Raw genomic sequence first — 51,208 nt, forward strand, 5'->3', positions numbered from 1 at the left:
GGGGGGGGGGGGGGGGGGGGGGGATGGCGGCAGCGTAGTCCGCCCTCTCCTTGTCAGCCCCTCCCCCGACCCCTCCCGCAAGCGGAAGGGGAGCGAAGGTTTGGAAGGCTGACTACTTCTTCGGGCTCACCCGCATCAGCCAGCCGCCATCGCCTTTGGCGCCGTCCTGCAGCAGCCAAAGCGAGCCGTCCGGGCCTTGCGCCACGTCGCGGATGCGCATCCCCATGTCCCATTGGTCCGCCTTGCGGGCATTGGTGCCGTCGAGCGCGATGCGCAGCAGCGCCTGGCCGGACATCGCGCCCATCAGCAGCGAGCCCTTCCACTGCGGAAAGTCGTTGCCGGTGTAGTAGATCAGCCCCGAGGGCGAGATCGAGGGCACCCAATAGAGCTTGGGCGACTCATAGCCGTCGCCGGACTTGGGCTTGGGAATCGGCTTGTTGTTGTAATTCTCGCCGAACGAGACGTTGGGCCAGCCATAGTTGCGGCCCTTGAGGATCAGGTTGAGCTCGTCGCCGCCCTGCGGGCCCATCTCGTGCTCCCACAGATTGCCGGAGGCATCGAAGACGAGGCCATAGGGATTGCGATGGCCGCTGGTCCAGATCGATGCCGGGGCCGGATTGGGGCCGTCGAAAGCGAAGGGGCGGCCCTTGGCGGTCTTGGCGGCTTCGGTGTCTTCGGGCGGATCGATGACCTGCACGGTGGTCGCGCCGACCTTGCCCGCGTCCGGATTGTCCGAGGCCGGCTTGCCGTCGAGCGTGAGGTGCAGGATCTTGCCCAGCGCCTGGTTCGGATCCTGCGCCGGGGTGAAACGCTGGCGCTCGCCAGAGGAGAGGAAGAGCGACTTGCCGTCCGGCGCGAAGGCGATCACCGCGCCGAACTGGCCACCATCGCCGTCCGCGCCCGAGCGGAACAGCACTTCGACATTGTCGAGTCGCGGCGCCATCGCCTTGCCGCGGGTCAGTTTGGCGCGGGCGAGCGCCAGCGCGCTGCCATTGGCGCGTGGCTCCGAATAGGTGAAATAGATCGTGTTGCTGCTGGCGAAGTCCGGCGCGGGCGCGACGTCGAGCAGGCCGCCTTGGCCGCCGGCGGCGACCTTGGGTACGCCGCTCACCGCCTGCGCCTTCTGGTTGATCTCCCAATATTGCAGCTGCCCGGCCTTCTCGGTGACCAGCGCGGCGCCGTCGGGCAGGAAGGCGAGCGCAAAGGGCGAATCGAAATCGGCAACGCGCGTGGCAGTGAACGGCACGCCGGCGGGCAGCGGGGCGGGGGTGCCGTTCGGCACCGGCAACGGTGTCGGCGTGGCGGCCGTGCCGGTCGGCTGCTGGGCGTTGGAGCCGGGCGACGAGCAGGCAGCGGCGAACAAGACGGGGATCAGCAGCAGTGAGCGGGGCATGGGAATCCTCTCCGGCGATGGTTCGGCCACGAACGCAGCCGGTTTTGCAACGGGTTGCAACGCCTTTCCCGTTCGAAAAGATGCACCGGCATTTTCCGGCCCCTTGCCCAGCGGGGCAGGATTGCGTATATCGCAGCTGCTTTCTCGGACATCGTCAAACATGATCGAGGTCGGCGCCGCCAGGCACCGGCGCCGAAGCTGCTTGATTTCAACCGGAGACGTGTGTGGCGAATCTCGCCGAACTGGCCAAGATGATCGAAACCGAAGCGCAGGCATTGGGCTTTGCCCTGGTGCGCGTGAAGCTGTTCGGCGGCCAGAGCGATCCCACGCTGCAGATCATGGCCGAGCGCCCGGATACGCGCCAGCTGACGATCGACGATTGCGCCGATCTGTCGCGCCGCATCTCGGATCTGCTGGATCGTCTCGAGGCCGAGGGCCGCGATCCGATCGACCATGCCTATCGGCTGGAAGTCAGCTCGCCGGGCATCGACCGGCCGCTCACCCGGCTGCAGGATTTCGAGGACTGGAAGGGCCATGAGGCCCGCATCACGCTCGCCGAGAAGCTGGACGGGCGCAAGCAGTTCAAAGGCGATCTTGCCGGCATCGACAAGGACGCGGGCACCATCACCATCGTGACGCAGGACGAGACGCACCACGTGCTGCCGTTCGCGGCGATCGAGGATGCCAAGCTGACGATGACCGATCGCCTGATCGCCGCCACCGCGCCGCTCTCTGCCGAGGGCGCCGACAAGATTATCGAAGTAGAAGGATAAGCCCGGATGGCCACCGCCATTTCTGCCAACAAGGCCGAGCTGCTCGCGATCGCCGATTCGGTCGCGAAGGAAAAGCTGATCGACAAGGCCATCGTCATCGAGGCGATGGAAGACGCGATCCAGCGCGCCGCGAAGAACCGCTACGGCGTCGAGAACGACATTCGCGCGAAGCTCGATCCGGTTTCGGGTGATCTCCGCCTGTGGCGCGTGGTCGAGGTGGTCGAGCAGGTCGACGACTATTTCAAGCAGGTCGACCTGAAGGGCGCCGAGAAGCTTCAGAAGGGCGCGAAGGTCGGCGACTTCATCGTCGATCCGCTGCCCCCGATCGAGTTCGGCCGCATCCAGGCGCAGGCCTCGAAGCAGATCATCTTCCAGAAGGTCCGCGATGCCGAGCGCGAGCGCCAGTATGACGAGTTCAAGGATCGGGTGAACGAGATCATCACCGGTGTGGTGAAGCGCGTCGAGTTCGGCCATGTCGTCGTCGACCTGGGCCGCGCCGAGGGCGTGATCCGCCGCGACCAGCAGATCCCGCGCGAAGTGGTACGCGTCGGCGATCGCGTCCGCTCGGTGGTGCTCAACGTCCGCCGCGAGAATCGTGGTCCGCAGATCTTCCTGAGCCGGGCGCACCCCGAGTTCATGAAGAAGCTGTTCGCGCAGGAAGTGCCCGAAATCTACGACGGCATCATCGAGATCAAGGCCGCCGCCCGTGATCCGGGCAGCCGCGCCAAGATCGGCGTGATCAGCCATGACGGCTCGATCGATCCGGTCGGCGCTTGCGTCGGCATGAAGGGCAGCCGCGTGCAGGCCGTCGTGCAGGAAATGCAGGGCGAGAAGATCGACATCATTCCCTGGTCGCCGGACACCGCCACCTTCGTCGTCAACGCGCTGCAGCCGGCGAATGTCAGCCGCGTCGTGATCGACGAGGAAGAGGATCGCATCGAAGTCGTCGTCCCCGACGACCAGCTGAGCCTCGCGATCGGCCGTCGCGGCCAGAATGTCCGCCTCGCCTCGCAGCTGACCGGCAAGGCGATCGACATCCTCACCGAGGCGGATGCCAGCGAGAAGCGCCAGAAGGAATTCGTCGAACGTTCGGAGATGTTCCAGAACGAGCTCGACGTCGACGAGACGCTGGCACAGCTGCTGGTCGCCGAAGGCTTCGGCGCGCTGGAAGAAGTCGCCTATGTCGAGATCGAGGAACTCGCGAGCATCGAGGGCTTCGACGAGGATCTCGCGCAGGAACTCCAGAACCGCGCCCAGGAAGCGCTGGAACGCCGCGAGGAAGCCAATCGCGAGGAGCGCCGCGCGCTCGGCGTCGAGGACGACCTGACCACCATGCCGTATCTGACCGAGGCGATGCTGGTCACGCTCGGCAAGGCGGGCATCAAGACGCTCGACGACCTCGCCGATCTGGCGACCGACGAGCTGGTCGAGAAGAAGCGCGCAGAGCCCCGTCGCCGCGGCGACGACACCCCCCGCAAGGAGCCCAAGGGCGGCATCCTGGCGGAGTATGGCCTCAGCGACGAACAGGGCAACGAGATCATCATGGCGGCCCGCGCCCATTGGTTCGCCGATGAAGAACCCGCGGAAGCGGGCGAGGAGGACGCTGTTGCGGACTCCGAACAATGATACGCGCCGACTGACATCGTTCGGCTTCGCAGTTTCCGCCGCTGGCGGTGCTGTAGCTGCGGTTCCAGCCTTCGCTCCCCTTCCGCTTGCGGGAGGGGTCGGGGGAGGGGCTGATGTGGAAGGTGCGCTGAATCGTTTCAGCCCCTCCCCCATCCCCTCCTGCAAGCGGAAGGGGAGCGCATTTTCGCGCCGTTTCCGCTCCTTTCACACGGGGAGGGGACGATGACCGACGCGGTTCGCACCTGCATCCTGTCGCGCGAGGAATCGCCGCGGGAAGGGTTGATCCGACTCGTGCTCTCGCCCGACGGCCACGTGCTGCCCGACATCCGTGCCAAGGCTCCCGGCCGCGGCGCCTGGATCTCCGTCGACAAGGCGGGGCTGTCGGCGTCACGCGACAAGGGCAAGCTGAAGGGCGCGCTCTCGCGCAGCTTCCGCACCGGCGAGATTCGCATTCCCGACGATCTGGAGGACCGGATCGCCGCCCAGCTGCAGCGCGCCGCGCTCGACCGGCTGGGGCTGGAGGCGAAGGCGGGCCATGTGGTGATCGGCGCCGAGCGGATCGAAAAGGCCGCGCGCAGCGGCCGACTCCATCTGCTGCTCCACGCATCCGATGCCCGCGACGACGGCAGCCGAAAGCTGGCCCAGGCGTGGCGGGTTGGCTCGGATCGGGAAGGTTCTGCCCTCAAGGGCTTAACATTGCCAGTCTCGCGCACCATATTGTCCTTGGCGTTAGGCCGCGAAAATGTGGTACACGCCGGACTCATCGACGCCCGGGCGGCGCAACGGACGAGCGAAGCGCTCGATCGCTGGCTGCACTTTATCGGACCCGAACCTGATCCCGTGTCTTGCGATTCCGAATCGCAAGGCGCATCGGCTTTGCCGTCCGCCGTGCCATTGACGACGAACATTATCGAGGAACTTGAGTAGCCGCATGAGCGACACCGAAAACGACAAGCCGAAACTGGGCATGCGCGCACCGCTGGGTCTGAAGCGCACGGTGGAAACCGGCAAGGTGAAGCAGAGCTTCAGCCATGGCCGTTCCAACACCGTGGTCGTGGAGGTCAAGCGTCGCCGTGTTCTCGGCCCGCAGGGTGCGCCGATCGACGAGTCGACGCCGGCCCCTGCCGCTGCGCCCGAGGCTCCGGCTGCTCAGGCTCCCCGCGCCGCTGCCCCGCAGCAGCAGGCGCCGCGCCCGGCTGCCCAGCCGCCGCGCAGGCCGATGGACAATCTCTCGCCGCAGGAGCGCCAGGCCAAGCTGCTGCGCGAGGCCGAAGAACAGCGCATGCAGGCGCTGGAGGAAGCGCGTCGTCGCGACGAGCGCCTTCGCGCCGAGGCACAGGAAGAAGAGCGTCGCCGCGCCGAAGAGCGTGCGCGTGCCCAGACCGAGGCGGCTGCCGCCCCGGTTGAAGCCGCCGCGCCCGAGCCGGCGCCGGCCCCTGCGCCCGCCCCGGAACCGAAGCCCGAAGTGGTGGCGGAGGCTCCGGCCCCTGCACCCGCCCCAACGCCGGAGCCGACTCCTGCACCCGCGCCTGCTCCGGCAGCCCCGCAGGCTGCTGCCCCGCAGCAGCCGGCAGCGCCCAAGCCCGCCCAGCCGCAGGCCGCCGCGCCCAAGCCGGCCGCGCCCGCGCAGCCGCCGCGCCGTCCGGTGCCGCAGGGCCCGATCACGCTGCAGCTCGATGCGTCGCTGCCCGCGCCGCGCCGCTTCACGCCGGTCGTGCGTCCGGAAATTCCCAAGCCGCAGCCCAAGCCCGAGCCGCAGCAGGCAGCCCCTGCCGCGACCCAGCAGACGCAGCAGCCGGCGCAGCAGAACCAGAACCAGCAGCGTCCCGCCGCTGGCGCAGGTGCCGCGCGTCCGGCCCCTTCGGGCCCCGGCGCCGCGCCGCGCCGCCCGGGTGCCGATCCGGCCAAGCCCTCGCGCGACCGCAAGGGCGACGATCGCCGCCAGTCGGGCAAGCTCACCGTCACCCGCGCCCTTGGTGGCGACGATGGTGCGCGTGCGCGCAGCCTCGCGGCGCTGAAGCGCGCCCGTGAGAAGGAGCATCGCCGCTCCTATGGCGGCCCGCGCGAGCCGCAGGTCAAGCAGGTCCGCGACGTTGTGGTGCCCGAGGCGATCACGGTGCAGGAACTCGCCAACCGCATGGCCGAAAAGGGTGCGGACCTGGTGAAGGCCCTGTTCAAGATGGGCATGATGGTCACGGTCAATCAGTCGATCGACCAGGATACCGCCGAACTGCTGGTCACCGATTTCGGCCACAACGTGCAGCGCGTCAGCGAGAGCGACGTCGATCTCCAGATCGATACCGAGCTGGATCCCGAGGACAAGCTGCAGCCGCGTCCGCCGGTCGTCACGATCATGGGTCACGTCGACCACGGCAAGACCTCGCTGCTCGACGCGCTGCGCGGCACCGATGTGGTGCGCGGCGAGGCCGGCGGCATCACCCAGCATATCGGCGCCTATCAGGTGACCCTAAAGGACAAGTCGAAGATCACCTTCCTCGACACGCCGGGCCACGAAGCGTTCTCGGAGATGCGCGCCCGTGGTGCCAACGTCACCGACATCGTCGTGCTGGTGGTGGCCGCGAACGACGGGCTGATGCCGCAGACGATCGAGGCGATCAATCACACCAAGGCGGCCGGCGTGCCGATGATCGTGGCGATCAACAAGGTCGACCTCGACAGCGCCAACCCGCAGCGCGTGCGCGAGCGTCTGCTCGAGCATGAGGTGATCGTCGAAGAGATGGGCGGCGACGTCCAGAACGTCGAAGTCTCGGCGCTGAAGAAGATCGGCCTCGACGAGCTGATCGAGAAGATCCAGCTCCAGGCGGAGCTGCTCGAACTGCGCGCCAACCCCGATCGCGAGGCCGAGGGCACCGTGATCGAGGCGAAGCTCGACAAGGGCCGTGGTCCTGTCGCGACGATCCTGGTCAACCGCGGCACGCTGCGCGTGGGCGACGTGTTCGTCGTCGGCGCGGAGAGCGGCAAGGTCCGCGCGATGATCGACGACAAGGGGTGCCAGATCAAGGAAGCGGGCCCGGCGATGCCGGTCGAGGTGCTCGGTATCTCGGGCGTGCCGTCGGCAGGCGATCCGCTGCAGGTGGTCGAGAGCGAGGCGCGTGCCCGCGAGGTCGCCGAATATCGCCAGGGCGTGCTGCTCCAGAAGCGCACCACCCAGGCGCCGGCGAGCCTGGAGAGCATGTTCTCCGCGCTCAAGGACAAGCAGGCGATCGAATATCCGGTGGTGGTCAAGGCCGACACGCAGGGATCGACCGAGGCGATCGTCGGTGCGCTCAGCAAGCTGGGCAACGACGACATCCGCGTGCGCATCCTGCATTCGGGCGTTGGCGGCATCACCGAGAGCGACGTGACGCTGGCAGCCGCCAGCGGCGCGCCGATCATCGGCTTCAACGTCCGTGCCAATGCCAAGGCGCGCGAAATCGCCGAGCGGAACAAGGTGGCGCTCAAGTATTACGACGTCATCTATGACCTGACCGACGAGATCCGCGCCGGCATGGCGGGCGAGCTGGGTCCGGAAGCCTTCGAAACGGTCGTCGGCCGCGCCGAGATCAAGGAAGTCTTCTCGGCGGGCAAGCACGGCAAGGCAGCCGGTCTGCTGGTCGTCGACGGCTTCATCCGCAAGGCGCTCAAGGCACGTATCACGCGCAACGACGTCATCATCTACACGGGCGAGATCGCCTCGCTGCGTAGGTTCAAGGACGACGTGGCCGAAGTGCGCGCCGGTCTCGAGTGCGGCGTGACGTTCACGCAGAACTTCGTGGACATCAAGGCCGGCGACTACCTCGAAACCTACGAAGTCGAGCTGCGCGAACGTACGCTGTAATGGGGCAGGGGTGCCGGTGGACACCTTTTGTTCCTCGGTGGCCCGGCCTGTGATACGCTTCCTTTCCGGCTGCACCTGCGGCCGGAAAGGAGGTGGTTCATGTGCCAATAGAAACAGTTGCAGGTCTGGTTCTGGGTTTCGCGACGTTTATTGTCGCGTTACTCGGATTGGTGGCGAAGCTTATTGAGCTAAGCCGCAAGTAACCCAGTGCGGGCTCTCGGTGCTGGAACGCCGGGAGCCCAAAATGCTTTGAGCCCGGGCGCTGGAACACCCGGGCTCAGGAGGTGACGTTGTACCAACGGTCACAGTTGCAGTGCTCTTTAGATAGCGAAAACCGGTCAGAATCACAAGATGCGCCAGAACGACACCGATGAAACCCGCTCCGTCCGCGTGCTGCGCGTGGGCGAGCAAGTGCGCCATATCCTGAGCGAGATCCTCCAGCGCGGCGACGTGCATGACGAGGTGCTTGCGAAGCACATGGTCTCGGTGACCGAAGTGCGCATGTCTCCGGATCTGCGCCATGCGACGGTGTTCGTGAAGCCGCTCCTCGGCAAGGACGAAGAGGCGGTGCTCAAGGCGCTGCGCACCAACACCGCTTTCCTCCAGCGTGAAGTCGCGCATCGGGTGAAGATGAAATATGCCGCCAAGCTCAAGTTCCTGGCGGACGAGAGCTTCGACGAGGGGAGCCATATCGACCAGCTGCTCCGCGCGCCCAACGTGGCGCGGGACCTGGCCGCGGACGAAGATTGACTCCACAGCCGGTAAGACGCATCTTACCGACATGAACGCTACGACGACGCTCTCTGCGAAAGGCCAGGTGGTGATCCCGAAGGAGGTTCGGGACGCACTCGGGTTTCTGCCCGGTCAGCAGCTGGAGGTGGTTCGCAGCGGCGCATCGATCGTGCTGCGTCCGATCGTGACCAAATCCGGCCGGTCGTTCGAGGAAATTACCGCTTCGCTTCGCGCGACGCTGCGGTACGATGGACCGCCGATCAGCATCGAAGAAATGAACCACGCCACTAGGGAAGCTGCGGCAGACGCAGCGGGTGCGCGGGACGATCGTGCGCGCCGTTGATACCAACGTTCTTGCCCGGTTTCTGATTGGCGATGATCCGGCGCAAGCCGCAGCGGCCGGCGAGGTGCTGCGTAGCCCCGTGTATATTTCGAACAGCGTGCTGCTCGAACTCGGGTGGTTGCTGCGATCGCGTTATCGCCAGCCCGTCGACGCGGTAACGCGCGCCTTGCGGGACCTGATGGATCTACCCACCGTCCAGGTAGAGGATAGCGCCGCACTGGCTTGGGCACTCGACCGTGTCGCACAAGGCGCCGACCTGGCCGACATGTTCCATTTGCTCGCAGTCGGCCCCGCCACCACATTCGTAACGTTCGATCGGGGCATAGAACGCGCCGCCGGTCCCAACCCGCCCGTCACCATCGAGACCCTCGCCTGATGGCCAAGCTCTATTTCTACTATGCCTCGATGAATGCGGGGAAATCGACCACGCTGCTCCAGGCCGATTTCAATTATCGCGAGCGGGGCATGCGCACCTTGCTGTTCACCGCCGGCGTGCACGACCGCGGCGGACACGGCGTGATCGATTCGCGGCTCGGCATCCATGCCGATGCCATCCCGTTCGAGGCGACCACCGATCTGCGCACCATCGTCCAGGACGCGCATTTCTCGGCCCCGCTCGCCTGCGTGCTGGTCGACGAGGCGCAGTTCCTCTCGGCCGCGCAGGTCCGGCAACTGGCCGCCGTGTGCGACGAGGATGAGGTGCCCGTGCTCTGCTACGGACTGCGCACCGATTTCCGAGGGCTTCTGTTCGAAGGTGCTGCGGCGCTGCTGGCGATCGCGGACTCGCTGGTCGAGATCAAATCGGTCTGCGAGTGCGGGCGCAAGGCGACGATGAACCTGCGTGTCGATGCCGAGGGTCGCGCGGTGCGTGAAGGTGAGCAGCGCGAGATCGGCGGCAACGATCGCTATGTCGCGCTCTGCCGCCGCCATTTCGTCGAGCGGCGCGGCGCGATCGGCTGACATAGCAAAAGGGCGTCGCAGGTTGCCCCGCGACGCCCTTGGAACCGAATGCGCGGCCGGGAGCCAACCCACCGCGCCCTTCGATCAGAAGTGGAACCGGATCTCGCCGCCAATGATGCGCGGCTCGTTGATCATGCCGGTCAGGTTGTTGAAGTCGATCGCGCTCTGCGCCCGGATCTGGTTGAGGATGTTGCGGGCGAACGCCGCCACCTCATAGCCCTGCGGCGCGCGATAGCCGATGCGCAGCCCGCCCTCGAGCAGCGAACGCCCGCGGAACTCCTTGGCCTCGTAGAGGAAGTAGTTGATCTCGCTGCGATACGCCCAGTCGGTATAGGCATAGACCTCGCCGCCATTGGCCAGCGGCACGCCGTAGCGCGCGGTGGCGTTGAACACGAAGCGCGGCGCCTGGGGCAGGCGGTTACCGTCGATCAGGGCAACGCGCTGGCCGCCGATGATCGTGGTCGGGTCGGTGACGGTGCACAGCGCGCCGCACACGCCGACCGCGAGCTTCGGATCGCGGATCTGGGTGAAGTTGTAGCTGCCGCTGGCGGTGAGATCGAGGCCGCGGATCGGGCGATAGCTGAACTCTGCCTCGACGCCGTAGCCGTTGACGTGATCGGCCGACAGCAGGCGGGTCGAGTTGCTCGCGCCGCCCACCGCGGTCAGCTGCAGGTCGTCGGTGCGGAACCAGTAGCCGGTCAGCGCATAGTTCAGCCCCTTGGCCGGGAACGCGCCCTTGACGCCGGCTTCGGCCGACTTGGTGAACTGCTTGCCCGCGGTCGTCGGGACCGAGCCGAAGGTCACGCGGTCCTGGATCGCCGGGCCGAGATAGCCGGTCGCGAAGCGCGCATAGACGTTGACGTCGGGAGTCAGCGCATAGGTGGCGCTGGCATCCCAGGTCACCGCCTCGCCCTTCACCTTGGTCTGCACCGGCAGCTTGAGGCCGCTGGTCAGATCGCTGGAGAAGCCCGTGATCACATCGTTCTTGCGGTCATGCGAATAGCGCACGCCGGCGCGCAGGGTCAGCGCGTCGGTCGCCTTGAACTCGCCCGAGGCGAACACGCCGAAATTCTCGTTGATGTTCACATGGCCGATATTCTGGTTCTGCGCGCCGCCGCCTTGGGGGTAGCCATATTCGCTGTAGTCGAGGTTCTGGTCGAAATAATAGACACCGGCCTGGCCGCGGAACGCACCGAACTGGTCGGTCGCGAAGCGCAGTTCCTGGCTGAACTCCTTGGGCTGGGTGATGCCTCCGGTGTTCGACGGGAACTGGGCGTTGTTCAGGCCGAGCGCAGGCGAACTGAACGTGTAGGTATCGCCGCCATCAACGTCGCCGGTGCTCTGCACCTTGGCGCGCTCATAGGCGGTCACCGAGTAGAGCGTGCCGATCCCGTCGAAATGATAGTCGAGCTGCAGGTTGCCGCCCCACTGCTCCAGCCACTGGCTGGTATAGCCGTCGAGCCTGACGTGCTTCGGATCGAAGCCGACCGAGAAGTTGTTCGAGCCCTGCTGGAACAGGCCGGCGCGGAACACGCGCGGCGTGCCTTCGAGGTCGCGGCCATGGACGTTGACCAGCGCGTTGAAGTCGCCGCTGGTGTAGCTGAGCTGCACGCGGCCGGCGCGATCGGTATAGCCTTCCAGCTTGCGGTTGGCGACGCTGACCTTGCTGGTGCTGTCGTTCACCACCCAGTTGTCGCGGTGCTGCACCAGACCCGAGACGCGCAGCGCGAAGCCATTGCCCAGCGGTGCGTTGAGCGCGAGATCGGCGTTGATCGTGTTGTAGGTCGCCCAGCTGACGCTGCCCTGCGCTTCGTACTTGTCGGTCGGGCGCTGCGATTCGAGCTTCACCACGCCGGCGGGCGTGTTGCGGCCGAACAGCGTGCCCTGCGGGCCGCGCAGCACCTCGACGCGGGCGAGATCGAACACCGGGAACGCCTTGAGCATCGGGTTTTCGAGCGCGACATTGTCGTACACCACCGAGACCGGCTGGGCCGCGTTGGGGTCGAAATCGGTGTTGCCGAGGCCGCGGATGTAGAAGCGCGGGAAGGTGCGGCCGAACGAGCTTTCGATCTGCAGGCTGGGCGTGCGCGCCGAGAGGAAGCGCACGTCGAGACCCGAGGAGTTGAGCACGTCCAGCTTCTCGCCGCCGATGGCGGTGACGGCGACGGGCACGTCCTTGGCGGCTTCGGTGCGGCGCTGCGCGGTGACGACGATTTCGCCGGACTGCTGCGGCGCGGCTTCGTCGGGCTGGGCGCCCTGCACCGGGGCGGAGGCTTCGTTGCTGTGGGCGGCGGCGAGCGCCGAAGGCGTGGTAAGCGCGGCGCTGGCGAGCAGCAGGCCGCGAAGAAGGGCGGAGGTGGTCATGTTGAGTCGAGTCCCGGTGAAAAGATGGCTCGTCCTCTCCAGCGCGTGTCGCGATTGATTCTCGTCAATGTCGCTGATTTTTCGCGCGCCTGTAGCGGAACAGTCATATTGGGCAAGCGTTTCGGGCGGCGCCCGAATGGATTGCTTCGGTGTGTTGCAATTATGTCGTGGTTTGCACCGCCAGCGAACGCCACCTATGGGCGCGGCGATGCACGGCTGGATCCTTCTCGACAAACCTTTGGGCCTTGGCTCGACACAGGGCGTGAGCGCGGTCAAGCGCGCGCTGCGCGAGGGGGGATATGCCAAGGTGAAGGTCGGCCATGGCGGCACGCTCGATCCGCTGGCGACCGGCGTGCTGCCGATCGCGCTGGGCGAAGCGACCAAGCTCGCCGGGCGCATGCTCGACAGCGACAAGGTGTATGATTTCACCATCCGGTTCGGGGTGGAGACGGATACGCTCGATGCCGAGGGGAAGGGCATCGCGGAGTCCGAGGTGCGTCCGACGCGGGCGGCGCTGGAAGCGGTGCTGCCGCGCTTCACCGGGCCGATCGAGCAGGTGCCGCCGGCCTATTCGGCACTGAAGGTGGATGGCGAGCGAGCCTATGATCTGGCACGCGCCGGCGAGACGGTGGTGCTGAAGAGCCGCGCGGTGACGATCTTTACTCTCACGATTGTGAGCGCTCCGGCCTCCAGTCCCCCTCACCCTTCCGCCGCTTCGCGGCTCCCTCCCTCTCCCACAAGGGGAGAGGGAGAAGTGGCGCCCAACTCCCTCTCCCCGTGTGGGAGAGGGAAGGGGCCCGCCGCCGCAGGCGGTGGGAAGGGTGAGGGGGATGGCTGGCTGGAAGAAATCACCCTCCGCGCCGGTGTCTCCAAGGGCACGTACATCCGCAGCCTGGCTCGCGACATCGGCCGCGCCCTTGGAACGGTGGGCCACGTCACCTATCTCCGTCGCATCAAGGCCGGTCCCTTCACCCTGGATCAGGCGATTTCGCTGGACTCTTTGGCGGATGCCGCTAAGGAGCGGCGCCTTGAAGACATTTGCCTGCCGCTGAGGGCGGGGCTGGACGACATCCCGGCTCTACCCCTCACCCCCGATCAGGCAGGGCTGCTCCGCCAGGGGCGGGTCTTGGTCGGGATTGCCAAAGACGATGGCCTCTATTTCGCGCTGCTCGGGGACACGCCCGTCGCGCTGGTAGAGGCGGAAGCCGGAAGCATCCGGGTCGTCCGCGGCTTCAACCTGTAGCCTTAGATGTCGAAGGAACGCCTATGTCGATCACGCAGGAGCGCAAGGAAGCGCTCGTCAAGGAACACGCCCGCAACGAGGGTGACACCGGCAGCCCCGAAGTGCAGGTCGCGATCCTCTCGGAGCGCATCGCCAACCTCACCGAGCACTTCAAGACCCACGCGAAGGACAATCACTCGCGCCGCGGTCTGCTGATGCTGGTCAACAAGCGCCGCAGCCTGCTGGACTATCTGAAGAAGAAGGACCAGGCGCGCTACGCAGATCTCATCGCGAAGCTTGGTCTTCGCAAGTAACAACGGAAAGGCGACCTTCGGGTCGCCTTTTTGTCATTCCGGTGCGATAACGCACCGGCGGTCCCCGGCGAACGACGCCGGGTACGAACGGGGGATCCGGCAATACGGTCGGTCCCACGAGCCACATACGGCTCACGCATAGGCCCCCCGCGTGATTGGCACCGGGGAGTGAAGGAAACGACATGTTCGACAAGAAGACTGTATCGATCGAGTGGGGCGGCAAGACGCTGACTCTCGAAACGGGCAAGGTTGCCCGCCAGGCCGACGGCGCGGTGATCGCGACCCTCGGCGAAACCGTGGTGCTGTGCGCGGTGACCGCCGCCAAGAGCGTGAAGGAAGGCCAGGACTTCTTCCCGCTGACCGTCCACTATCAGGAAAAATTCTCGGCCGCCGGTCGCATCCCGGGTGGCTTCTTCAAGCGCGAGCGCGGCGCCACCGAGAAGGAGACGCTGGTCTCCCGCCTCATCGACCGCCCGATCCGCCCGCTGTTCCCGGAAGGCTTCTACAACGAGATCAACGCCATCGCTCAGGTGCTGAGCTATGACGGCGAGAACGAGCCCGACATCCTCTCGATGATCGCCGCCTCGGCCGCGCTCACCCTGTCGGGCGTGCCCTTCATGGGCCCGATCGGCGCCGCCCGCGTCGGCTACATCAACGGCGAGTACATCCTCAACCCGACCGACGCGCAGGTTGCCGAGGGCGAGCTCGATCTCGTCGTCGCCGCCACCTATGACGCGGTGATGATGGTCGAGTCCGAAGCCAAGGAGCTTTCGGAAGAGGTCATGCTCGGCGCCGTGCTGTTCGCGCACGATGCCTGCCGCGAAATCGTCAAGGCGATCGTCAAGCTGGCCGAGCAGGCCGCCAAGGATCCCTGGGAAATCGCGTCGCAGGACGACAATGCGAAGCTCAAGGACAAGATCAAGAAGCTGATCGGCAAGGACATTGCCGCCGCCTACAAGCTGACCGACAAGTCGGCCCGCTCGAACGCGCTAAACGAGGCGCGTGCCAAGGCGAAGGCGCAGTTCACCGAGGACGGCCTGTCCCCGCAGGAAGTCATGGCCGGCATCAAGCTGACCAAGAAGCTGGAAGCCGAGATCGTCCGCACCGCCATCCTCAAGGACGGCAAGCGCATCGACGGCCGCACCACCACGCAGATCCGCCCGATCGAGGCGGAGACGCACTTCCTCCCGCGTGCGCACGGCTCGGCGCTGTTCACCCGCGGCGAGACCCAGACCATCGCCACCTGCACCCTCGGCACCAAGGATGCCGAGCAGATGATCGATGGCCTGAACGGCCTCAGCTACCAGAGCTTCATGCTCCACTATAACTTCCCGCCCTATTCGGTCGGCGAAGTCGGCCGCTTCGGCGCGCCGGGCCGTCGCGAAGTCGGCCATGGCAAGCTGGCCTGGCGCGCGCTGCACCCGGTGCTGCCGTCGAAGGAAGACTTCCCCTACACGATCCGCCTGACCAGCGACATCACCGAGTCGAACGGCTCGTCGTCGATGGCGTCGGTGTGCGGCGGCAGCCTCGCGATGATGGACGCCGGCGTGCCGATCAAGCGTCCGGTCTCGGGCATCGCCATGGGCCTGATCCTCGAGGGCAAGGACTATGCGATCCTGTCCGACATCCTGGGGGATGAAGATCACCTGGGCGACATGGACTTCAAGGTCGCCGGCACGTCCGAGGGCATCACCACGATGCAGATGGACATCAAGATCGCCGGCATCACCAAGGAGATCTTCGAGGCGGCGCTCAACCAGGCGAAGGCCGGTCGCGCGCACATCCTGGGCGAGATGAACAAGGCGCTGGGCGAAGTCCGCTCGGAGCTGTCGGCGCACGCACCGCGCATCGAGACCTTCACGATCGACAAGTCGAAGATCCGCGAAGTGATCGGCACCGGCGGCAAGGTGATCCGCGAGATCGTCGCCACCACCGGCGCCAAGGTCGACATCGACGACGAGGGCGTGATCAAGGTCAGCTCGTCGGATCCGGCGCAGATCGAAGCCGCGATCAAGTGGATCAAGGGCCTCGTCGAGGAAGCCGAAGTCGGCAAGATCTACACCGGCAAGGTCGTCAACCTCGTCGATTTCGGTGCGTTCGTGAACTTCATGGGCGGCAAGGACGGTCTCGTCCACGTCTCGGAGATCAAGAACGAGCGCGTCGAGAAGGTCTCGGATGTCCTGAGCGAAGGCCAGGAAGTCAAGGTCAAGGTCCTCGAGATCGATCCGCGCGGCAAGGTCCGCCTGTCGATGCGCGTCGTCGACCAGGAAACCGGTGCCGAGCTGGAAGACTCGCGCCCCGCACGTGAACCGCGCGAGCCGCGCGGCGATCGGGGTGACCGCGGCGATCGTGGCGGCGACCGCCGTCGCGAGGGCGGCCGTGGCGGCGAGCGCGGTGGTGAGCGCGGCGAGCGTGGCCCCCGCCGCGACCGTGGCGACAAGCCGCGCGGCGGCCGTGACGGCGGCAAGGACGACGGGGGCGAGGATATCGGTCTGCCCGCGTTCCTGACCGGCGATCGCGACTGATCGCACGCGTTACGCGCAAGAAATGAAAGGGGTCCGGCGCTGCCGGGCCCCTTTTCATTAACCTATTCCGTCGTTCCACTTTGCGTTGAAGCGCGCTATGCATCGCCGTGGGGGATTGGAGCGGAGCAGACGACGTTTACGGGGTGAGGACCGACCGATGATGGCAACGACGACGATCGCCGAACTGCGGCACGATCACGAGATGATCGACATTCTCGCACGGCGCCTGTCCGGCCTCCTCGAAAGCGATGCGACCCCCGTCCAGCTCTCCACCGCGCTCGACCACCTGCTCAACTGCGTCGCCGAGCATCTCGCCCGCGAAGACACCACCATCTACACGCTGGCGCTGTCGGCCCAGCCGGGCATCTCGCGCACCAAGGTCGATGAGGTCCGCGACGATTTCGAGCGGCTCAAGGCCAACTGGCAGGATTATCTGCAGTTCTGGACCCCCGAGCAGATCGCCGCCGACCGCCAGGGCTTCGCCGACGCCAGCCGCGCGATGCTGCCGCGCCTGCGCAACCGGGTGAAGCTGGAGGAAAGCCTGCTGGTCGCCGCCGCGCTGCAGGGCGAGCCGAGCTTCCAGACGAAGCATTGAGGCGCGCGTCGCAGTTCGGGCGCAAGTGCAGCATTGCGCACAATGGACTCATCGAGCTATAGTTTGCTCATGGCGCGCGCTCTTATATCCTCGGAAAACAGCTTGTTTCGGAATGTGGTGGGGGCTGCATTTGCCATCATCTTGATACCGATTGTCATCGTCGTAAGGCTGATCGCAATCCCTTTCGATAAAGCGACCGAACGTTCTCCGGCAGAAGTGTTGAGCTATCTCCGCAACTTCTATGATGGAACGGGTGACGATTACGACTGGGATGACTTTACAAGCGTGTCGATCTCTAACGCTGAGCTAGAAGACATTCGGGCGAGCGCTGCCTCACTCGATCTGCCGATGGGAGATGGCGAGCTAAGCAGCCTCCGGGCGCTGATCGGTAAGGTTGAAGCCATGGTAGCGCAACGACCTACGCTTTGAACACCGTACGCGTGCCACCAGCTTTGCTACCCCGCTAGATTGCCGGACCGAGGTTATTCGTGGGAGTGGGCCTCCCGCTACTCCGCCGCCAACAAGCTTGTCGCGCCGCCCAGATCTACCGACACCAGCCGGCTGACCCCCCGCTCGACCATCGTCACCCCGAACAGCCGGTGCATCCGCGCCATGGTCGCGGCATTATGGGTGACGATCAGGTAGCGGGTCGCGGTTTCGCGGGTCATCGCCTCCAGCAGATCACAGAAGCGGTCCACATTGGCGTCGTCGAGCGGCGCGTCGACTTCGTCGAGCACGCAGATCGGCGAGGGCTTGGTGAGGAACAGCGCGAAGATCAGCGCGACCGCGGTCAGCGCCTGCTCGCCGCCTGATAGCAGGGTGAGCGACTGCAGCTTCTTGCCCGGCGGCTGGGCCATGATCTCCAGCCCCGCCTCCAGCGGATCGTCCGAATCGATGAGGGCCAGATGCGCCTGGCCGCCGTTGAACAGCGTGGTGAACAGCCGGCGGAAATGCTGGTCGACCGCCTCGAATGCGGCGAGCAGCCGCTGCCGCCCCTCGCGGTTGAGCGTGCCGATCGAGCCGCGCAGCCGGTTGACCGCCTGGAGCAGTTCGTCGCGCTCCTTGGCGTTGGTGCCGAACGCGGCCTCCAGCTCGGCAAGTTCGGTCTCGGCGACCAGGTTGACCGGCCCCAGCCGCTCGCGTTCGGTGCTGAGCTTTTCGTGCGCGGCGGACTCGGCCTGGGGATCGCGGACGCTGGCAGGTTCGAAGTGCAGCCGCACCGGCAGCAGCGGCGGCGGGCATTCGAAGCGCTCGCCCGAGACGCGGCCCATTTCCACCCGGCGCAGATCCTGGTTTTCGGCCCGGGCCGCGGCACCCGCCCGGCGCTCACGGGCTTCGGAAAGGACGTCGCTGGCTTTGCGCAGCGCCGCCTCGGCGGTGCGCAGCGCGGTCTCTGCCTCGCGTTCGGCGGCTTGGGCGGCGGCCGAGTCGCGCTTCATTGCCTCGTTGCTGGCCTCGGCGTCGGCGAGCTGGGCGGCGATCTGCGCGGGCCGGGCGGCAATCGCCTCACGCTCCTGCGCCAAGGTGGCGGCGCGCTCGTTCATCTCGGCGGCGCGGCGGCTGGCGTCGACGGCGCGGGCGGACCAGCTCTTCACTTCGGCCTCGGCGGCCGCGCGCCGCTCGCGGGCTTGGGCGAGATCGCGGTCGAGCGTGGCGCGCTCGGCACGGGCGGTCGCCACCGCGGCGCGTGCCTGCTCCGCGGCGCGCGACAGCGTCGCCACCATGGCACGGGTTTCGGCACCATCGGGCAGCGCCGCCTTGGCGGCTTCGGCGCGGGCCAGTTCGCCGCCCGCTTCCTCGGCTTCGGCGGCGATGCGGGCGCGGCGCGTGTCGAGATCGGCGCGCTGCGCCTCCAGCCGTTCGAGCTGGTTGGCGGCGCGATCCTCGGCGCGGGTTGCCTCGCGCGCGGCGAGCTCGGCCTGGTCGAGCCGCTTGCGGTTCTCGGCAGCGCTGCGGCGCGCCTCGGCGATGCTCGCCTCGATCCGGCTCAGCTCGGCCGCCGCCGCTTCCAGGGCTGCCTGTGCCGCGGGCCGTGCCTGTTCCAGCGCGGCGAGCCGGTTGACCCGCTCCAGGCGCTCGGCCGCCGCGGCGCCGCCCGAGCGGGCGCGATAGCCGTCCCAGCGGCGCAGCATGCCCTGCAGCGTCACCAGCCGCTGGCCGACCGCGAGCGGCTGGCCAGCATCGGTCTCGCACACCAGCACCTGCGCCAGCCGTCGGGCAAGTTGGGGCGGGGCGGTGACGTGCGCGACCAGCCGGGTCGCGCCCGTGGGCGGCGCGGGGTCGGATGGCAGCGCGTCGGCGCCGGCCCAATGACGCTCGGCGCTCGCGTCCAGCCCGGCATCGAGATCGTCGCCCAGCGCCGCCGCCAGCGCGCGCTCATAGCCGGCCGTGACGGTCACCCGATCGAGCAGCCGGTCCTTGCCCGAAGGCTTGGTCGCCTTGGCAAGCGCGGCTGCTTCGCTGTCGATCTGGGCGAGCTCGGCATGCGCGGTGGCCCGCGCTCCTTGCGCGCCGTTGCGCGCTTCGATCGCTGCGCGCTCCTCGGCATCCGCGCGGGCGAGCGCCGCACGCGCCGCTTCGGCCTGGCGCTGCGCCTCGGTGCGCGATTCGCTTGCGCGTTGCCGTTCGGCGAGCAGCGGCGTTGCATCGCCCAGTGCCCGTGCCTCGGCCTCGATCCGCGCCTGATCGCGCTGGCTGCGCTCGACCCGGCCGCGCGCGGCAGAGCGTGCGGCATCGGCGACGCGGACCTCGGCGGCCTCGCTCGCCTGCTGCGCCAGCGCCTGCGACAGCGCGACGTCGGCGTCGCGGGCGGCGCGCTCGGCCTCCGCAAGGGCAGAGTCGAGCAACGGCAGCCGCGCGGCGGTCTCGGCGATCCGCGCCTCCAGCGTCGCCTGTTCGGCGGTGAGCCGTTCGATCGCCTGCGCCGCATCGCGGGCGAGCGCGGCCTCGCGGGCGCGATCGCCCTCCAGCCGCCGGCTCGCCTCGGCCAGTTCGGCGATGCGGCGCTCGACGCCATGGCGCGCGCTGCGGAGCGTTTGCAGCCGATGCTGCGCGTCGCTGGCGGCGTCGCGTAGCCGGAGCGCCTCGGCGCGGAGCGTGCCGACCGCCTCGGCGGCTGCCAGTTGCGCCGCTTCTGCTTCGGCCTGGGCAGTGGTCCGCTCTGCGACCAGCGACTCTGCCTCGGTCGCTTCCTTGCGGGCGACATCGGCGGCCATCGCCGCGTCGCGCCAGCGGGCGAAGATCATCCGCGCCTCGGCGACGCGGATGCGGTCGGAGAGCTCGCGGTAGCGCTCCGCCTGCCGCGCCTGGCGCTTGAGCGCGGCGGCGCGCTGCTCCTGCTCGCCGATCAGCTCGTCCAGCCTTGTGAGGTTGGTCTCGGTCGCGCGCAGCTTCTGCTCGGCATCGCGGCGGCGCACGTGCAGCCCGGCGATTCCCGCCGCTTCCTCCAGCATCGCGCGGCGCTCGCCCGGCTTGGCGGCGATGATCGCGCCAATCCGCCCCTGGCTGACCAAGGCCGGCGAATGCGCGCCCGTCGCCGCATCGGCAAAGGCGAGCGCCACGTCCTTGGCGCGCACGTCGCGGCCGTTGATGCGATAGGCGGAACCCGCGCCGCGCTCGATGCGGCGGATGATTTCCAGCTCGTCCTGCTGCTCGGGCAGGTCGGCGACCACCGCCACTTCGGCGAAGTCGCGCTGCGGGCGGGTGGCGGTGCCGGCGAAGATCACGTCTTCCATGCCGGCCCCACGCATCGACTTGGCGCTGGTTTCGCCCATCACCCAGCGCAACGCTTCGAGCAGGTTGGACTTGCCGCAGCCATTGGGGCCGACGATTCCCGTCAGCCCCGGTTCGATCCGCAGATCGGCCGGGTCGACGAAGCTCTTGAAGCCCGTCAGCCGCAGCCGTTTTATCTGCATCGGTGGTCGATCAGCGTGCGCCGGCCTTCTGGAGCAGCGGCTCCAGATCGGCCCAGGTGTTCACATCGGTCTTCTGGCCGTTGATGAAGAAGGTCGGCGTCGAGTTCACGCCATAGACGTTGGCGCCGTCGGCGTTGACCTTGGCGATCGTCTCGATCTGCTTCTGGTCGGCGAGGCAGGCCTTGGCCTGCGCCTCGGGCAGGCCGCGCTGCTTCATGAAGTCGACCATGCCCAGCGCCTGGGCGAAGCCCGCCGCGGCCTGGGGCGGCGGCATCTGCTGGATCTGGTCGAGCACCTGCGGGTTGGTCTGCTGGAGCGCCATGATCTTCTTCTCGAACTCCTCCTGGCCGGCATAGATCTGGTCCAGGGTCGGGAAGAAGGCGTCGGAGGGCACGCACTGGTTGAGCAGCGCGAGCGCGAGGTCTGGCGCGCCGTGGATCAGGAAGTCGCGATATTCATAGCTGACCTTGCCGGTCTTGACGTATTTCTCGCGCAGCGGCTCGACGCCGGTGGTGCCGAACTGGGCGCAGAACGGGCACATGCGCGAGCCATATTCGACCAGCTTGATCGGCGCGTTCGGGTTGCCCTGGCGGAAGCCGTTGTCCTTGGTCTTCTCGACCACGTCGGTCCACTGCTTGCCGGCGGGAGCGGCCACGCCCGCAACCGGGGTGGCCGACTGGACCGGCGCGCTGCTGTTGCTGCCGGTGCCGCCGGTCTTGTTGCCGCCGTTGCAGGCGGCGAGCGCCAGGATGGGAAGAAGCGCGAGGGCGAAACGCATGGAAGTCTCCGGGTTCAGAAAGGGTCAGGCGCCGGCGGCGCGCAGTTCGGGCTCGAGATAGGGCCAGGTGAAGGCGCGCACCCGCCGGCCGTTGACGAAGAAGCTCGGCGTGCCGTCCACCTTGTAGAGGTTGGCGCCGTCGGCCTGCGTCTTGGCGATGCGCGCGATCGCCTGGGGATCGGCGAGGCACTGGCGCGCCTTCGCCTCGGGCAGGCCCTGTGTCTTGAGGTAGGCGAGCATGCCCATGCCCTCGGCGAAGCGCGTCGCCATCTGCGGCGGCGGCAGCTTCTGCCAGGCCTCCAGCGTGGCGGGCGTCTTGCTCAGCGCGATCAGCCGCTCCTCGAACTTGGGCTGGTTGGCGTAGATCGCATCGAGCACCGGGAAGAAGCGCTGGGTGCCGACGCACTGGTTGAGCAGCGCCAGCGCGAGATCGGGTGCGCCGTGCACCAGATAGTCGCGATATTCGTAGCTGACCTTGCCGGTCGCGACATACTGGTCGCGCAGCGGCTTCACCCCGTTCTCGGCGAACTGGTAGCAGGTCGGGCAGGTGCGCGAGCCATATTCGATCAGCTTGACCGGCGCATTGGGATTGCCCTGCCGATAGCCGCCCTCGGGCGTGGCGACGACGGTGGTCAGCCAATTGGGCTGCGGGGCGGGGGCGGCACCGAGCGCGAACAGCGGCACGAGCGCCAGCATCAGGGTGAGGAGTCGCTGCATCATCTCAATCGATCCGGCCGAATACCGGCGTTTCGTCCTGCGCCGCGACGCCCGCGGCAAGCGATTCGAGCACCGCGCGCAGCTCCGGATCGGCGATTCCCCGCAGGCTCTGGCCCATCGCCTCGGGGATCGGCTTGAGGCTGGGCGGCGGCGCGGGCTTGGCGGCGGCGGGGCGGAGGTCGCCGTGGCGGATCGCCAGCTTGGCGACGGCGGGATAGCCGAAGAAGCGGTTCACCCGCTCGATGATCTCGGGCGCGATATGCTGCATCATCGGCGCGAAGGCCCCCGAGACGGTGAGCGCCAGCACGCCCTCCTCGCGCTTGCCGCGCGGGAAGCGAATCGATTCGGGCGCGGAGACGCGGGCATAGCGCTCGCCGACGATCTCGGCCCAGCGGCTGACCACCGAATGCTGGACGAAGCCGAACTTGCGGAAGGCGGCGCCGCCCACGTCCGGCAGCAGCTCGGACACCGCACGGACGCGGTTCGAGCGCTGCGGCTCGGGGCGCGGCTGGCGGGTGGTGGCACGGGGGGGCTTCGTCATTGCGGCTCTCCCATGCCATAGGCGGGGCGTGCCCGACAACGCTCCTGAATCAATCGCCCCCGCGCTCCTCGCCTGGTACGACGCAAACGCCCGCCGCCTGCCCTGGCGCGCGCCGCCCGGCGCCGACGCGGCGGACCCGTACCGGGTATGGCTTTCCGAGGTGATGCTGCAACAGACGCAGGTCGCCACGGTGATCCCCTATTTCGAGAAATTCACGTCGCGCTGGCCCAGTTTCGAGGCGATGGCGGCGGCGGAAGACGCCGACGTGATGGCTGCCTGGGCGGGGCTCGGCTATTATGCCCGCGCCCGCAACATGCTCGCCTGCGCCCGCGAGGTCGCGCGCCTGGGCGCGCTGCCCGACACCGAGGCGGGGCTGCGCGCGCTTCCCGGCATTGGCGACTATACCGCCGCCGCCATCGCCGCGATCGCCTTCGGGCGGCGGGCGGTGGTGGTCGATGCCAATGTCGAGCGGGTGGTGACGCGGCTGTTCGCGCTCGCGGACCCCTTGCCGGGGGCGCGGCCCTCGATCCGGCGGCTGACCGACACGATCACCCCCGATGCCCGCGCCGGCGACTTCGCCCAGGCAATGATGGACCTCGGCAGCGGCATCTGCACAGTGCGCGCGCCGAAATGCCTGCTCTGCCCGATCGCCTTTGGCTGCACGGCGCGGGCGCAAGGCGATCCCGAGACCTATCCGGTGAAAGCCAAGAAGGCGCCCAAGCCGCAGCGCCACGGCACGATGTTCTGGCTGGAGCGCGACGACGCGGTGCTGCTGGTCCGCCGCCCGGACAAGGGGCTGCTCGGCGGCATGCGCGCGCTGCCCACCGGCCCTTGGGCGGAGTCGCCGCCCGGCATCGTCGGGGCGCCCGCCACGACGGACTGGCGGATGTTGAACGAAACCGTCCGCCACGGCTTCACCCATTTCGACCTCGACGTGGCGCTTGCGACTGCAACAATCCCCCGCCATGCAAGCGCACCCCCCGGCGAATGGTGGCCGATCGCCGACATCGAGTCGGCCGGACTGCCCACCGTTTTCGCCAAGGCGGCCAAAGCGATACGGAGACTGCGATGACGGCCAAGCGAGTGTTCGGACTGATCGGGGCAATGGCGCTGCTGCAGGCGCCCATGGTGCAGGCCCAAACTGCGCCCAGCCAGGTCCAGACCTTCGCCCGCGAGACGGTCGCTTCGGGCAAGGTGCCCGGCATCGTCGTCACCTACGCCAAGGGCCAGGCGCCGATGACGGTGGTGACCGAAGGCCGCATGGCGTATGAAGCCACCGCGCCCAAGGTGAATGTCGACACGCTTTGGCGGGTCTATTCCATGACCAAGCCGATCACCGGCATGGCCGCGATGATCCTGATCGAGGAAGGCAAGCTCAAGCTCGACCAGCCGATCAGCGACTTCATCCCGGCGTTCAAGGACATGAAGGTGCTGATCGATCCCAACAAGGACCTGACCAGCCGCCCGGCGACCAGGCCGATCACGGTGCGCAACCTGCTCACCCACACCGCGGGACTCGGCTACAACATCATCACCAAGGGGCCGCTGCTCAACGAATATAACCGCCTGGGCATCAACCCGGCGCAGGTGAGCGACTCGTTCGAGGCAACCGCGCGGCCGGTACGCCCGGCCACGCTGGAAGAGTTCGCTAACCGCACCGCGACGCTGCCGCTCATCGCCGAGCCGGGCGCCAAGTTCAGCTATTCGATCGGGCTCGACGTGCTCGGCCGGGTGATCGAGGTCGCGAGCGGCATGCCGTTCGACACGTTCGTCAACACGCGTATCCTCCAGCCACTCAAGATGACGTCGAGCTACTGGACGGTACCGGCCGGCGAGGCGGGGCGGCTCGCCACCGAATATGCGACCACGGGCACCAACCGCTTCCCGATCGATCCCGGCGCGACCTCGGTGTACCTCAAGAAGCCGAGCTTCCCCTATGGCGGTGCCGGCCTTGCCATGTCGGCGCGCGACTATGATCGCTTCCTCCACATGCTGCAGAATGGCGGCGAGCTGGACGGCGTGCGGATCCTGAAGCCCGAGACGGTGGCGCTCGCCATGTCCGACCTGCTGCCGCCGGGCGTCGACAAGACGATGCTGGCGGTGATGGCGCGCGATACCGGCGTGCCGATGGGCTTTGGCGCCGGCGGCTCGGTATTCCTCGCCGACCAGCCGAACGGCGCTGGCAAGGGCACGTTCGGCTGGTCGGGCGCGGCGGGCACCTTTTCCTGGGTCGACCCGAAGAACCAAGTGCGCGCGACGATGATGGTCAACATCCTGCTCGCCGAACTCGGCCTCAAGGTGCCGGTGCGCGCCGCCGTCTACGCCGATCTGAACAAGTGATCGCCCCCGGCTTCACCGGCGGCACGCTCGACCGCGACGACCGCGTCCGCCACGAGCCCGATCTGCTGGCGGCGGCCCTCGCCGATCCGCGCGCGCGGCTGCTGGTGCTGGACGGGCTGGTGCCGCAGCTCGATGGCGACGGGCGGCTGGTCTGGACGGGGCTCGATGCCGCGACCCAGCCGCTGCTGTTTCTCGGCTTTATCGACGGCGAACCGCGCTTCGTGCAGACGCTGGCGCCGGGCACCCCGCTGCCGCCCGGGCGGCCGCCCGAGCTCTCGGCGATCCTCGACGCCTTCCGGCCGGAGGATGCCGCCAACTATGCTGCGGCGCGCAGCCTAATCGACTGGCATGCACGCCACGGCTTCTGTGCGCGCTGCGGCACGCCCAGCGACATCTTCCGCGCCGGCTGGGGTCGGCTCTGCCCCAATTGCGGGACGGAGCATTATCCGCGCGTCGACCCGGTGGTGATCATGCTTGCTGAACGCGGCGACCGGGTGCTGCTCGGCCGGCAGCCGAGCTGGCCGCCGGGCCGCTATTCGGCGCTCGCCGGGTTCCTGGAGGTGGGCGAGAGCATCGAGGATGCGGTGCGCCGCGAGACGCTGGAGGAAGCCGGCGTGCATGTCGGGGCGGTGCGCTACGTCGCCAGCCAGCCTTGGCCGTTCCCGTCGCAGCTGATGGTTGCGTGCATCGGCGAGGCGCTCGACGAGGAAATCGCGATCGACGCGCATGAGCTGGAACATGCAGGGTGGTTCGATCGCGCGCAGGTGCGTCAGGCACTGGCGCGGGATCCGGAGGCGCCGTTCCTCGCACCGCCGGGCTATGCGATCGCGTACACGCTGCTCAAGGCCTGGGCGGAGGGGGAGTAGCCGTTTATCCCCCCTCCCGCTTGCGGGAGGGGATGGGGGAGGGTGCGTGAGGGTTTTACGGCCGCGCCCGGGCCTGCGGGTACGTCCCCAGCAGCCGCACCCATTTCGAATGGAAGCCCAGTTCCTCCAGCGCGCGGAGCACGCCAGCATCCTCGGGGCTGCCGACGATGTCGGCGTAGAATTCGGTCGCCGAGAAGCTCGCCTCGCGCTGGTAGCTCTCCAGCTTGGTCATGTTGACGCCGTTGGTCGCGAAGCCGCCCAGTGCCTTGTAGAGCGCGGCGGGGATGTTCTTCACCTCGAAGATCAGCGAGGTCATGAACGGGCCTTCGCCGGTGACCCCCGGGGCGTCGCGCGACAGCACGACGAAGCGCGTCATGTTGTGCGCGGCATCGGCGATGTCGCTGGCCAGCACCTGCAAGCCGTACAGCTCCGCTGCATGCGCAGGCGCGAGCGCGGCCACCTTGGGGTCGGCCAGTTCCGCCACCATTGCCGCCGCGCCGGCGGTATCGGGATAGGCGACCTGCGCGATGCCGTGCGCCTTCAGCCAGTGGCGGCACTGGCCGAGCGCCTGCGGGTGGCTCATCGCCTCGCGCACGCCCTCGATGGCGCCGGTGCCCATCAGCGTGTGGCGGATCGCGAGGAAATGCTCGCCGATAATCGACAGGCCCGATTCGGGCAGCAGGAAGTGGATGTCGGCGACGCGGCCGTGAAGCGAATTCTCGATCGGGATCATCGCGCGCTCGGCGCGGCCTTCCTTCACCGCATCGATCGCGTCTTCGAACGAGAAGCAGGGCAGCGGCAGCGCGTCGGGAAAGGCCTCGCGCACCGCGACGTGCGAATTGGCGCCGGGTGCGCCCTGGAACGCTACCGCGCGCGCCGGGGCCGCTTCGGCCTCGGCGAGCATGCGGGCGACGATCGGGCGGGCGGGGGCGGCAAAATTCTCCATGGCCGGCGGCGCTAGCCTCCGTAGAACTCCGCCGCAAGTCCGCTTGCCTTCGGAGGCGGCAGGGCTCTAAAGATGAACCAAAGCACAGGTGGGAGCGGATGGATGCAGGATCGCTTCAATACGATCGCGGGTTGGGCGCTGTTTGGTGGCGTCGCCGCTTTGGCACTTACGATCGGTAGCGCGAAGTTCTTCCATTCCGAAAAGCCTGAACGCCCCGGCTATGTCGTCGAGGCGGTAGAAGATGCGGCAGGCGGTGCCGCGACCGCCGAGCCGCTGCCGGTGCGCCTCGCCAAGGGCGATGTCGCCAAGGGCGAGAGCGGCTTCAAACAGTGCGCCTCGTGCCACACCATCACCCAGGGCGGCGCCAACGGCATCGGTCCGAACCTCTATGCCACGCTGGGCGAGCCGATCGGCCAGGGCAAGGGCGGCTTCGCCTTCTCGGACGCGCTGAAGGGTGTCGGCGGCAGCTGGGACCTCGACAAGATGGATGCCTGGCTCACCAATCCGCGCAAGTTCGCGCCGGGCACCAAGATGACCTTTGCCGGCATCTCGGACCCGCAGCTGCGCGCCGATGTGATCCTGTACCTCAACAAGCAGGGCTCGAACCTGCCGCTGCCCGCAGCGCCCGCTGCGGGCTCGGCGCCGGACAATGCCGGGGTGCAGAGCAACAGCGCCGCCGAGGGCGCCGACGTGTCGGTGAACGTCCAGCAGGCGACGCCTGCCGAAGGTACACCGTCGAAGGACCCGCAGGCCGCGGTGCAGGCCGAGAAGAAGAAGTAAGCTTCCAATCTCCCGCCGCTCAAAATCCCCCTCCCGCTTGCGGGAGGGGTTAGGGGAGGGTGTGTGAGGGTCGCGGGCGAAGCCGTCGCAGAAAGAGCCTCCACGACACACCCTCCCCCTGCCCCTCCCGCAAGCGGGAGGGGGGGAATAAGGGGATCACCCCTGCAGATCATACGCCTTTAGCAGGTCGTACAGCGTCGGACGGCTGATCCCGAGCAGCCGTGCCGCCGCCGAGACATTGCCGTCGCTCCGCGCCAGCGCGTGGCGGATCGCCTGGCGGTCCGCCGCCTCGCGCACCGCGCGCAGGTTGATCGCCGCCGCATCTCCGGGCGCGAGGTCGAGATCCTCGGCATGGACCGTCTTGCCCTCGGCCATGATCACCGCGCGCTTGATGCGGTTTTCCAGCTCGCGGACATTACCCGGCCAGCCCCAGGCATCGATCGCCGCCAGCGCATCGGCGGCAAAGGTCTTGGGACCCGCATGCATCTGCTCGGCGTAGCGGGCCAGGAAGTGGCGGGCGAGCAGGCCAGCGTCGCCGGGCCGCTCGGCCAGCGAGGGGATGCGCACCACGATCTCGGCGAGGCGGTAGTAAAGGTCCTCGCGGAACCGCCCCTCGGCGACCATCGCGTCGAGATCGCGGTGGGTGGCGCAGACGATGCGGGTGTCGACCGGAATGGGCTTGCGCCCGCCGATCCGCTCGATCACCCGCTCCTGCAGGAATCGCAGCAGCTTGACCTGGAGCGGCAGCGGGATGTCGCCGACTTCGTCGAGGAACAGCGTGCCGCCCTGTGCGAGCTCGATCTTGCCCTCGGTGGTCTTCACCGCACCGGTGAAGGCGCCTTTCTCATGGCCGAACAGCTCGGATTCGAGCAGCGTCTCGGGGATCGCCGCGCAATTGATCGCGACGAAGGCGCCGGTGTTGCGCGGGCTTGCCTCGTGCAGGCCGCGGGCGAGCAGTTCCTTGCCGGTGCCGCTGGCCCCCAGCAGCATCACCGAGACGTCGGCACCCGCGACGCGCTCGATCGTGCGGGTAACCTTGAGCATTTCCGGCGCGGCGGTGAGCATGCCGCCGAGCACCGCCTTGGCCTCGCCGCGGTCCGCGAGGCGGCGGTTCTCCGCCTCCAGCGCATGGACGTGGAAGGCTCGCGCGACGATCAGCCCCAGCGCGTCGATGTCGATCGGCTTCTGGTAGAAGTCCCAGGCGCCCAGTTCGATCGCGCGACGCATCGATTCGCGCTCGAAATGCCCCGAGGCGACGATCACCTTGGTCGCGGGTGCCAGCCGCAGGATCGTCTCCAGCGTCGCGAATCCTTCGCTCGTGCCGTCCGGATCCGGCGGCAGGCCGAGGTCGAGGGTCACCACCGGCGGCTCCTCTGCGCGCAGCAATGTGATCGCTTCGTCGCGGGTGGTCGCGGCGAGGATGGTATAGCCTTCATAGGCCCATCGCAGCTGGCGCTGGAGGCCGGCATCGTCCTCGACGATCAGCAGCTTGGGCAGCGGTCTGGGGGTGGCATCGCTCATGCCGCCTGCTCCACCGCCGGTGCGGCGCGCAGCACGATGCGGAAGCGCGTGCCCTGGCCTTCGCGCGAGCTGACCTCGATGCGCCCGCCCATACCTTGGGCCAGCTGCTGCGCCTCGAAGGTGCCGAGCCCGAAGCCGCCGGGCTTGGACGAGGTGAACGGCTTGAACAGGCGGTTGCGGACGAAGCCGGGCGACATGCCGCAGCCGCGGTCGATCACGTCGATGATGGCGTTTTCCTTGTCGGTGGCGAGCGCCAGCGTCACCGGCGCATGGGCCGGGCTCGCTTCGATCGCGTTCTGGATGAGATGGACGAGTAGCTGCTCCAGCGCCGCGGGCTCGGCGAGCGCGACGGCCGGGTCGGGTCCGATCAGCACCACCTGTGCGGGCTGCCGGGCGACCAGCCGTTCGAGCAGCGGCAGCAGCGCGGTGGGGCGCGGCGGCTCGCTGCGGCTGCGATGATGCTGGCCCAGCCGGGCGAGCAACCCGTTCAGCCGGTCCGAGGAATCGCGCAACGTCGCGATCATGTCGGCGCGGAATTCGGGATTGTCGGCATGGCGCTCGGCATTGCGCGCGGTGAGCGCGAGCTGGCTGACCAGGTTCTTGATGTCGTGCAGCAGGAAGGCGAAGCGGCGGTTGAACTCGTCGAAGCGCTGCGCCTCGGCCAGAGCCTGCTGCGCCTGCGCCTCGGCGAGATAGCTGGCGACCTGCCGCCCGGCGGCCTTGAGCAGATCGAAATCCTCCCAGTCGAGCCGCCGCGCCAGCGCCGGCCGGCCGAGCAGGATCGCACCCACCAGGCTGCCCCGGTGGAGGAGCGGGACCACCACCCAGGCGGCAGGCATGTCGCGCATCCAATCGGGGGTCGCTTCGGCATCGTCGGGATCGGCTTCGCCGTCGCGCACGGCATCGACTTCAATGATCCGGCCGGTGGTTTCCAGATGCGCCGCCAGCATGATCTCGCCGGTCGGCGGCAGCGTCGCGCGATCCCAGTGCCAGCCCGCACCCGGCACCAGCGCGCCGTCTTCGGCGACGAGCAGCAGCCCGGCAGGCGAGGCGGTGAGATCGGCCAGTGCGCGGACGATGCGCTGGTCGAGCGGGGCGACGCCGGGGGCCCCCAGCGTCTCGGTAAAGCGCAGCCATTCGGTGCGGTAATCATAGCGGTGCCGGAACAGGTGCTTGGCCAGCTTCACCTTCACCCAGCCGCGCAGGCCGCCGTTCGAGACGAGCGTCAGGATCGCCGCGGTAGCCCCGAACACGAAGGCAGTCTGGAGCAGCCGGGCATGGGTGCCGCCCAGCGTCGCCAGCGCGCTCGTCGCCAGTGCGAGCAGCACGAAATAGGCGCCGACCGCGACCAGCGTCAGCGACTGATAGGCGACGGTGCGCGACATGCGCACCCGCCAGTCGCCGCGGCGCTGCAGCCCCAGCCCCATCGCGGCCGCGACGCAGACGAGCGCGGCGCCGCGGGCGACGAGCAGCAGGCCGTCCAGCGGCACGCCCAGATGGGCAAGCGTGCGCACCGCGAATTCGGTGAGCCACAGTCCGCCCAGTGTCGCCACGGTCCAGCGCAATCCGCTGCCGGCGGTGTGCGCGAGCGCCGCATGCAGCGCCTGCGCCATCACCAGCACACCCACCGCGACCAGCATCTGGAGCAGCAGCGCCACCGAGGCGGTCTGGTCGCCGGCCGGCCTGCCCTGCACCGCGGCGATGCATTCGAGGACCAGCGCCGCCAGTGTCACCAGCGCCACGACCCCATAGACGGTGTCGAGCGCGAGCGGCGGGCGCGGCTCGCCGGCGCGGCGGTGGAGCAGCAGCAGGAAGGCCAGCCAGGCGAAGGTGCGCAGCGCCTCCGCGATGCGCGTCACGATCTCCTCCGCGCCGATGCCGGCGGTGGCCAGCGCGGCAAGCGCGGTGAGCCCCAGCGCGACCGCCAGCGCCCGGCGCGGCAACCGGTCGCCGCCGGTGCGGAGCGCCGCGATCGGCAGCAACGCGAACAGCAGCGCGGCCAGCGCATGCAGCCACAGGCTCAGCACCCCGGCGAGCATCAGCGCGCGCCGCTGGGGAACAGGATGACGCGGGCGGTCTGCAGCAGGATCAGCAGATCGAGGAACGGCGAATAGTTCTTGGCGTAGAACAGATCGTATTCGAGCTTCTGGCGGGCATCGTCGACCGAGGCGCCATAGGGATAGTTGATCTGCGCCCAGCCGGTGATGCCCGGCTTCACCATGTGCCGCTCGGCATAATAGGGCAGCGCCTGCTCGAGATCCTCGACGAATTGGGGGCGCTCGGGGCGGGGGCCGACAAAGCTCATGTCGCCGCGCAGCACGCTCCAGCATTGCGGGAGCTCGTCGATGCGGACCTTCCGGATGATCCGGCCGATTCGGGTGATGCGGGGATCGTCCTTCTCCGCCCATACGGCCTTGCCCGGCGCCTCCGCATCCTGCCGCATCGAGCGCAGCTTGAGCACGTGGAAGGGCTGGCCGTAGAGCCCCACGCGCAGCTGGCGATAGAGCGCCGGGCCGCGGCTCTCCAGCTTGATCAGCAGCGCGGTCGCCAGCACCAGCGGCAGGGCCAGCACCAGCAGGAGCAGGCTGGCGACGATGTCGAACAGCCGCTTGAACAGGCCGGAGAGCATCCGGCCGGACGAGAAGCCGTCGGAGAAGATCAGCCAGCTGGGGTTGACGCTGTCGAGGTCGACCCGGCCGGTCTCGCGCTCGAGAAAGGTCGAGAAGTCGTTGACATGGACGCCGGTCGTCTTGATTCGCAGCAGGTCCTTGAGCGGCAGCGCGTTGCGGCGTTCCTCCAGCGCCAGCACCACTTCGCTGGCGTTGAGCAGCACGACATGATCGGCGAGATTGTAGATCGCGTCGCGGGCGATCGCTTCCGGGATCACGCGGTTGGGCTCGCTCATCGCGACATAGCCGACGACCGCGAAGCTCGCCCCCGCGCTGCGTGACAGCTGCTTCAGTCGCGCCGCACGCGGGCCGGCGCCGAGCACGACGATTCGCCGCTTGAACGCCTGGCTGCCCAGCGTCTTGCCGAGCAGGATGCGCATCAGCATCAGCAGCACGAAGGCCGCAGCCGCGGCGTAGAGCAGGTTCGAGCGCCAGAAGCCGATCGGCGGCAGCAGGAAATAGAGGACGCTGAGGCCCAGCACCCCCAGCCCGATCGCGACGAGCAGCCGGACCAGCGCCTGGCGCAGCGAGTGCAGCGCCTCCGCGCCATAGACGCCGAGTGCCACCAGTGCGGTCTGGATCACCAGCGTGAAGCTTGCCAGCTGCGGGATCCGATCGACCGCCGGGCCGACATCGATGGCGATCTGGTGGGCGCGGAGCTGCCAGCCCAGTTCACCTGCCGCCACCAGCAGAATCACGTCCAGCAGCCCGAGCAGCAGCACGGTATTGGGGACATAATGCTTGAACAGGCGGACCATGACGCGCCCGGTGTAGCGTAGAAGGGTAAACGAACGGCCAAGCGACCGAAGCGGCGGCAAATTTGCAGCGTGTCGCAACCGTTTTGTCGTATTCTTGTTTCAGACGCGTATATCCCCCAGCTAGTTTCACTGCACCGAACCAGGGAGCCCCTTCGCATGCCGGATTCGAAGTCGATCACGCCCGTTATTCTCTCGGGCGGTTCCGGTACGCGCCTCTGGCCGATGTCGCGGCCCGAACGACCCAAGCAGCTGCTGTCGCTCACGGCGGAGGAAACGATGCTGCAGCTTACGGTGCGGCGCGCCTCGGGCGCGCGCTTCACCGCGCCGATCGTCGTGGCCAACGCCTTTCACGCCGATCTCGTCGAGGAGCAGCTGGCCCAGGTCGACCTCGCGGCCAGGGCGCTGATCCTGGAGCCGATCGGTCGCAACACCGCGCCTGCCATCGCGCTTGCCGCGATGGCGGCGGGGGGCGGCAGCGAGCCGATCCTGGTGATGCCGTCGGACCATGTCATCGCCAATATCGAAGCCTTCCACGCTGCGATTGAGTCGGCGTTGCCGCTGGTCAATGACGGCTGGCTCGTCACCTTCGGCATCACGCCCGATTCGCCGGAGACCGGCTATGGCTGGATCAAGATCGGCGAGGAGGAACTCGCCCCGGGCGTCCACCGCGTCGAGCGTTTCGTCGAGAAGCCGCCGCGCGATCGCGCCGAGGCGATGCTCGCGGCGGGGGATCATGCCTGGAACGGCGGCATCTTCCTGTTCCGCGCCGACATGTATCTTGGCGCGCTCAGCGTCTACGCTCCCGAAATGCTCGTCGCTGCCCAGCATGCGATGGACAAGGCTCGGCGCGAGGGGGCTCGCATCTTCCCCGACGCGGAGAGCTTCGCCGCCTGCCCGTCCGATTCGATCGACTATGCGGTGATGGAAAAGGCGCCGCGCGTCGCGGTGGTATCGGTGGCGATGGGCTGGAGCGACGTCGGCAGCTGGGATGCGCTGCACGCGATCAGCAATCCCGATGCCGGGGGCAATGTCGTGCGCGGCGATGTGGTGGCGATCGAGGCGACGAATTGCCTGGTGCAGAGCGAGCCCGGCAAGCGGGTCGCGCTGGTCGGCGTGGAGGATCTGATCGTGGTCGTGTCGGGCGCCGATGTGCTGGTGCTGCCGCGCGGCCGCAGCCAGGAAGTGAAGAAGCTGATCGACGCGATGAAGGAGTGAGCCGACTACTCGCGACGCCCGGACAAACGAAAAGCCGCCGATCCTCCCGGACCGGCGGCTTTTCCTTGTGCGGGCGTCAGCGGCTGTAGGAAACGCGCACCGTCGTCTTCCGGCGGCGCACGAACGCACCCATGAGGCCGAAGCCGGTGAGCAGCATCGCCCAGCAGGCTGGTTCCGGCACGCCGCTCGTGATGGTCACGCTATACCCCGGCGTCAGCGCGAAGGTGCCGGTCAGGAACGTCGGCGCTGCTTCGGTCCCGGTATAGAGGGAGCTGCCCGTCGTGAGAAGGTCCGTGCCGACAGTCGAGTTCAGGAACCCGAAATTGAAGAAATAGGTGGAGCTGCCGAAGCCCAGGTCGAACACGGCAGGCAGGCTGTCCACCGTTCCGCTCACGCCGTTGATGCGGAAATAGTCTCCCGCCTCCACGTCGCTCGGCGTCGGCGAAACCGGCAGCACGAAGGAAATCGTCTGGGCGCCGCTGACCGTGAACTTGTAATTGCCCGGCTGAACCGGGGCGGCAAAGGCCTGCGTTGCCGAAAGTGCTGCTGCCGCACAGCTCGCGGCCCAGAAGATACGACGACTCATTTAGTCCCCCTTTCGATGGTGTGGATGCAGCGACTATCGGAGATAGAGCTACCGTCCGGGGGGTAATCTTCAAAGAAATGAAGGTTCCATTGAGGGGGATCGACTATCGTTGGACTCATGGGGGTTACGGACGTTTCGGTCCGTTTCGAACCGATTACTTGCCGTCGCGATAGGCGGGAAGGCCCAGCTTCCAGACGATCGCCGCCGCACGCAAGGCGAAACCGGCAGCGGCACCGAGGAAACCGGCCGCATAGGGCGGCACCCCGATCAGGCTGAGCGCGACATAGACCGAAGCGGCGAGCGCCGCCGCCGTCACATAGAGTTCGGGCCGCATCAGGATCGAGGGCTCGCCGGCCAGGACGTCGCGGATGATGCCGCCGACGCAGGCGGTGACCACCCCCATCACCGCCGCCGGCACTGGCGGGATGCCGTAGCCCAGCGATTTCGCGGCGCCGAACGCCGCATAGGCGGCGAGCCCCAGCGCATCGAGCCAGGCAAAGCTGCGATCGCTCCACCAGCGCTGCGGCGTGATCCAGACGATCGCCGACATGCCCAGGCATAGCGCGGCGACGGTCGCGTCGTGCACCCAGAAGACCGGTGCGCCGATCAGCAGGTCGCGCACCGTGCCGCCGCCGACGCCGGTGATCAGCGCAAAAAAGGTGGCGGTGACGATGGTCTGGCGGTGCCGGGTGGCGGCCAGCGCGCCGGTGGCGGCGAACACCGCGATCCCGAACAGGTCGAGCCAGGGAAGAATGGGGCCGATCTGGGCGGCGACCGAACTGTTCATGCCCACCGTTTGCCGCGGGCGCGCAGGCCAAGTCAAACGCAGGCCTTGGCGAAGCCCCGTGGCTTGGGGCAGAGAGGGGGCATGCAACGTACCGAGTCCCCGCTGATCGCCCTTGCGATCCTCCTGGCGGCGCTCGCCGGCTTCGTCGATGCGCTCGCCTTCACCAGCCTTGGCGGTTTCTTCGCCTCGTTCATGAGCGGCAATTCGACGCGCCTAGGCGTCGGCCTGGGCAGCGGCTCGCTGCACGATGCGGCGATGGCGGCATCGTTGGTGATGAGCTTCGTCGCCGGCGTGATCGTCTCGAGCGTCATCGGCCGTGCGCGCGCCGAGCGTCACCAGCCGGTCGTCATGACCGTCGTGACGCTGCTGCTGACGCTCGCCGCCATCGTCGCGACGCTGATGCCGGGGCCGCTGGTGCTGCTGCTGCTTGCCGCCGCGATGGGCACCGAGAACGGCGTGTTCCATCGCGATGGCGAGGTGACGATCGGCGTCACCTACATGACCGGTTCGCTCGTCAAGATGGGGCAGAAGCTTGCCGGCGCGCTGATGGGCGACGCCGACCGCTTCGGCTGGCTACGCTATCTGGCGCTGTGGCTGGGCTTCGTCAGCGGCGTGGTGATCGGCGCCGAGAGCCAGTTCCGCTGGGGCTGGAACGCGCTGTGGCTGGCGCCGGTCTTTGCGGCGGTGCTGACGCTGTTGCTCGCCAGCATGACCCGCCCGCGCCCCCGCCCCGGCCTCACGCTGGTGCGTTGACCGTCTCGGCAGGCACGAGCCCCGCCAGCGCCTGCAGCGCCGCGACATGCTGTGCGAAGGCGGCGCGCCCGGCGCGGGTGACCGACGCCCAGGTGCGCTGGCGACCATGGGCGGCGGCCTTGCGCAGCTTGACATAGCCCGGCTCGGCCAGCGCCGAGAGGTGCTTCGACAGCACCGAGTCGCTCACCTTGGTGAGGTCGCGCAGCGTCGCGAATTCGGCCTCCTGCACATTGGTGAGCACCGCCATGATCTGCAGCCGTGTCGGCGGGTGGATCACTGCGTCGAATCCAGGCGCGCTCACAGGCCGGTCTCGAGTTCGTGGACGAACACACGCTGCCACACCACGCTCATCCAGGCAGCCAGGCCGAACATCACCGCGCCGAGCAGCAGCGAGGGCCAGATCACCTGCCGCGCGAAGACGAAATAGACGCTGGCGCCGTACATCTCGAGCAGCACGGGCAGGAAGGCGGCGATCACCCGGCGGGTGCGGCCGCGACGATAGCCGCTGACGAACATGCCGAGCCGGCGGCGATCCCAGCGGACGATCAGCACCAGGCCCAGCAGGAGCGGCGCGAGGGCAAGCAGCTGATAGGGCGCGGCCGCCGGGGAAGCGACGAGCCCCGCCTCCAGCGCCGCGAAGGCCAGGTGCCGCGCGGGCGGACAATAGGCGACCCGGGCGAGCTGGGCGCGGCTGGCATGGATCTGCGCCAGGGCGTGCTGGGCTTCGGCGATACTGGACACGATGATGCTCCCTTTCCGATGTGGAAAAAGACAGCATTGTTTTCCAATACGGAAAGCGAAAACTTTCCGCATTGGAAAATCAGCGAAACGCCCAGCGTAGCGTCTCTGCCACGCCGCGGGTGCCGAGGCGGACCGCAGGTGCCGCGAGCGGCGGGGTGGAAAACCGGTGCATCTGCCGGGCCCAGCCCGGCAACAGGTCGATCGCGGCGGCGAAGGTCAGCGCCTGGAAGGGCTTGGTGGCGAGGTTCGGCGCGGGCTGTTCGAGCAGCAGCCGGGCGACCTCGCGGGTACGATCATCGTAATGGAGTTCGCCGCGCATCATCGTCAGCAGCGCCATTGCCTCGGCGCGGCTGCGCGGCACCGGATCGGCCCCCAGCGCTTCCGCGACCGCTGCGAACTCGGCGAAGTAGCGATCCTGGTCGGCGTGCGGCATGCGCGGCTCGGCGTAGCGGATCCAGGCGTCTAGAAAGCTCACCGCTTCGGTGACGTGGACCCAGGCGAGCAGCCGGGGATCGTCGGCCCCATAGGATGTACCGTCGGGGAGCGTGCCGCGAATATGGCTATGGATCTCGCGCACCCGCGCGATCGCTGCTTCCGCCTCGCGGCGCTCGGCATAGCTGGTCTGCGCGATGAAGCGGGCGGTGCGGCGCAGGCGGCCGAGCATGTCGTGGCGGAATTGCGAATGGTCCCACACCCCCGCCAGCACCGCCGGATGCAGCATCTGGAGCAGCAGCGCGGTGACGCCGCCGACCATCATCGTCGTCACGTCGCCATGCACGCGCCACACCACCGACTCGGGGCCGAACAGACCGTTCGCACTGCGCTGCACCGGCGTTTCGCCGCGCGCGGCGTCGTTGAACACCGCGCGCACCTGGCCGATCATTGCGCGCCGTACGCTGTGAGTTGCAAATGCAACGAAATCCATCTTGCTAAGCTAGGCACTGTGGGTGCGCGAACAAGTTGACCGGCTTCGCTTTGCAGTGCAGCAAATGCGGCCATGGCCAGCATCGCGATCACCAACAATCCCGACATCCGCTTCCTTGGGCGGCTGCTCGGCGACGTCATCCGCGCCTATGGCGGGGACGAACTGTTCAAGCGGATCGAATATATCCGCGCGACCTCGGTCGACCGGCATCGCGGCGTGGCGGGTGCGGGAGCGATCGATTCGGGGCTGGACCGGCTGAGTCTCGACGAGACGCTCGATTTCGTGCGCGGCTTCATGCTGTTCTCGATGCTCGCCAACCTTGCCGAAGACCGCCAGGGCGTCGCCACCGAAAAGGACGCCGATGTCGCGGCGGCGCTGGAGCGGCTGGCCAAGGCAGGCATCGGCCGCGAGCCGGTGATGGCGCTGCTCGACCATGCGCTGGTCAGCCCGGTGCTCACCGCGCACCCGACCGAGGTGCGGCGCAAGTCGATGATCGACCACAAGAACCGCATCGCCGAGCTGATGGCACTGCGCGACCAGGGGGTGACCGAGACGCCCGATGGCGACCAGGTGGAAGAAGCGATTCTTCGCCAGATCGCGCTGCTATGGCAAACCCGGGTGCTACGCCGGGAGAAGCTGGGCGTGCCCGACGAGGTCGAGACCGCGCTCTCCTATTTCCGCGACGTGTTCCTGCCGGTGCTGCCGGCGCTCTACGCCCGCTGGGACCGTGCGCTGGGCGATCGCGCGCCGAGCTTCCTGCGCCCGGGCAGCTGGATCGGCGGCGACCGTGACGGCAACCCCTTCGTCACCGCCGAGTCGATGCGTTTCGCGCTCGCGCGCGCGGCGGAGACGGTGCTCGACCATTATCTCGAATCGGTCCACCTGTTGGGTGCCGAGCTGTCGATCTCGACCGAGCATACGCAAGTCCCCGAGGCGGTGCTCGCGCTCGCCGAGGCCAGCGGCGACACCGGCAAGAGCCGCACCGACGAACCCTATCGCCGCGCACTGACCGGAATCTATGCGCGCCTTTCCGCCACGCATCGGGAACTGGTCGGCAAGCAGCCGGCGCGGCCGTCGCCGATCGCCGCGCAGCCTTATGGCCACCCCGCCGAGTTCCGCGAGGATCTCGTCGCCATCGCCCGCGGGCTTGCCGATGGCGGGCCGCTCGCCACTGGCGGGGCGCTCGGCCGGCTGATCCGCGCGGTCGAGACCTTCGGCTTCCACCTCGCCACGCTCGACATGCGCCAGAACAGCGCGATCCACGAGCGCGTGGTCGCGGAGCTACTCAAGTCCGCCGGCGTGTGCGACGACTATGCCGCGCTCGACGAACAGGCGCGCATCGACCTGCTCCGCCGCGAGCTCGCCAACGCCCGGCCGCTGACCAGCCCCTATGCGGTCTATTCGGCGGAGACCGCCTCGGAACTCGCCATCGTCCGCGAGGCGGCGGCGGCGCATGCCCGCTACGGCCGCGACTGCATCCGGCATTACATCGTCTCCATGGCCCAGTCGGTTTCGGACCTGCTCGAGGTTCATATCCTGCTCAAGGAAGCCGGGCTCTATATGCCGGGCGAGCACCCGCAGGCGCACATCATGGCGATCCCGCTGTTCGAGACGATCGCCGATCTCGAGGCCGCGCCGCCGATCATGGAAGCGTGGCTGGGCCTGCCCGAAGTCGCTGCCATCGCCGCCGCGCGGGGGCATCAGGAAGTGATGATCGGCTATTCCGATTCGAACAAGGACGGCGGCTATCTCACCTCCACCTGGCAGCTCAGCCGCGGCTCGACCGCGTTGAAGCCGGTGTTCGAGGATGCCGGCCTTGCGATGCAGCTATTCCATGGCCGCGGCGGCGCGGTCGGGCGCGGCGGTGGATCGAGCTTCTCGGCGATCCTCGCCCAGCCGCCGGGCACGGTGCAGGGCCGCATCCGCATCACCGAGCAGGGCGAGGTGATCGCCGCCAAGTACGGCAGCCCCGAAAGCGCGATGACCAATCTCGAGGCGATGACCTCGGCGACGCTGCTCGCCAGCCTCGAGCCCGAGCATCTCGCGCCCGCCGATGCCGAACGCTTCGCCGCGGCGATGGACCAGCTCTCGGACAGCGCCTTCCGCGCCTATCGCGGGCTGGTCTACGAAACGCCGGGCTTCACCACCTTCTTCCGCCAGATGACGCCGATCGCCGAGATCGCCGGCCTCAAGATCGGCTCGCGTCCCGCCAGCCGCAAGAAGAGCGATGCGATCGAGGATCTGCGCGCGATTCCCTGGGTGTTCAGCTGGGCGCAGGCGCGGGTGATGCTGCCGGGCTGGTACGGCGTCGGCGCGGCGCTGGAGGCCTTCGCCGACAAGGGGCTGCTGCGCGAGATGGCGAGCGCCTGGCCGCTGTTCCGCGCGACGCTCGACAATATGGAGCAGGTGCTCGCCAAGTCCGACATGCGGATCGCCAGCCATTATGCCGCGCTGGTGGAGGAGGCAGACCTGCGCGACGGCATCTTCGGCCGCATCCGCGACGGCTGGCAGCAGACCCATGACGGACTGCTGCAGGTGACCCGCCAGACCCGGCTGCTGGAGAAGCACCCGCCGCTGGAAACCTCGATCCGGCTGCGGTTGCCGTATATCGAGCCGCTCAACCTGCTCCAGATCGAGCTGATGAAGCGTCACCGCGCGGGCGAGGAAGATCCGCGGATCGGCGAGGGCATCCTCCTGTCGATCAACGCGATCGCCACGGCGCTGCGCAACAGCGGCTAGCGCCGCGCGAGCGGGGCTCGTCGGAGATCATCTTCGTATCATCTTGGGACGGAGGGCAAATCGCCTGGCCTTCTGCCAAGTTGTGCGCCAGCAGCCATCGGGCGTGCAACGTACTGACGAAAAGCGATTCCATGTGCTCGAAGCTTGAACCTGGGTTCGTTGAATAGCGGCGGAATTGTAGGCTCGCTGCTGAAAATAACGTGTCTGGATACGACTCGACGCGTTGTTTACCGTCTTGGCGGGGGTGCGTCGCTGCACGCAAACGATCCGGGGGGATGGGTATGAAATTCGCGAAACGTGCAGTTGCGTGTCTATTGCTGACGCTGGTTCCAGGCGTGTCCTATGCGGACCAGGTCCACATGTTGCTCGAAACCAGGAGCGATTTTGAGGCGGACGACGAGAAGCCTCTGGAGGAGGTGTATTTCATGAACGCCCCCGGCATGGCAGATTTCAAGTCGAATATCTTCAGCTCGGTCGGATATCTACCGCTCGATATCGGCAAGGAATATTCGATCCGCGCGTTCGCCTATGCCTTTGGCGGCTACCAGATGATATTGGAGTCGCGCAACGACAAGTATGGCGGCGAAGAACTGTATCTGATGAGCTACGCCAGCCTTGCGGATGTCCGGTCGAACACACCCAGCTATATGGGGTACCTGCCGACCGACATCGATGGCGGCTATTCCCTGGCAGGGTTGACCGTTGCGGGTGGCACGCTCCAGCTGTTCCTGCAGCCGAACGAGGATGTCGACGGCTATAAGCGCCTCTATCTGGTGAACTACGACAGTCTCGATGCGCTGAAGTCGGGTAGCGTGTCGTCTGAATATGAACTCGGCGCGACGATCGGCATCGGCTATTCGTCCCGCGGCGTGACGTTTGATGGCACGAGATACCATATGCTGCTTCAGCTTCTGGCGGACCGGGAATCCGATGAGGAGCCAGACCTGTACCTCGCCAGCTTCCTCGGTCTCGATGGGCTGCGCAATGACGTGCTGGATTCCGGGCAGTTCCTGCCGATCAACATCGGTCGTCACTACGAAGTAGCGGGATTCTCCATCGATCCGTCGGTCCAAGGTCCGCCGTCCGGCGTTCCGGAGCCTGGCAGCTGGATGATGCTGGTGGCTGGTGTCGGCGCAGTGGGCGGTGCGATGCGTGCCAAGCGCAGGGGGCTGGCGCACTGTCCCCAAGCCTGCTGACATTGCCGCCGCCGCTCTGTTCCGGAGCGACGGGCTAACCCGCTGTTAACCATGTCGGATTAGCCCGGTGGCATGGAACCGGGCTATCCTCGCAGCGCCGTGCGCGATTCGATCGCCGCGCCTGCGGCGCCGCTCGCTGCGTTGATTGCCGCCATTCGCCTCCGCTTCCTCGCCGGCCTTCATCCGCGCCATGCCCAAGGAAACCGCGCCATGCTCGACCTGTGCCTGCATCCGCCTGCCCAGGCCGAGGCGATCGCCCGGCATTGGGGCGTCGACTATGTCGCGCTCTGCCCCGACGGGCTGGGCGAACGCGGACAGGTCGGCGATGATGCGGGGCGACTGGCCGGCGCGCTCCGGGCCGGGCGTGCACCGGGCTGGCTGGCGCCGCTAACGCGACCGGGCGAGGCGGCGATGGTCTATCGGCTGGTCGGACGCGGAACCGCGCATTGATCCGTCGCTGCTGGTGGGAGACGCGCTGGTTCGCGCTGGCGGCGGTGCTGGTCAGCGCGGTGCCGCTGCTATGGCCGGCGGTACCGCCGCTCGTCGATATGCCCAGCCATCTCGGCCGCTACCATGTCGCCGCGAATCTTGCCGATTCGCCGCTGCTCCAGCGGCACTGGACCTATGGCTGGCGGCTGATCGGCAATCTCGGCGTCGACCTCGCCGTGCTGCCGCTGGTGCCGCTGCTGGGGGTGGCGCCGGCCGCCAAGCTGATCGTGCTGCTCCTTCCGCCACTGACCGTCGCCGGGCTGATCCTGGTGTCGCGCACGGCAGGCGGGCGGCTGGCACCGGCCGCGCCCTTTGCCTTCCCGCTCGCCTATGGCTTCCCGTTCCAGTTCGGCTTCGTCAATTTCGCGCTGTCGGCGGCGCTGGCGCTGCTGGCACTGGCCTTGTGGATGCGGCTGTCACAGGCCGGCCGCCTGCGCTGGCGAGCGCTGCTGTTCGTGCCGATCGGGCTGCTGCTGTGGGTGGCGCACTGCTTCGGATGGGCGATGTTCGGCGTGTTCGCCTATGCCGTCGACCTGGCCGCGCTCCGCGCCGAAGGACGGCGCTGGCCCGAAGCGCTGCTCGTCGCGGCGCGACGCTGCCTGGTGCTGGCGGGCCCGTTGGTGCCGATGCTCGCTGGCAGCGGGTCCGGCGATGGCGGCCTCGGCGCGAGCTGGCTGTGGCAGGGCAAGATCCTCTGGATCGCCTCGCTGCTGCGCGAGCATTGGGCCAGCTATGACCTGCTCGGCGTGATCCTGCTGTTGTCGCTCTGCTGGGCCGGGCTGCGCAGCCATTGGCTCCGCACCGACCGACCGCTCGCCTGGGCGGCGGCGTTCGGCGCCGTCGCCTGGCTGCTGCTGCCGTACCGCCTGCTCGGCGGCGCCTATGTCGACATGCGCATGTCGCCCTATGTCGTCGCGCTGCTCGTCATCGGCATCCGGCCGCGCCGCGCGAACCTCGCCCAGCCGCTGGCGCTGGCGGCGACCGCCTTCTTCCTGCTCCGCATCGCCACCACCAGCTGGGTTTTCCTGGGGGCGGCGGCGGCGCAGGAGCAGGCCGCCGCGGTGAGCGCGCTGCTTCCGCGGGGTGCCTCGGTGCTCGTCGCCGTCCGCGTGCCGTGCAAGGACTGGAGCAACAATCGCCTGCCGCATGTGCCCGGGCTGGCGCTGGCGCGCCGCGACATCTTCGACAATGGCGAATGGACGCTGGCCGGCCAGCAATTGCTCCGCGACCGCCACCCCGAGGCCGAGCCGTATCGCGGCGACCCCTCGCAGATGATCGACGATGCCGATTGCAAGCTGGCGCAGGGCGACCTGCCGACGATGCTGCGGACCTTCAACCGCGCCGTCTTCGGCTATGTCTGGACGATCGGCCTGCCGCAACCCGCGCTGCCGCCGGATCTGGTGGAAGTGGGACGATCGGGACCGTCGATCCTGTACCGCGTGGCGCCGCCCACCGACAAGCGCTTGCCGGACGGCCTGCCTGCGCACTAAAGCGGCGCGATGGATAAAGGGGTTCGGCTGCACTGGTGGCAGACACGCTGGTTCGTGCTCTTCGCGACGCTGGTGGCGATGGTGCCGCTGCTATGGCCGGATATTCCGCCGCTGGTCGATCTGCCGGGCCATATGGGCCGGTACCGGGTGCAGTTCGCCTATGAGCAGGTGCCGTGGCTGCGCGAATGGTATGATTTCCGCTGGCAGCTGATGGGCAATCTCGGGGTCGATCTCGCGATCATCCCGCTCGTCAAGCTGGGGCTGAGCCTCGAACTGGCGGTGAAGCTGGTCGTGATCACCATCCCGGCGATGACCGTTGCCGGCTTCCTGATGATCGCGCGCGAGGTGCATGGTCGCATCCCGGCGACCGCACTGTTCGCGCTGCCGCTCGCCTATGCCTTCCCGTTCCATTTCGGCTTCGTCAACTTCGCCTTCTCGATGGGCATGGCGATGCTGGCGTTCGGCTGGTGGCTGCGGCTCGGCCGGCTGGGCAAGGTCCGCTTCCGCGCGGCGGTGTTCGTGCCGCTTTCGGTGATCATCTGGATCACCCACACCTTCGGCTGGGGCGTGCTGGGCGTGCTCGCCTTCTCGGCCGAGCTGATCCGCCAGCACGACGCGCGCCGCAACCCGGCGCTGCCCTGGTACAAGGATCTTGTCGGCGGCTGGCTGATGCCGTGCGTCCATGCCGGCCTGCAGTGCCTGGTGATGGCGCTGCCGGCGGTGCTGATGGTGATCTGGCGCGGCGGCGAGCATGTCTCGGGCCAGACCTTCGACTGGTTCAACTGGCGCGCCAAGACCTTGTGGGTGACGCAGGTGTTCCGCGATCGCTGGCAGCTGTTCGATCTCGCCAGCGTCGGCGTGATCTGCCTGCTGATCCTGAAGGCGGTGCGCGACCCCAACATCCAGTATTCGCGCAATCTCGGCCTGTCGGCGCTGCTCCTGCTGCTCGTCTATATCTTCCTGCCGCGCGTGGTGTTCGGGTCGGCCTATGCCGATATGCGGCTGGTGCCGTTCCTGATCGCGATCGCGATCCTGGCGATCCGGCCCAAGCCCGGCCTGTCGATGCGGGGTGCTACCACCGTCGCGGTGCTCGGCCTCAGCTTCTTCCTCGCCCGCATCGGCGCGACGACCTGGAGCTTCCTCCTCTACGACCAGGTCTATGATCGCGAGCTCAAGGCGCTCGATCACCTGCCGGTCGGCGCGCGGCTGGTCAGCTTCGTCGGCGAGACCTGCTACAACGAATGGCGGATGACGCGGCTCCAGCACGTCCCCGCGCTCGCGCTCGAGCGGCGGCTGGCCTACACCAACGATCAATGGTCGATGGCCGGCGGACAGCTGCTGACGGTGCGCTACCGTGCGGCGAAGCGCTTCGCGCATGATCCGTCGGAGATCGTCACCAACATCCAGTGCCCGCGCGAATGGTGGCGACCGATCGCGCGCAGCCTGGCGCTCTTCCCGCGCGATGCGTTCGACTATGTCTGGCTGATCCGCCCGCCGGCGTTCGACCCGCGCTACGAGCAGGGGCTGGTGCCCGTGTGGCGCGACGGGCCGAGCGTGCTGTACCGCGTCGACCACAGCGTGCCTGGGCCCGAGCTCAACCCCGGCGACCTGCCGATCCCGCGGCCCGAGGCGGTGCTGATCCGCGAGGCCGAGGCGGCGGGCGAACTGCCGGGGAATGGCACCGCGCCGCCGTCTTGAGGGGCGCGCAGGTGGATGTAGCAACGCTGGCGGAGGCGCTACGTGCGTCCTGGGACGAAAAGACCGCCTATCGTGGCGTGGTCCGGGTGGGGAATTCCGCCTATGGGCAATGCTATCCGACGTCGCGCGTCGTGCGATGGTTCTACCCGGCTTTCGAGATCGCCAAGGGCGAGGTGTGGACTCCGACCGGCATCGAGCAGCACTTCTGGAATGCGCGCGCGGACGGGACGGAATGGCTGGACCTGAGCTGGGAACAGTTCCCGGCCGGATCGAGGGTTCTGCACTACGTCCTGCTCGACCGGCATGCCCTGGGCGACAGCGATCCGACGGTCGCGCGGTGCGCGCTGCTTCTCGAGCGTGTGCAGTCCTATCTGTCCCGCCGGAGCGTCCGGGCCTAATCGGCCTTCCGGAACGGCGTCAGTTCTTCCAGATATTCCTGCTCGCGCTCGACCGCCTGCTGTTCGCGCACCAGGAACTCGGCGACCGCGCGGCGGAAGCCCGGGTCCGGGATGTAGTGCGCCGACCAGGTCGTCACCGGCGCATAGCCGCGCGCCAGCTTGTGCTCGCCCTGCGCGCCCGCCTCGACGCGGGGCAGGCCGCGTTCGATCGCGGCGTCGATCGCCTGGTAATAGCAAAGCTCGAAATGGAGGAACGGGACTTCCTCGGTGCAGCCCCAATAGCGGCCGTAGAGTGCGTCGCCGCCGATCAGGTTGAGCGCGCCGGCGATCGGCCGCCCGTCGCGTTCGGCCAGCATCAGCAGCACCTTGTCGCCCAGCGCTTCGCTCAGCATCGAGAAGAAGGGCCGGGTGAGATAGGGGCGGCCCCATTTGCGGCTGCCGGTATCCTGGTAGAAGGCCCAGAAGGCATCCCAATGCGCTTCGGTGATCTCGGCGCCGGCAAGGTGGCGGATCGTCAGCCCCTCCACCGCGGCGGCGCGCTCCTTGCGGATCGCCTTGCGCTTGCGGCTGGCGAGCGCGCCGAGAAAGTCGTCGAAGCTGCCATAGCCCTGATTGTGCCAGTGGAACTGGGTGCCGGTGCGGATTAGCCAGCCCGCCGCCTCGAACAGCGGCACCTGCGCCTCGGCGAGGAAGGTGACATGGCCCGAGGACAGCCGGTGCTGGTCGACCACCGCCTCGATCGCCGCGATCAGCGACGGCGCGAGGGCGGGGTCGCGCAGCAGCAGGCGGGGGCCGGGCACCGGGGTGAACGGCACCGCGACCTGGAGCTTGGGATAATAGCGGCCGCCCGCCTGTTCCCAGGCATCGGCCCAGCCATGGTCGAACACATATTCGCCCTGGCTGTGGCTCTTGGCATAGGCCGGCGCGATCGCAGCGGGGGCGCCGTCCGGCCCGTCGACGACGATCGGGATCGGCTGCCACCCGGTCTTCGCCGTCGCCGAGCCCGAGGCTTCGAGGATCGACAGGAAGGCGTGGCTGAGGAACGGATTGTCCTGCCCGGCACAGGCATCCCACTGCGCCGCCGGGATCGAGGCGACACCATCGGCAAGGCGGGCGGAGACGGAAGGGGATCGCACGGGAACAAGATAATGGCTCGCGCAGCGGGTGCCAGTGGTTTTGCGGCCATTCCGCCTTCTTGTCCCCCTCCCGCTTGCGGGAGGGGTTAGGGGAGGGTGTGTGAGGGTAGCAGGCGAGCGATTGCGATTGGCCCCGATCACGTCGGTGCGCTTCTTCTTCCTCCGCCCCTGCCTTCCTCTCTCACCCTCCCCCGTCCCCTCCCGCAGACGGGAGGGGGGCGCAAGAGGCGGGAGGTCGTCGCTTGTCGTTGCGCTCTACAGGCACGCCAGTGTCGCGGCGTCGATCGCGCTGGCGGCGCCTTGCAGCGCATAGCCGTCGACGAACGGCACGCCGCCGGTATCGACGCTTTCCACGCTCAGCGCCCGGCCGTCGCGCATTGCCGCGACAATCGCCGCGTCGGTCCGCGCGTCGGGGGCCCAGGCATCATGGCGGCTGGCGGTGAGTTCGAAGCGGCGCTCGCCCGCGACCAGCATCACCCGGGCATGATCGGCGCGCGCCCGGCTGAGGCGCACATAGAGCTGGTGGCGTACCCCTTGCGCCGGCCAACTCGCGACGCTGACATAGGCCTCGCCCCGCCGCGCCGTGTCGCTCGGCCGGGCGACCGCGAAGCAGCGCGTCGGCGCGGTGTCGCGAAACGCGCCCCAGCGTTCGAAGATGCCGATCGTCTCGCGCGGGCCCGCAAGTGCGAGCAGCGCCAGCGCGAGGATCATGCCGGGGCCGCGCCGCGCCCGGTGCCGAGATGCACGACGGTCTCGGCGCCGCCCGCGATCTTGACCACCGATCCCTGCGGCAGGTCCGGTGCCACCGGCGCGTCGAACTGGGGCAGCACGGCGCGCCCGGTCATCACCCCGCGCAGGATGCGGCTCGACATGCCGTGCATGATCACCAGCCGGTCGCCGGGATCTTCGTCGGTATCGGCGAGCCAGCCGGAGACGCGCGCGGCGATCGCATCATACCATTCGCCGCCTTCCGGCGGGCGAGTGTAGAGGCCGTGCTCGGTATCGAGAAAACGCCCCACTTCGCGCTCCAGATCGGCATAATAGCGGCCGCTCCACGCGCCCATGCCGATCTCGACCAGTCGATCGTCGGTGCGCGCCTGGTGCCAGTCGAGTTCGAGATGCTCGGCGATGATCGCCAGCGTCTGCAGCGCGCGCCCGGCGCTGGAGGCCCAGAGCGTCAGCTTCGGTTTCGGCCCGAGCAGCTGGCGCAGCGCCGCGCCCATCGCATCGGCCTGGGCGAAGCCGGCGCGGGTCAGCGGGGTGTGCGGGTGGTCGCCCTGCATCCGCCGGGCGATGTTGAACACCGTTTCGCCGTGCCGCGCAATGAAGTCGCGGCCTTGTCGCGTGCTGGCCATGGGGAGGCTCTCCGCCGAAACGGCTGGAAACGCAATGTCCCATTTTGGCCCAGATTCGTTCATCCGAGCGTCAGCGGCGCGGGTGCATCGGTCGTTTCGCTCGCAGAGCATGCGGGAGACGCGAACGAGGAGGGCAGCGTGTCGCACCCGGCCGATAGCACGGCCGACGCCCCCGGTTCCGGTTTCCGTTAACAGCCGAGGCCCGATGGCCTGCGGCTGGCGTCAGGCCGCACCCCGTCGGTGCGGTTTCAGTGAGGAGTAACTTATGCGTACCAAGCTTTTCATCGCCGCCCTGATTGCGTCGTCCGCCCTCGCCGCGCCGGCGCTGGCACAGAGCCAGGGCCCCGACCAGGCCTTCGCCGGCTCGCATGCCGAGATCATCACCGGCTGGGATCATGTGAACGACAAGTCGTCCTATGACGCCTCGAAGGACGGCGTCACCTACGGTGGCAATATCGGCTATGACATCCAGCGCGGCAGCACCGTCTTCGGCGTCGAGGGCGAAGTGACCGGCTCCAGCATCAGCGACCGCAGCAGCAACGTGCTCACCGCCGGCGACCGGCTGCGCGTGAAGGCGGGCCGCGACCTCTATGTCGGCGGTCGCCTGGGCTTCCTCGCCACGCCGCGCACGCTGATCTACGCCAAGGCGGGCTACACCAACGCGCAGTTCATCACCGATTATGATTCGCCGGCCACCGCTACCGCGTCGGCGCTCTCCTTCCGCCAGCGCGACAATTATGACGGCTGGCGCCTGGGCGCGGGTGCCGAGTTCAAGCTGACCGACAAGGTCTTCGCCAAGGCGGAATATCGCTATTCCAACTATGGCTCGCAGAACAACGGCGTCGATCCCGAGCGTCACCAGATCATCACGGGCCTGGGCGTCCGCTTCTGATCGACGAAAAGCCAGTCTGACTGTGGAAAAGAGGGTCGGGGCAGCTTGCTCCGGCCCTTTTTCGCGTTAAGGGTACGTCATGGCGCATTGCCACCGGCCGGGTCGCGCCGGGTAAGAGTAAGGGCGACGGCCCGGGGGTTTGAGGTACATGAAGGCGACGATCGAACGCGCAACTCTGTTGAGGGGCTTGAGCCACGTCCAGTCCGTGGTCGAGCGGCGCAACACGATTCCGATCCTGTCCAACGTGCTGATCGATGCGCAGCTGGGCGGCACGATCCGGCTGATGGCGACCGATCTCGATCTGCAGATCGACGAGACGATCCCCGCCGCGGTCGATCAGGTCGGCGCGACGACGGTTTCCGCGCACACGCTGTTCGACATCGTCCGCAAGCTGCCCGAGGGCTCGCAGGTGGTGCTCACCGCGGCCGAGGGCAAGCTGACGGTGGTCGCCGGCCGCGCCCGCTTCCAGCTCGGCACGCTGCCGCGCGACGATTTCCCGATGATCGCCGAGGGCGAGCTGCCGACGACGTTCGAACTGCCGGCCGAGACGCTGAAGCAGATCATCGACAAGACCCGCTTCGCGATCTCCACCGAGGAGACGCGCTATTATCTGAACGGCATCTTCTTCCACGTGACCGACGATGCCAACCGCCTGCTCCGCGTGGCGGCGACCGACGGCCACCGGCTGGCGCGCGTCACGGTGGCGTGCCCGGACGGTGCCGATGCGATGCCCGGCGTGATCGTGCCGCGCAAGTGCGTGGCCGAACTGCGCAAGCTGCTCGACGAGGTCGATGGTTCGGTGGGCGTGTCGCTCTCGCCCTCCAAGATCCGTTTCGATCTGGGCCAGGCGATCCTCACCTCGAAGCTGATCGACGGCACCTTCCCCGATTATAGCCGCGTGATCCCGACCGCGAACGACAAGCTGCTCAAGCTCGATCCGAAGAGCTTGATGCAGGGCGTCGACCGCGTCTCGACCATCGCGACCGAGAAGACCCGCGCGGTGAAGATGGCGCTGGAGCGCGACAAGGTCGTGCTTTCGGTGACCAGCCCCGAGAACGGCGTCGCGGCCGAGGAAGTCCCCGGCGAATATGCCGCGATGGGCTTCGAGATCGGCTTCAACAGCCGCTACCTGATGGACATTCTCGGCCAGATCGAAGGCGATTCCGTCGAAGTACATCTGGCAGACGCAGCGGCTCCGACGCTGATCCGCGAGAATGATTCGTCGCCCGCGCTCTACGTATTGATGCCGATGCGGGTCTGATCCCGCACCGGTTTTTCTTGAAGTACCAGCGGCTTGTCCATGGTTGACGGCCGCTTTCCAGCGCACCCCGCGCTTTCCCCGGCTTTGTCGGACAATCTCCTGCGGCCATAAGCAGCGCCATGCCCCGAGGGTCGCACTTTACGGGACTTGGGTCGGGCGGCGGATCTCCCTGGGTCCGTCGTCCGCCTCAGGGGACGCGTCGCGCACGTTGAAATCGCATCGCCAGCGTGCTATTAACATCCGTGTCAGTTAAACGGATCGGACTGCATGGCGACCAAGGCACCGCAACCGCTGATCAACCCGGGTATTCCGCTCAAGCGCGAATGGGGCACGGCCCTGTCAGCGCTCCGCCGGCTGCTCGCCAATGGCGACGATACCGAACAGGTCTTCAAGATCATGCGCGCGCTGAACGGCGACGTCAGCCAGCGCAACTACCGCAAGCTGCTGACCGTGCCCGGCGGCGGCAAGCTCGCCTATCGTCGGCTCGAGCTGTCGCAGCGCCTGACCGATCGCAGCTGGATCGACAGCTTCGCGCCCGGCACGCTGGGGGCGGCGTACCGCGACTTCCTCGATTCGACCGGCTATTCGGCCGACGGGCTGGTGCAGGTCAGCATGGTCGAGGGCGGCTTTCAGGGTATCGAGGTCGAGCACCCCTATGCCTGGATGGGGCGGCGCGAGCGCGACATCCACGACATCTGGCACGTGCTGACCGGCTATCAGGCCGACGAGCATCTCGGCGAACTGTGCCTGGTCGCCTTCTCCTATGCGCAGACGCGCGGCACCGGCTGGGGCTTCATCGCGCTGGGCGGCGCACTCAAGAGCATCCGCACCACCGGCCGGCTCGATTGCGTGAAGGCGATCTGGGAGGGCTATCGCCACGGCAAGCGTGCGCGCTGGCTGCACGCCGAGGATTACGAGACGCTGCTCGAGGAGCCGCTGGAAGCGGCGCGGGCGCGGCTGGGAATCGTTGCGCCGACACAGTATCGGGCCGCCCAGGCCAAGCTGGCCGAAGCCGGCATCGGCGCGCTCTAG

46 protein-coding genes are annotated in these 51,208 nt (G+C 67.9%); 28 read left to right on the top strand and 18 right to left on the bottom strand.

Annotation, left to right across the window (positions count from 1 at the left end):
* Positions 1-112: 112 nt before the first annotated feature.
* Positions 113-1,393 carry a PQQ-dependent sugar dehydrogenase gene (locus SAZ01S_RS17690; RefSeq protein WP_084583603.1) on the bottom strand — a complete coding sequence of 427 codons (1,281 nt, stop codon included), beginning with the start codon at positions 1,391-1,393 and terminating at the stop codon, positions 113-115.
* A gap of 251 nt (positions 1,394-1,644) precedes the next feature.
* On the opposite strand from SAZ01S_RS17690, the gene rimP reads away from it, so the two are divergent.
* The 8 genes from rimP (at position 1,645) to SAZ01S_RS17730 (ending at position 9,665) form a co-directional block, all read left to right on the top strand.
* On the top strand, positions 1,645-2,166 hold the full coding sequence (gene rimP, locus SAZ01S_RS17695; RefSeq protein ID WP_439951236.1) for a ribosome maturation protein RimP: 522 nt from the start codon (positions 1,645-1,647) through the stop codon (positions 2,164-2,166).
* A gap of 6 nt (positions 2,167-2,172) precedes the next feature.
* On the top strand, positions 2,173-3,792 hold the full coding sequence (gene nusA / locus SAZ01S_RS17700; protein ID WP_084583605.1) for a transcription termination factor NusA: 1,620 nt from the start codon (positions 2,173-2,175) through the stop codon (positions 3,790-3,792).
* A gap of 222 nt (positions 3,793-4,014) precedes the next feature.
* Positions 4,015-4,719 carry a DUF448 domain-containing protein gene (locus SAZ01S_RS17705; protein WP_084583606.1) on the top strand — a complete coding sequence of 235 codons (705 nt, stop codon included), beginning with the start codon at positions 4,015-4,017 and terminating at the stop codon, positions 4,717-4,719.
* A 4-nt stretch (positions 4,720-4,723) separates the two neighbouring features.
* Entirely contained in the window at positions 4,724-7,630 is a 2,907-nt protein-coding gene (gene infB / locus SAZ01S_RS17710; protein WP_084583607.1) for a translation initiation factor IF-2, read from the top strand.
* A gap of 351 nt (positions 7,631-7,981) precedes the next feature.
* Positions 7,982-8,380 carry a 30S ribosome-binding factor RbfA gene (rbfA, locus tag SAZ01S_RS17715; RefSeq protein WP_084583608.1) on the top strand — a complete coding sequence of 133 codons (399 nt, stop codon included), beginning with the start codon at positions 7,982-7,984 and terminating at the stop codon, positions 8,378-8,380.
* 31 nt (positions 8,381-8,411) lie between these two features.
* Entirely contained in the window at positions 8,412-8,705 is a 294-nt protein-coding gene (locus tag SAZ01S_RS17720) for an AbrB/MazE/SpoVT family DNA-binding domain-containing protein (RefSeq protein WP_084583609.1), read from the top strand.
* A complete protein-coding gene (locus SAZ01S_RS17725) occupies positions 8,677-9,081 on the top strand; it encodes a type II toxin-antitoxin system VapC family toxin (RefSeq protein ID WP_218018115.1) in 405 nt (134 codons plus the stop codon). Before SAZ01S_RS17720 ends, SAZ01S_RS17725 begins: the two co-directional genes overlap by 29 nt.
* On the top strand, positions 9,081-9,665 hold the full coding sequence (locus SAZ01S_RS17730) for a thymidine kinase (protein ID WP_084583611.1): 585 nt from the start codon (positions 9,081-9,083) through the stop codon (positions 9,663-9,665). The genes SAZ01S_RS17725 and SAZ01S_RS17730 overlap by 1 nt, the downstream gene beginning before the upstream one ends.
* Positions 9,666-9,749: 84 nt before the next feature.
* Here SAZ01S_RS17730 and SAZ01S_RS17735 read toward each other — a convergent pair whose 3' ends face one another.
* Positions 9,750-12,029: a TonB-dependent receptor gene (locus tag SAZ01S_RS17735; protein ID WP_084583612.1), complete on the bottom strand. Its 2,280-nt coding sequence runs from the start codon at positions 12,027-12,029 to the stop codon at positions 9,750-9,752.
* A 208-nt stretch (positions 12,030-12,237) separates the two neighbouring features.
* Between SAZ01S_RS17735 and truB the strand changes: the two genes are divergently transcribed.
* The 5 genes from truB (at position 12,238) to SAZ01S_RS17760 (ending at position 17,114) form a co-directional block, all read left to right on the top strand.
* Positions 12,238-13,272 (top strand): tRNA pseudouridine(55) synthase TruB, encoded by a 1,035-nt coding sequence (gene truB / locus SAZ01S_RS17740; protein ID WP_084583646.1) that lies wholly within the window; start codon positions 12,238-12,240, stop codon positions 13,270-13,272.
* Between the two features lie 23 nt (positions 13,273-13,295).
* A complete protein-coding gene (gene rpsO, locus SAZ01S_RS17745) occupies positions 13,296-13,565 on the top strand; it encodes a 30S ribosomal protein S15 (RefSeq protein ID WP_010544825.1) in 270 nt (89 codons plus the stop codon).
* Between the two features lie 182 nt (positions 13,566-13,747).
* The gene (gene pnp, locus SAZ01S_RS17750) at positions 13,748-16,090 is read left to right on the top strand and encodes a polyribonucleotide nucleotidyltransferase (protein WP_084583613.1); all 2,343 of its coding nucleotides are present in this window, start codon (positions 13,748-13,750) and stop codon (positions 16,088-16,090) included.
* A gap of 157 nt (positions 16,091-16,247) precedes the next feature.
* Positions 16,248-16,685 carry a hemerythrin domain-containing protein gene (locus SAZ01S_RS17755; protein WP_084583614.1) on the top strand — a complete coding sequence of 146 codons (438 nt, stop codon included), beginning with the start codon at positions 16,248-16,250 and terminating at the stop codon, positions 16,683-16,685.
* Positions 16,686-16,754: 69 nt separating this feature from the next.
* Positions 16,755-17,114, top strand: coding sequence for a hypothetical protein (locus SAZ01S_RS17760; RefSeq protein WP_084583615.1), 360 nt, complete (start codon positions 16,755-16,757; stop codon positions 17,112-17,114).
* 77 nt (positions 17,115-17,191) lie between these two features.
* On the opposite strand, the gene smc is transcribed toward SAZ01S_RS17760, so the two are convergent.
* The 4 genes from smc to SAZ01S_RS17780 are packed head-to-tail and all read right to left on the bottom strand — an operon-like array spanning position 17,192 to position 22,635.
* Complete coding sequence (smc, locus tag SAZ01S_RS17765; protein WP_084583616.1) at positions 17,192-20,599, bottom strand: chromosome segregation protein SMC; 3,408 nt, start codon at positions 20,597-20,599, stop codon at positions 17,192-17,194.
* A gap of 10 nt (positions 20,600-20,609) precedes the next feature.
* Positions 20,610-21,377: a thioredoxin domain-containing protein gene (locus tag SAZ01S_RS17770; RefSeq protein WP_084583617.1), complete on the bottom strand. Its 768-nt coding sequence runs from the start codon at positions 21,375-21,377 to the stop codon at positions 20,610-20,612.
* Between the two features lie 24 nt (positions 21,378-21,401).
* The gene (locus tag SAZ01S_RS17775; protein ID WP_084583618.1) at positions 21,402-22,097 is read right to left on the bottom strand and encodes a DsbA family protein; all 696 of its coding nucleotides are present in this window, start codon (positions 22,095-22,097) and stop codon (positions 21,402-21,404) included.
* A 1-nt stretch (position 22,098) separates the two neighbouring features.
* A complete protein-coding gene (locus SAZ01S_RS17780) occupies positions 22,099-22,635 on the bottom strand; it encodes a DUF721 domain-containing protein (RefSeq protein WP_084583619.1) in 537 nt (178 codons plus the stop codon).
* A 28-nt stretch (positions 22,636-22,663) separates the two neighbouring features.
* On the opposite strand from SAZ01S_RS17780, the gene SAZ01S_RS17785 reads away from it, so the two are divergent.
* Genes SAZ01S_RS17785 through nudC form a run of 3 tightly spaced genes read left to right on the top strand, consistent with a single transcriptional unit; the run spans position 22,664 to position 25,841 of the window.
* The gene (locus tag SAZ01S_RS17785; protein WP_084583620.1) at positions 22,664-23,707 is read left to right on the top strand and encodes an A/G-specific adenine glycosylase; all 1,044 of its coding nucleotides are present in this window, start codon (positions 22,664-22,666) and stop codon (positions 23,705-23,707) included.
* The gene (locus SAZ01S_RS17790) at positions 23,704-24,975 is read left to right on the top strand and encodes a serine hydrolase domain-containing protein (RefSeq protein WP_084583621.1); all 1,272 of its coding nucleotides are present in this window, start codon (positions 23,704-23,706) and stop codon (positions 24,973-24,975) included. Before SAZ01S_RS17785 ends, SAZ01S_RS17790 begins: the two co-directional genes overlap by 4 nt.
* A complete protein-coding gene (gene nudC / locus SAZ01S_RS17795) occupies positions 24,972-25,841 on the top strand; it encodes an NAD(+) diphosphatase (RefSeq protein WP_084583622.1) in 870 nt (289 codons plus the stop codon). Before SAZ01S_RS17790 ends, nudC begins: the two co-directional genes overlap by 4 nt.
* Positions 25,842-25,896: 55 nt before the next feature.
* Here nudC and SAZ01S_RS17800 read toward each other — a convergent pair whose 3' ends face one another.
* Positions 25,897-26,787, bottom strand: a complete 891-nt coding sequence (locus SAZ01S_RS17800; RefSeq protein ID WP_084583623.1) for a prephenate dehydratase — start codon at positions 26,785-26,787, stop codon at positions 25,897-25,899.
* Between the two features lie 102 nt (positions 26,788-26,889).
* Here SAZ01S_RS17800 and SAZ01S_RS17805 point away from each other — a divergent pair, with 102 nt between their 5' ends.
* Positions 26,890-27,567: a c-type cytochrome gene (locus tag SAZ01S_RS17805; RefSeq protein WP_084583624.1), complete on the top strand. Its 678-nt coding sequence runs from the start codon at positions 26,890-26,892 to the stop codon at positions 27,565-27,567.
* A gap of 156 nt (positions 27,568-27,723) precedes the next feature.
* Here SAZ01S_RS17805 and prsR read toward each other — a convergent pair whose 3' ends face one another.
* The 3 genes from prsR to SAZ01S_RS17820 are packed head-to-tail and all read right to left on the bottom strand — an operon-like array spanning position 27,724 to position 32,515.
* Positions 27,724-29,088 (bottom strand): PEP-CTERM-box response regulator transcription factor, encoded by a 1,365-nt coding sequence (prsR, locus tag SAZ01S_RS17810; protein ID WP_084583625.1) that lies wholly within the window; start codon positions 29,086-29,088, stop codon positions 27,724-27,726.
* Positions 29,085-31,127, bottom strand: coding sequence for an XrtA/PEP-CTERM system histidine kinase PrsK (gene prsK / locus SAZ01S_RS17815; protein WP_084583626.1), 2,043 nt, complete (start codon positions 31,125-31,127; stop codon positions 29,085-29,087). Before prsK ends, prsR begins: the two co-directional genes overlap by 4 nt.
* Positions 31,127-32,515, bottom strand: a complete 1,389-nt coding sequence (locus tag SAZ01S_RS17820; protein WP_084583627.1) for a TIGR03013 family XrtA/PEP-CTERM system glycosyltransferase — start codon at positions 32,513-32,515, stop codon at positions 31,127-31,129. The genes prsK and SAZ01S_RS17820 overlap by 1 nt, the downstream gene beginning before the upstream one ends.
* A gap of 156 nt (positions 32,516-32,671) precedes the next feature.
* Here SAZ01S_RS17820 and SAZ01S_RS17825 point away from each other — a divergent pair, with 156 nt between their 5' ends.
* Positions 32,672-33,730, top strand: a complete 1,059-nt coding sequence (locus SAZ01S_RS17825; RefSeq protein ID WP_174596148.1) for a mannose-1-phosphate guanylyltransferase/mannose-6-phosphate isomerase — start codon at positions 32,672-32,674, stop codon at positions 33,728-33,730.
* Between the two features lie 76 nt (positions 33,731-33,806).
* Here the strand turns inward: SAZ01S_RS17825 and SAZ01S_RS17830 are convergent, their stop codons facing one another.
* Both SAZ01S_RS17830 and SAZ01S_RS17835 read right to left on the bottom strand, forming a co-directional pair.
* Positions 33,807-34,316 (bottom strand): PEPxxWA-CTERM sorting domain-containing protein, encoded by a 510-nt coding sequence (locus SAZ01S_RS17830; protein ID WP_084583628.1) that lies wholly within the window; start codon positions 34,314-34,316, stop codon positions 33,807-33,809.
* Between the two features lie 154 nt (positions 34,317-34,470).
* On the bottom strand, positions 34,471-35,103 hold the full coding sequence (locus SAZ01S_RS17835; RefSeq protein WP_084583629.1) for a trimeric intracellular cation channel family protein: 633 nt from the start codon (positions 35,101-35,103) through the stop codon (positions 34,471-34,473).
* Positions 35,104-35,184: 81 nt separating this feature from the next.
* Between SAZ01S_RS17835 and SAZ01S_RS17840 the strand changes: the two genes are divergently transcribed.
* Positions 35,185-35,856 carry a YoaK family protein gene (locus SAZ01S_RS17840; RefSeq protein ID WP_084583630.1) on the top strand — a complete coding sequence of 224 codons (672 nt, stop codon included), beginning with the start codon at positions 35,185-35,187 and terminating at the stop codon, positions 35,854-35,856.
* Here SAZ01S_RS17840 and SAZ01S_RS17845 read toward each other — a convergent pair.
* From SAZ01S_RS17845 to SAZ01S_RS17855, 3 genes are all read right to left on the bottom strand, one after another.
* A complete protein-coding gene (locus SAZ01S_RS17845; RefSeq protein WP_084583631.1) occupies positions 35,840-36,157 on the bottom strand; it encodes a transcriptional regulator in 318 nt (105 codons plus the stop codon). The two genes, SAZ01S_RS17840 and SAZ01S_RS17845, sit on opposite strands and share 17 nt — an antisense overlap.
* A complete protein-coding gene (locus SAZ01S_RS17850; RefSeq protein WP_084583632.1) occupies positions 36,154-36,597 on the bottom strand; it encodes a hypothetical protein in 444 nt (147 codons plus the stop codon). Before SAZ01S_RS17850 ends, SAZ01S_RS17845 begins: the two co-directional genes overlap by 4 nt.
* 79 nt (positions 36,598-36,676) lie before the next feature.
* Entirely contained in the window at positions 36,677-37,480 is an 804-nt protein-coding gene (locus SAZ01S_RS17855) for an oxygenase MpaB family protein (RefSeq protein ID WP_245824985.1), read from the bottom strand.
* A 114-nt stretch (positions 37,481-37,594) separates the two neighbouring features.
* Here SAZ01S_RS17855 and ppc point away from each other — a divergent pair, with 114 nt between their 5' ends.
* From ppc to SAZ01S_RS17885, 6 genes are all read left to right on the top strand, one after another.
* Complete coding sequence (ppc, locus tag SAZ01S_RS17860; protein ID WP_084583634.1) at positions 37,595-40,261, top strand: phosphoenolpyruvate carboxylase; 2,667 nt, start codon at positions 37,595-37,597, stop codon at positions 40,259-40,261.
* A 275-nt stretch (positions 40,262-40,536) separates the two neighbouring features.
* Positions 40,537-41,457: a PEP-CTERM sorting domain-containing protein gene (locus SAZ01S_RS17865; RefSeq protein WP_218018116.1), complete on the top strand. Its 921-nt coding sequence runs from the start codon at positions 40,537-40,539 to the stop codon at positions 41,455-41,457.
* A gap of 72 nt (positions 41,458-41,529) precedes the next feature.
* Complete coding sequence (locus SAZ01S_RS17870) at positions 41,530-41,907, top strand: hypothetical protein (RefSeq protein WP_084583636.1); 378 nt, start codon at positions 41,530-41,532, stop codon at positions 41,905-41,907.
* On the top strand, positions 41,904-43,436 hold the full coding sequence (locus tag SAZ01S_RS17875; RefSeq protein WP_084583637.1) for a hypothetical protein: 1,533 nt from the start codon (positions 41,904-41,906) through the stop codon (positions 43,434-43,436). Before SAZ01S_RS17870 ends, SAZ01S_RS17875 begins: the two co-directional genes overlap by 4 nt.
* A 9-nt stretch (positions 43,437-43,445) precedes the next feature.
* The gene (locus tag SAZ01S_RS17880) at positions 43,446-45,134 is read left to right on the top strand and encodes a putative glycosyltransferase family protein (protein WP_084583638.1); all 1,689 of its coding nucleotides are present in this window, start codon (positions 43,446-43,448) and stop codon (positions 45,132-45,134) included.
* Between the two features lie 11 nt (positions 45,135-45,145).
* A complete protein-coding gene (locus tag SAZ01S_RS17885) occupies positions 45,146-45,532 on the top strand; it encodes a YunG family protein (protein ID WP_218018117.1) in 387 nt (128 codons plus the stop codon).
* Here SAZ01S_RS17885 and SAZ01S_RS17890 read toward each other — a convergent pair.
* From SAZ01S_RS17890 to SAZ01S_RS17900, 3 genes are all read right to left on the bottom strand, one after another.
* Positions 45,529-46,668: a GNAT family N-acetyltransferase gene (locus SAZ01S_RS17890; protein WP_084583640.1), complete on the bottom strand. Its 1,140-nt coding sequence runs from the start codon at positions 46,666-46,668 to the stop codon at positions 45,529-45,531. The two genes, SAZ01S_RS17885 and SAZ01S_RS17890, sit on opposite strands and share 4 nt — an antisense overlap.
* A 255-nt stretch (positions 46,669-46,923) precedes the next feature.
* Positions 46,924-47,379 carry a hypothetical protein gene (locus SAZ01S_RS17895; RefSeq protein WP_084583641.1) on the bottom strand — a complete coding sequence of 152 codons (456 nt, stop codon included), beginning with the start codon at positions 47,377-47,379 and terminating at the stop codon, positions 46,924-46,926.
* A complete protein-coding gene (locus SAZ01S_RS17900) occupies positions 47,376-48,023 on the bottom strand; it encodes a histidine phosphatase family protein (protein WP_139810133.1) in 648 nt (215 codons plus the stop codon). Before SAZ01S_RS17900 ends, SAZ01S_RS17895 begins: the two co-directional genes overlap by 4 nt.
* Positions 48,024-48,288: 265 nt before the next feature.
* Between SAZ01S_RS17900 and SAZ01S_RS17905 the strand changes: the two genes are divergently transcribed.
* The 3 genes from SAZ01S_RS17905 (at position 48,289) to SAZ01S_RS17915 (ending at position 51,208) form a co-directional block, all read left to right on the top strand.
* Positions 48,289-48,915, top strand: coding sequence for an outer membrane protein (locus SAZ01S_RS17905; RefSeq protein ID WP_084583643.1), 627 nt, complete (start codon positions 48,289-48,291; stop codon positions 48,913-48,915).
* A 148-nt stretch (positions 48,916-49,063) separates the two neighbouring features.
* A complete protein-coding gene (dnaN, locus tag SAZ01S_RS17910) occupies positions 49,064-50,176 on the top strand; it encodes a DNA polymerase III subunit beta (RefSeq protein WP_084583644.1) in 1,113 nt (370 codons plus the stop codon).
* A gap of 267 nt (positions 50,177-50,443) precedes the next feature.
* Positions 50,444-51,208: a Coq4 family protein gene (locus tag SAZ01S_RS17915; protein ID WP_084583645.1), complete on the top strand. Its 765-nt coding sequence runs from the start codon at positions 50,444-50,446 to the stop codon at positions 51,206-51,208.

Source organism: Sphingomonas azotifigens NBRC 15497 (assembly GCF_002091475.1).
Lineage (GTDB): Bacteria > Pseudomonadota > Alphaproteobacteria > Sphingomonadales > Sphingomonadaceae > Sphingomonas > Sphingomonas azotifigens.

Coding starts and splice junctions, on each gene's coding strand:
- SAZ01S_RS17870 (WP_084583636.1), top strand. CDS start 41,530: ATGGAACCGGGCTATCCTCGCAGCGCCGTGCGCGATTCGATCGCCGCG.
- SAZ01S_RS17730 (WP_084583611.1), top strand. CDS start 9,081: ATGGCCAAGCTCTATTTCTACTATGCCTCGATGAATGCGGGGAAATCG.
- rbfA (WP_084583608.1), top strand. CDS start 7,982: ATGCGCCAGAACGACACCGATGAAACCCGCTCCGTCCGCGTGCTGCGC.
- SAZ01S_RS17895 (WP_084583641.1), bottom strand. CDS start 47,379: ATGATCCTCGCGCTGGCGCTGCTCGCACTTGCGGGCCCGCGCGAGACG.
- SAZ01S_RS17805 (WP_084583624.1), top strand. CDS start 26,890: ATGCAGGATCGCTTCAATACGATCGCGGGTTGGGCGCTGTTTGGTGGC.
- SAZ01S_RS17835 (WP_084583629.1), bottom strand. CDS start 35,103: ATGAACAGTTCGGTCGCCGCCCAGATCGGCCCCATTCTTCCCTGGCTC.
- SAZ01S_RS17720 (WP_084583609.1), top strand. CDS start 8,412: ATGAACGCTACGACGACGCTCTCTGCGAAAGGCCAGGTGGTGATCCCG.
- SAZ01S_RS17865 (WP_218018116.1), top strand. CDS start 40,537: ATGGGTATGAAATTCGCGAAACGTGCAGTTGCGTGTCTATTGCTGACG.
- infB (WP_084583607.1), top strand. CDS start 4,724: ATGAGCGACACCGAAAACGACAAGCCGAAACTGGGCATGCGCGCACCG.
- prsR (WP_084583625.1), bottom strand. CDS start 29,088: ATGAGCGATGCCACCCCCAGACCGCTGCCCAAGCTGCTGATCGTCGAG.
- prsK (WP_084583626.1), bottom strand. CDS start 31,127: ATGCTCGCCGGGGTGCTGAGCCTGTGGCTGCATGCGCTGGCCGCGCTG.
- SAZ01S_RS17775 (WP_084583618.1), bottom strand. CDS start 22,097: ATGATGCAGCGACTCCTCACCCTGATGCTGGCGCTCGTGCCGCTGTTC.
- SAZ01S_RS17825 (WP_174596148.1), top strand. CDS start 32,672: ATGCCGGATTCGAAGTCGATCACGCCCGTTATTCTCTCGGGCGGTTCC.
- SAZ01S_RS17830 (WP_084583628.1), bottom strand. CDS start 34,316: ATGAGTCGTCGTATCTTCTGGGCCGCGAGCTGTGCGGCAGCAGCACTT.
- SAZ01S_RS17800 (WP_084583623.1), bottom strand. CDS start 26,787: ATGGAGAATTTTGCCGCCCCCGCCCGCCCGATCGTCGCCCGCATGCTC.
- ppc (WP_084583634.1), top strand. CDS start 37,595: ATGGCCAGCATCGCGATCACCAACAATCCCGACATCCGCTTCCTTGGG.
- dnaN (WP_084583644.1), top strand. CDS start 49,064: ATGAAGGCGACGATCGAACGCGCAACTCTGTTGAGGGGCTTGAGCCAC.
- SAZ01S_RS17855 (WP_245824985.1), bottom strand. CDS start 37,480: ATGATCGGCCAGGTGCGCGCGGTGTTCAACGACGCCGCGCGCGGCGAA.
- SAZ01S_RS17780 (WP_084583619.1), bottom strand. CDS start 22,635: ATGACGAAGCCCCCCCGTGCCACCACCCGCCAGCCGCGCCCCGAGCCG.
- nusA (WP_084583605.1), top strand. CDS start 2,173: ATGGCCACCGCCATTTCTGCCAACAAGGCCGAGCTGCTCGCGATCGCC.
- rpsO (WP_010544825.1), top strand. CDS start 13,296: ATGTCGATCACGCAGGAGCGCAAGGAAGCGCTCGTCAAGGAACACGCC.
- SAZ01S_RS17900 (WP_139810133.1), bottom strand. CDS start 48,023: ATGGCCAGCACGCGACAAGGCCGCGACTTCATTGCGCGGCACGGCGAA.
- SAZ01S_RS17735 (WP_084583612.1), bottom strand. CDS start 12,029: ATGACCACCTCCGCCCTTCTTCGCGGCCTGCTGCTCGCCAGCGCCGCG.
- pnp (WP_084583613.1), top strand. CDS start 13,748: ATGTTCGACAAGAAGACTGTATCGATCGAGTGGGGCGGCAAGACGCTG.
- SAZ01S_RS17790 (WP_084583621.1), top strand. CDS start 23,704: ATGACGGCCAAGCGAGTGTTCGGACTGATCGGGGCAATGGCGCTGCTG.
- SAZ01S_RS17880 (WP_084583638.1), top strand. CDS start 43,446: ATGGATAAAGGGGTTCGGCTGCACTGGTGGCAGACACGCTGGTTCGTG.
- SAZ01S_RS17915 (WP_084583645.1), top strand. CDS start 50,444: ATGGCGACCAAGGCACCGCAACCGCTGATCAACCCGGGTATTCCGCTC.
- smc (WP_084583616.1), bottom strand. CDS start 20,599: ATGCAGATAAAACGGCTGCGGCTGACGGGCTTCAAGAGCTTCGTCGAC.
- SAZ01S_RS17760 (WP_084583615.1), top strand. CDS start 16,755: ATGGCGCGCGCTCTTATATCCTCGGAAAACAGCTTGTTTCGGAATGTG.
- SAZ01S_RS17905 (WP_084583643.1), top strand. CDS start 48,289: ATGCGTACCAAGCTTTTCATCGCCGCCCTGATTGCGTCGTCCGCCCTC.
- SAZ01S_RS17820 (WP_084583627.1), bottom strand. CDS start 32,515: ATGGTCCGCCTGTTCAAGCATTATGTCCCCAATACCGTGCTGCTGCTC.
- truB (WP_084583646.1), top strand. CDS start 12,238: ATGCACGGCTGGATCCTTCTCGACAAACCTTTGGGCCTTGGCTCGACA.
- SAZ01S_RS17755 (WP_084583614.1), top strand. CDS start 16,248: ATGATGGCAACGACGACGATCGCCGAACTGCGGCACGATCACGAGATG.
- SAZ01S_RS17705 (WP_084583606.1), top strand. CDS start 4,015: ATGACCGACGCGGTTCGCACCTGCATCCTGTCGCGCGAGGAATCGCCG.
- rimP (WP_439951236.1), top strand. CDS start 1,645: ATGATCGAAACCGAAGCGCAGGCATTGGGCTTTGCCCTGGTGCGCGTG.
- SAZ01S_RS17840 (WP_084583630.1), top strand. CDS start 35,185: ATGCAACGTACCGAGTCCCCGCTGATCGCCCTTGCGATCCTCCTGGCG.
- SAZ01S_RS17770 (WP_084583617.1), bottom strand. CDS start 21,377: ATGCGTTTCGCCCTCGCGCTTCTTCCCATCCTGGCGCTCGCCGCCTGC.
- SAZ01S_RS17690 (WP_084583603.1), bottom strand. CDS start 1,393: ATGCCCCGCTCACTGCTGCTGATCCCCGTCTTGTTCGCCGCTGCCTGC.